Genomic DNA, 57671 nt, shown 5'->3' on the forward strand with positions numbered 1-57671 from the left:
TAGCCAATTTTGTTTACATAATTGTAACTATAGGCTTTTTTACCTGCAACCGCCTGTAATAATCCGCCTGAATTATAGGTATAACTTATTTTCTCCTGATCCGGATAAATCATTTCCTGCAGACGGTTCCAGCTGTCGTATTTCCAGCTTGTTACATAGGTTGCTACAGCAGAATTAGGTACAATTACCGTTCTTCTAATGCTTTCAATTTCTCCCATCACGCCATATGAAAACTCTTGCGCTCCTGTGGCATCTTCCATCAGAATCAATCTTCCCTTGCGGTTCTGGCTTTCATTTTTAGAACCGAAAACATAACGCACATCGTTCTGAGGATTCTCCGGATAATGAATATTGGTTAATCGGTTAAACTCGTATTCATAAGTAATCTTTTTGCTTTTGGCTTCCAGATTTGCCGTTTGCCTTTCCAGTAAATTGCCTAAAGCATCAAACTTAAACGTGCTTTTTCCTGCATCCGGCTGCACGACTTCTATTCTTCTGTCGGCTAGATCGTATTTGCTCAATGTCTGCTGTCCCTGAGCATCGGTTACGGTAATATTTCTTCCAATTCCGTCATAACCAAACTGCGTCATTACACTGTTGGCATCCAAGGTTTTCATCGTTAGTCCAGATCCGTTGGCATAGCTTGAATTGGTATTATTCAACGCATCGGTTACTTCTGTTTTCAATAAACCGCTTTCAATGGTGTACGCCATTTTGGTTTCTGCACCGTCAGGCAGAGTCGTGGTTACTGGTCTGTCCAGAATATCATACGTAGTTTTAGTCGGCTCAACCGAATCAAAACTGTCCATCAATTTATTCCAGTCGCCAAGCGGTGCAGTCTGCGGGTAATATGCCGCTTTTACGCGTCCGAAGGCATCAAACTTCGCACGTCCCGAAACAATCATTACATCACTCTGCTGGTCAGGTGTTTTATTGTCGGTAATTGCTCCGTCTTTTTTCACCTGAATCGCTCTCCCAAGTCCGTCAGCAAAAGTCACCGTTTCAATAGGATCATTCGGGTGCTGCGCGTCAAAATGTTTGGTTCTCGCATAAGCCGTTCTGCTGATGTTTCCGTTAGATACTATAGTCGTCGGGAAATATTCCATCATAATCGTATACGGTTGTCCTGCTGCTGCTTCTTTTGGTCCCTGAACTTTGGTCAGACGACCAAATTCGTCAATTTCTTTTTTAATCACGTAACCGTTTACATCTTCTGTTTCTAAGGCAATTCCGTAACGGTAATCGTAATCTCGGGCATAACTGCGGTATTCAAAATTATCGGAGATTTCTTCTACGTACATTTTATAATACCTGTCATAACGATATTTGTAAAACGGACGCTCATTTTTATAGTTTGCAGGCAGTGTTTTTTGTACTATATTCCCGTATAGATCATAATTTATATCTGTAACTGCCCATTGGCTGTCATTGAGTTTCTGAGATAGCTTTGTAAGATGATTAGCATAATAGATATCATAAGCCGCTTTGACTTCATGTACGTTTATCCCATTCATAGTGACTTTACTGCTAATTGGAAGTCCTAAAATATGTTTAGACAAATTAGTAGTATATCCAATTTCTGTTTTATAATTTCCGGTACTGTTATCTTTAAAACTATAACTTTTTAGATCTCCAAAATCTCCTGAACCTACATAATATTCATTGTGAATTTCGCTTAATTTTAAAGGTGCTACTCCACCTTCATACGCTAATGAAGTTATATTTTTAACAGGGTTAAAACTCACTCCTCTGTCTGAACAAATTTTAGCTATAGGCGTAAAATCGTATTTGTCTCCGCTTGCTTTTACGGCATACGAATAATAATCCTGAGTACTCTCTGTATATTTTGCTCCAGTATTGGCTACAGCATTTACGCCTTCATTACTTTCCAGAACAGAACTTAGTAATTGTCCTGCATTGTAATAATCGGACACATCATAGTTTTGGGTTACTGTTCTGTATACTTTATCGCCATTTTCGGTATCGATGTTTTGTGTTTTCACTTCGCCAAAGCCAAGGAAACTTCTTTCATGGCGTTCGTATCTCCCTTTTGCATAAGCAAATTGTGTTTTCATATCAGGACCGTCACTTGCAATTCCGTCTTTTACCACCACACTCTGCATGACCCATTTTCCTCCCGGATGATCGTAAGTTGGTGTACTGCGGCTATAGTCTACTATAAATTCCCCACCCAATGGCGTATGAACTGATTTTAATTTATTGGTACGTGCAATAGTAGAACGTTTTACATTTAACAGATCATCTGTAGTCGAGGTTAAATAATCTGGGAATCCGTCGCCGTCAATATCCTGTAATTGGGTTTCTACACGGTTACTTGAAAGTCCTGCACTTACTCCAGGGTTAATCGCTACTTTTATTTGAATAATTGGTATTGGCACACCAGCCGTATAGGCTGTGTTAAGCGATTCAGCCGTAGAAGAAACTTGGCCTAAAACATCTAATCCGTTCCATGGCATTGGAGCACTGTAGCGATCTCCTAAATTTAAACGAACCAAATTGTTCTTAAATACTTGATCTACTAATCCATCTCCATTTACATCCTGCAAACTGAAATCATTCCAACTAATATTTTTCGAAATTCCGTAACCAGCACTTATAGATGAAGAACCAAAATCAACCCCCAAACCAAAACTTGGAAATATCGATTCCCCTTTAGAAATATCTTCTAAACCAAGGTCTATTGGTTCTGTAAAGCTGTAACCTAAATTAAGCTGCACTTTTTTATCGCTCAATATTTTATCTGGCAAGCCATCACCATTTATATCTGTCCAGCTTTGTACCGCTGCTTCTTTATTGTAACTTATTCCTCCACTTATAGTTAATGATGAAGATTCTGCCTTAGCTTTATTTAAAGCGCTTTTGGCAGCTTTGTTTGATTTGTCTTTCTTGAATTCTGCTCTTGCTGTTGCGACCTCACTAGAGAAGAAGGCATTTCCTCCAGCAGATAAACTATAAGCTTCATGACTGCTTTTATGTCCTCCATTAATCGCAATATTTTCACCATCAAAACCACCATTGCTATTGGTCATCTGGATATTTGCTTTGGTAATAATATCAGGAAAGCCATCGCCGTTCATGTCCTGAAAATCAGTAATAACCTCTGATGTTCCTGTTGCTGTACTAGCTGTTAAGGGCGTTGCTCCTGCCTGTATTGATATACTTTGAGATTTGGTTACTTTGTTAATTCCAGCTGCACCAGCCCCTTCTGCACAATAAGGATTATTTGTGTTTACTTCTCCTGCATTCAATCCGTCTAATGGATTTGTAAGCACTACATTATCCTCACCTAAACGAGAACTTGAAATTACAGTTCCATTTATATAAGTTAGATTGTCTGCTCCTGACCAGTATTTTTTAGTCATTACATCAGGAGTCATCATATTAAAGATCATCTTTCTAGGATCTGTTTCTGCTCTTTCCGATTGTGGCAATACCAGTTTGCTCTCATCAATAGTCTTATTATAACGCCCATCCATAGCATTATAAATAAATTGTCCCCAATGGCGCTGCATTGGCCCAAATTTCTCTGTATCGGCTAGAACTGGAGCAAATACTGCAGCCACGACGGGAGTTCCGTTTGCCGTTACTGTTGCTGTTGTATTGGCAGATGCTGGAATTGTCCCTAATGCTAAACGATCGTCAATAGTATATTCAATCCAGATTTGATCTCCTGCATTTGCTATAACCGTTAGTGGTGTTGGAGCAGTGAGCACTCCATTTAGCATCGTATAATTACTTTTGCCCAATAAAACACCTGTACTTGTTTTAGCAGACAATGTTACCTTATAAGAAATTCCATTTGTATTAACTGCCGTTAAATTAGGCACTAAGGTTAGCGCTCCAGTAGTTGTAGCAGTATAGATTTTACCTTCAATTAAATGACTGGCAAAAATGCTGTAGTCTTTAAAAGGAACCGTTTCATAATCTGATGTTCCAGTAATAACTGCTGAATTTGCCCCTGTACAATTTACATCTGAAGGTGCTGGCATTATCGCTGTAAAATTCCCCAAAGGATAATGGGTTAGTTTCGCATCCCAGTTTATTTTGTCCCAGGCTACGTTTGTCTCGCTGGTTATGGCAATTTTTAATTCCTGAAAATCTGCAGTAATAGCTGGTAAAACAGTATTCGCTGTCAATATTCCATTTACAACATCTGTTGCAGCGTAGTTTTTACACCAAAGGGTAACAAATGTTCCTGAATTATTTTTGCCCAAAAGACTGACCTGAATTACATCGCTGGTTACTGGTTTTGTAAAAATTCCAGTTACTTGTATGGCTCCTGCTTCGTTAGGCTTCTGAATGATAACATTTGTCGTGCTGTTTTCTACCACAAAACCTTCGCTGGCTTTATAGCTAAAACGCTGCTGCCCATCAGGATTTGTTGGTAAATTGGTTCTGTTTGCATCGGTATAAGTGATTACGGGATTCCAATCGACCTGATCAAAAGCTCCATTTGCCAAATCTGTACGACCTGATTGTACTCTAAAATATACTTTCTCTCCTTTTGTTATTGTCTGCGAGAGAACAGAAAGATTGGCTGAAGGAGCTGTTTTGGTTAAAGGCTGTTGCGACACAATTTGAATTCCTCCTTTTTGAATACCCACAAACACACCATCTGCCAAAGCATATTCTGCTTCATCATAATTTCCTGTTGGCGGTATAAGCGTAGCTGTACTTTCTATTTTTATGGTTCCATCAAAAGGCGCTTCCCACACTCTAACCACATCTTGTAAAGGAGAATTGGCAATAGCTTCTGCCTGTTCTGCAGGATCTACTCTTGTTACACTGCTATCTATTTTTCCGCCTCCTTTTATTGGACTGGCAGTATCAGAACTTGAAGTAGTGAAAGTTGGTATTGCATTACCGTTAAGATCCACAATATGATTAAAATATACCACGCCATCTCGTACCAAATCTACTAAACCATCATTATTAACATCTTGAAAATAAGCACTGGTAGTAGTCGTACTATTTTCATAACTGGTTCCTACTGTTGCAACGGCAGATGCAAATCCAATTTTTGCCACTGCGCCATAACTTGTCGCTTTTGATTTGGTGAATGAAATTCTGGAAATTCCATGAACTTCTAATTTATCTCCAAAAGTATTGCTTCCTGTATTTGGACGATAATAAATTCTACCCGATTCGCTAAAAACTTTATCTGCTAAACCATCACCATTAATATCTACCAGTGCTAAAAGTCCCTTTGATTGGGATGGCAAATAGGAGAAACTTGCTCCCACGGTATTACTCGTAGAATTTAATCCCCCATCATTCGGACCAACACCTACAAATAAAGAAAACCCTTCAGAAGTAGAAACTCCCCCGCCAAGTGCTGAAATTTTATCATTAAAAATAACATTATCTTTAGTAATTTCATTTTTAGTAATCACACCATTCCCTCTCACATTATCATTTCCAGTATTCCAATCTTCTGTATTACTATTAAAAGGCACATATCCTTCTGCTGCTTTTACATCATCATAATAGTCAAAAACATGCTCGTTGAATTTGGCTCCGCTGGCGTCATTCTGCACTATTTTTTCTAATAAGGTTTTCTTGAAGGCTCCATCGTCTTTTTTATAGACAAAATCATAACTGCGTAACGTTTTTTCAAATTGAGTTACCGTAATGTTAGTTAATAACTTTTGCTGTGAAGTTAAAAAACCATATCGTCCACTATTTGTTTTAACTGTTTTTGTAGATCCACTTTTAAACCAAATAGTAGTTTGTGTGGTAGTTTCTTTAGTGCCACATACAATAGAACTCAAGTATTTTGATTGAGATAAAAGCTTATCTCCCGTATTTTCCATTATTGCATTAGTATAATTATATTTGATATAATCTCCATGCAACTCTGTTACGGTAGTCAGATACCATTCGGCAATATTTCCGTTGCCTCCTTTTAGCTGTTGTTGGTATTGATAAACAGTACCGCTTTTATCGGTTACTTCCCACGTATAACTTTTAGGATCAGTCCCTTTTCTAATGATTTTACTAAAGCGACCTTCATTTCTCGGGTAAAATTGAACATCGCCACTCTTACGGGCAATTTTATCTCCACGGTGCGCCACACTTGGTTTTTGATTGTCCATCTGAACTAGCATTACACCATTCAAACTATAGGTTTCTGTTTCTTCTGTAGGGCTAAAACGCGGTACTCCCCAACGGGTATCTACTGCAATTTTTGGAATTTGTATATCCCAGCCTTCTCCTAGCCAGCCACTCCCGCCGTCACTATTATAGGTAACATTGATATCAGGTTGCATGCCATTACGTGCTGGTGGCACCTCAATATGATAACTTAAATTGGCTGAACCCTGTTGATTGGCTGTTGGCGGTTGTATCATTTGAATTGCCGCGGTTGGGTCTGCTGCTTTAATGTCATTCATCATCGTTGCTGCAAAGCCTTGTGTATCGGGAGATTCTGGTGTTTTGATAACACCATTGATCATATCTGTAAAATGAGTTGTTTTAGAAATAATAATCTGATGGGCAACATCAAGACTATCGCGCTCCAAAGCTTCCCAGTGTCCTGTATTTTTGTCAAAAAAGAAGGTACGGATATCTTCCTCCGTATAGCCTGGAGGCAGCAATTCCTTATTATATCCTAATTTCACTAGGGCTCCCTCTGCAAAATGTTCGCCATGAGGCAGAAAACGATATCCTCTTCCGTTGGTTAAATTGGTCATTGTAGGATCTAATGCAGGCAAATCTAAAGATCGCAAAGGTGTAATACTTAATGTTTTATTTTCTAATAAAGCTGTATTATTTACTTCGATACTTGCTGCTCCTACAGAAAGCATCATTTTTTGGCCTTTTACAAATGTTTTAGCTTGTCCTGCAAGAACACTCATTAAGGGTTCCTGATGCATTACCGAAACAGGTTTTACAATAATATTTTGTTGTAAAGTCTGGCCGTTAGCCGTTATCGTTACTGTTGCTTTTGAATTGTTTTCGATTGGCAGAACCGTTTCAAAAAATCCATTATAATGCGGAATCATTTTTCCGTCAATACTAATTTTGCTGTCCGCAGATAATCCATCAACAAAACCACTAATATAGCTTTCGCCTTTGTAACTTAAGGCTGTCATGTTATCTAACCTAAGTGATTTTGCTTTTCCTTTCTCTATGATTATAGATAAGTTACGAACCTGATATCCGTAAGAAGCATTTTCTGGAAGTGAAAATAATACTGTATTATCGCCAAGATGTAAACTTGAGGCACTGATATATTGTTCCTGCTGGCTCCACTGGTCGCTTTTTTGCACCCAGTTTCCTCCTCTTGAAAATTCATCATTGATACTTATAGCTGCCCCATGATAATCTGAAATTCCTTGTAATTCGTAAACCAGTTTCACACGGTCTTCTGATGCTGGCTTTTCTTTAAGACTAAAATGAAAAATATTGTCTGCCGGATTATCTAAAAGCTTGCCTGCGTAAACTCCAATAACTCCTGCTTTTTCTTCAGCAGAAATAATTTCCTGAGTTACTTTTGCAAAAGTTTTATCTGTTTTTTTTACTAAATTATTGGACGCTGATTGATTTGATGCCCCAGCAGATTTAGTATGTTTTGCACTATTATTGGAACTGCTTTTAGAAGATGCATTAAAAAATACTTCTGTTGCCGATTTAAAATTATAAGCGAGAGCACTCTGCCCAAATATTATAACGGCCAGAACACTTGCAGTGATTCTCTGTATTGTTGATTTTAAGTTTTCTTTCTTTTCCATTTTTACTGGTTTTGGCGTATAACTAATTTTTATTGACTTGATGTCTAATTGATGATGATTGATTTCGAGAACTCACCCTCTGTTGTCAAAACTTTTATAAGATAAATTCCTGGTGCTGGAAGACTGGTGGTAATTACAGCTTCTTTTTGCAATTGAGGATTACGCAGTTGCTGTATTAAGGTTCCTGATGTATTAAATATCAAGACCATCACCTCTGAAGGATTGTTTAATTTGACATTGATATTAAAATTCGCCCCTGCTTTTGAAGGTACCGGCGACACAACAAGGTTGTCTGTTACTACCGGTGTAACTGGAGGCAGAATTTCATTACATTCGGGAGCTGTGAGTATTATTTTTTGTGTTACTTTACTTGAGACACCATCACCTTCTGTGATATTTAGATACGTTGCTGTTCCCCAAGCGAGCTTGGCTGGACTGGTTACAAAACCGGTATGGACTAAATTGTAAATTGCATTGTTGCCTGCATCAAGAGCGACAAACCCAAAATAAGTTAATCCTACATCTGCAGTCGCGATATTTTGAGTTCCTTTCAGAATACCATCCACAGAACATTGTAAAATGCCATTTTGGATTTCCAGTTTTATTTTACTGCCTTTAGTTAATGTCGCTAAAGAAGTAGCAGATGCGACTCCTTTATTCCAGAAATACAATTGATCTTTTTTGATCTGAACACCATAATTTAATACCGCCGATGTTTTTGTCGTTTTTTGATTGATAAAACCAATATATTTATCTGAAGCAAAATCGATTACTGCCCATTCTAAACTTCCATTTCCTCCAGCTGGCAATGAAGTAGTTGTGGTTACACCAACCTGACTGCTTCCTCCTGATCTTTCAAAATTGGTTCCTATCATTTCTAATGTCAAATCATAACTACCTGCTTCCAGATCTGTTATTGTTATTTTAGAATCATAAAAAGTATCTGCCTTCAAAATCGTGGCAATTCCTGTTTTATTTAGAGTATATTTATATCCTGGAATGCCTTCTTTTACTTCAATATTAATTTTTCCATCCTGCTGTAAAACACCATTTGCACAACTAGGAGGAATCCCATCTTCCAGCGCTATTAGTTTAACTGTAGCGTCTTTATATCCAAAAGAAAAAACATCTTTTCCATTGCCATCTGCATCCCAAATGACATTATTGAAAACAATTTTCTTTCTATTTTGATCTATATCACTAACAGGATAATATTCTACATTTTCAACCTCAAAAGTACCAGTACCCGAGCGGTCTATAATTAGAAAACTTCGATCAGTATTGTTTGCAAATTCAGCCGCTCTTGAACTATCATATGAAAGTTCTACTTTTGAACCGGTGGCTGCAAAACCACCATGAATTAAGTTTATTGAAAAATCTGTTGTCTTTTTCTCTAACAAAACAGCCCCATAAAAAGCCTTATTAGCATCTGAAGGTAATATCGTCAGGATTTTTGTAGCACTATCTTTATTGCCAATTGGGTTATAGATATTTATAGCAACTTCATTTCCTTTTTTCTCAATGGTAATTTTATGATAATTAGCAATTATTGTCCCTAAATTATAGGGTTGTTTAGTGTTTTCTATTGCATAAATTGCCCCATTGGGATCAATTCTTACACCATAATCTTGTGTACCTGCAACACCGCTTTGAGATCCAAATTTTACGAATATTGAACTTCCTATTGCTACTGGTTTAAATTCCATATAGCCATTTGCTCCTAGCAATGGCGTTTTTGTTACACTTACTCCTGTACTAGATGCCGTTTTGTTGGTAAATGTTGCTTTTCCAAAATTTGAATCTACATCTAAACCATTACTAACAAATAGCAGTATTTTTTGTTCTGTTGTGGGAGGCAAAGTATTTGTAACGAGTTTCCACGTTCTTGTCATTCGTTTAATTCCTGCAATTCCACCAGAATTTTGTGTGACTAAAGCACCATTATCATCTCCCCATAAAGCTGCACTTTTGTCTGCAAGATCGTTCCCAGGAAATTGTCCCATTGCCAACAGGCGATAACGGGTAGATAAATCTTTATAATTGGGTTCCTGATAAGAATCATAGCCATCAGAAAAATAAGGTCCTTCTTCATAACTTGTGGTAGAAAATGGCTGATTTAAGCCACTTATATCATCCCGCATAATTCCGGTTATTCGATTGTTATATGTTTTATTGGCATCCAAGTCCCATAGTAGTTTGTCGTCACTGGAGATATAAGAATTACTTAAACTTACACCATACTTTATGGCTAGATAGGTCTCTGCTTTTCGACGTTCAAGAGGATTCAAAACGCGACTGTAAACCAATAATTCCGGTATATAGCCGTAAAAATTATTGCTAAAATTTTTTAGTGAATAAGTAGCTAACCCGTTTGCAGTATTAAGGTAACCATAACCCAAAGTCAAATTTGATTTTTGATCTTCGCCCCACACCGAAATGTTAGGTTGCTGGTATTGATAATAGGAAACAATTTTTAAGGAACGTTCTCTAAACTTTGCTTCTGTTCCTTCACTATTGTCTTGTTTACGGTACAAATCTTCACCGTTAGTACTGCCATAATCTAGGGTTTCCCCATCTCTTTCGGTACTATTGGCTACTTTATCATTAGTAATTATAGCTCCTTCGTTAGCTCGGCCTGTTATACCAAATAAAATATTTTCATAATTGAAATAAGCTGCTGTATAACCAAACAACCCTATAATAGTTCCTTGCTGTAAATTGGTTTGATTTAAGAAAAACTGTCTGCTCCCTCCATCAAGATAAAGAGCTTCATTAAAATTAAAATATCGACCATAACTATAATACTCCGTGCTAGTATTCCAGTTATTTAATTTAGACGAGTCTCCACTGAAATCCTGCCACTTGAAGTATCCATTAGACTGACGGCTAGTTTTAAACCAAGCCTGAAATCCAGAAATACCTCCAGGAGACTGGCTAAAGGATTTAACATTAAAAAACATAATAAAACTTAAAATCAGTAGGCTTTTAATTTTTCTCATAAGGCTTCATTATAAACAACAGTATTTTTTTTATAATATAAATTTCTTACAATTTTATGTTATTTTTTTGAATTAAAAAATAAAATTGAGTGATTTTTCTTATTTATTTAAAAATAAAGAAGTTCATTACGATGGCTTATCATTCGATCTCATTTGCTAAAATTGAATGCCATATTGAAAAAAAATAAAAAGGAATCTAAAATTAAATACTGTTTAAAGCTGTATTTGTTAAGAGAAGATTGAATTAATAGATTTCGGTTTTTTGGATTATGCAAATAAAAAAAGCATCTGCCACGACAGATGCTTGATAAGATTAAATAATGTTAAAATCTAAAACTAGAAATTTTTAGAAATTCCTATGTTTACGGTTTTTCCAAAATTGACGAAAAACTTACTATAATTAACATCACTGCCACTTATATCATAGTTTAATGTTTCGTATCCTAATCCACCAATACTAAAATTTAGGCCAAAACCTTTTTTCATATTAATAAAAAGAGCCGGAGTGATGCCTGTATAAAAACCATCAGCTTTATTTTCTGACACAAGCGATCCATTTTCGTAATTTTTGATTTTTTGATTTTGAAACCCCGCCCCCAAATCGGCAAAAACTGAAAAAGTTTCGTTCAATGGCATTGTATAACGTACAAAAGCTCCTGTTTTAAAAGTATTCGCTTTACCTTCACCCTCTCCAAGATTACTTTTTGAAGATTGTATCGAAAATTCGACTCCAGCTGTCCAGTTATCATGAAATTGATATCCGATTTTTGGAGAAAACTCAAAAAAATTGTTTTTTGCTGATGCAATTTCTCTATCCGTTTTTTCAGAAGTATAACCAATATTTCCTCCAACTAAAATTGTTCCCTTTTGGGCATTTGCAAAGCCAAAAACTGACAATGCAAGAATAAGTAGCATTTTTTTCATAATGGTTTATAATTTAAAATTTGTAGGTATTAACCAACAACAATGCCATCAGACAATCAATAATAATCGAAAAACCAAACATTTACAGTTACTTAATACATTCTAAACACATTAGCAATAATTGCGTTTTTTATTACAAATTCGTAAACAATAAATTTACAATTAGAGCATAAAAAAAGCGCTCCAAATGGAGCGCTTTCTGAAATTGAATATAAAAACTAAGATTAGAAGTTTTTAGAGATTCCAATGTTAAATGTTTGACCAAAGTTGAAGTAGAATTTACTATAATCAGCTCCATTATTGTCATAGCTTAAAGTTTCGTATCCTAAACCACCAATGCTGAAGTTAAGACCAAAACCTTTTTTCATGTTGATGAAAAGAGCTGGAGTTACTCCAACATACATACCGTCTCCTTTGTATTTTGAGAAAGCATTTCCAGGACCGTATACTTTGTCTTTTTGAGTTTGGAAACCTGCACCCATATCAGCAAAAACTGCAAAAGTTTGGCTTAATGGCACAGAGTAACGAACAAATGCTCCTAATTTGAAGTTGTTGTTTTTTTCTTCGATACCAGCTGTAGTTTCGTTGTTAGATGAACTTACTGCAAATTCTCCTCCTACTGTCCAGTTATCGTTAAATTGGTAACCTACTTTTGGAGAAAAAGTAAATGTACTTGTTTTATCTTCGCTAAATCTGTATTCTGATTTTTCAGAAGTGTAACCGATGTTTCCACCAACTAAGATTGTACCTTTTTGTGCGTTTGCAAAACTGCAGATAGCTAAAGCAGCCATCACTAGAATTTTTTTCATGATTTGGGTTTTATTTTAATTTTAGCATTCCTTTAACAATAACGATGCCGTGAATACTGGGCTGTCCAATTTTTTTATAATTACTTTAAGAGATAAATTTGTAGCAATCGAAACTATTTCTCGCTACTTTTGTAACAAATAAAAAGTCATGTCGATAGAAGTAAACAGTATATCAAAAAGTTACGGAGAGCAAAAAGCTCTAAATGAAATTTCTTTTAAAATCGAGAAAGGAGAAATCGTAGGATTTCTTGGTCCAAACGGAGCTGGAAAATCTACTTTGATGAAAATTTTGACCACTTATTTACTTGCCGATAGTGGCTCAGCCCTTGTAAATGGTCACGATGTCATGACAAACGCAAAAGAGGTACAACGCTCGATTGGTTACTTACCAGAGCACAATCCGTTATATTTGGATTTGTATGTTCGTGAGTATTTGGCATTTAATGCTGATGTTTACAACGTGCCAAAATCAAGAATTGAAGAAGTAATTCAACTGACAGGACTGACACCCGAAAGTCATAAAAAGATTGGACAGCTTTCTAAAGGATACCGCCAACGCGTTGGATTGGCAAATGCCCTGCTTCATGATCCAGAAGTTTTAATTTTGGATGAACCAACTACTGGACTGGATCCTAACCAGTTAATGGAAATTCGAAATGTGATTAAAAATGCAGGGAAAAATAAAACTGTTTTTTTATCGACACACATCATGCAAGAGGTTGAAGCAATATGTGATCGTGTCATAATTATTGACAAGGGACAAATCGTTGCAGACAATAAATTGGATCATTTAGTTACTACCAATAAAGAGCAAGTAATTGAAGTAGAGTTTGATTACAAAGTAGAAGAACAGCTTTTGGCTAGACTAGAAAATATTTCTTCTTATATAAATACGCATGACATGACATGGGAGCTAACTTTTGTTACAGAGAAAGATATGCGCCCTGCTATTTTTGACTTTGCCAACGAAAATGGATTAAAAACTTTACAACTCAATCAGAAAAATAAAAATCTGGAAGCTGTTTTTAGAGAAATTACTAAGTAAGTTTTCAGTCGCAGTCTCAGTTTTCAGTTAGAAAGCGGTTTGTTTTATTTAAAAACAAACCGCTTTTTTTATTCTCTTTTTTCTGCAAATCAGTAAAATAGGGGTTTTTCAATAAAAATAATTTCTATTTTTATTTAGACTTGTTATAAATAGTATTATATTTGGCAAATCAAATTTTAAATGCCACGGTATGTTACCTATTCTCCTTACTCTTAAAAAACTTATTTCTGTTGTTCCAAATCAAGTAATACATCTTCGAAAAAGATTATCAGACGAATTAGAACAAATTGTACTGCGATAAACTCTGATTTTAAAAATTACAAAAGATTATTATGTTCTAAATCTCGGTTTAGAATTAGCCAAATTTAAACAACATGAAAAAAATTATAACCTCTCTTATGCTTGCTTTTTCGGTATATGATGGATATTCTCAAACAGAAAAAGAAACCGATAGTATTGTTGAAACCACTATAAATGCTTTAGATGAAATTGTGATTAGTAAAAAGAAAGTACTTTACACTCAAAAATCGGATCGTCTTGTTTTTAATGTCGAAAACAGCATCGTTTCTGAAGGCGGGACCGCGCTTGACGTCTTATCACGTGCGCCAGGCGTTGTTGTGTCTCAAGATGGCGATTTGTCCATTCGCGGACAACAAGGCGTTGCCGTAATGATTAACGGTAAACTAACACAGCTTTCTCAAAAAGAATTGGCCAATTATCTAAAAGCTACAACTTCATCGAACATCAAACAAATTGAAGTAATTACAAATCCTTCTTCTAAATACGATGCAGCTGGAAAAGCTGGAATTATTAACATCATACTAAAAAAACCAAACTCAGCCGGTTTAAAAGGTACTGCTTTTGCGAGTTACGGAAGAGGTCGAAAAAACAGAACCAATTCGGGTTTCTATTTAAACTACAATAAAGATAAATGGGGCGTTTTCGGAAATTACAGCTATACTTTCCGTGGCGAAGAAGAACACAAACAGTTCAATCAGACTCAATATACAAATCTTACGCATCAGGAAATTGCTTCTACCAATCACCAAACTTCTATAACAGATGAGCCTTTGACTTCTAATAATTTTAAGGTTGGAACTCAATATGAGGTTTCGCCTAAAACCAATTTAGAGTTCTATGTTGATGCCAAAATCGGACGCTATGAAAATATGGCGGACGGAACAAATAAAGTGTTCAACACCTCAAATCAGCCCATTTTTGATGCTTTGACTTACAATGATAGTAAAGAAAAATGGAACGATTATACGTATGCTTTTTCTGGTACGCATAAATTTAATGACGAAGGAAAAAATATGATTTTTGATTTTGAATATGAAACTTCGAAGTTTAGATCTAATCAATTTCAAAGTGCCGATAATACGGCAAATGCTACTGTTGTAAACGATCGTCGCGGTTATATTCCTTCTCAATTAAAAGTCTTTACAGGAAAAGTCGATTTTGTAAATCCGTTCAAGGAAAAACAATCTATTGAATGGGGTTTTAAAGCCAGCATTAAAAACAACGATAATCCGTCTGTTTACGAATATTATGATAACAACGAATGGCTTATTGATTTTAACTCGACCAATCATTTTGAATATAATGAACAGATTTACGCCGCTTACGCCAACTACAAATATCAGTTAGAAAAATTAAATATTCAGGCTGGATTAAGAAGCGAATACACCGCAATCAATATTGATCAGAAAACATTGAATGAAGAACACAAAGATGATTATTTGAAATGGTTCCCAAGTCTTTCTTTAAAATATGAATTCACGAGTAATCATTCTGCACATGCATCTTATAGCAAAAGAATCAATAGACCAAGCCAGTTTGATTTGAATCCGTTCCGTTTTTACGATGATTCATTCAATTACTCGCAAGGAAATCCGAACTTGATTCCAGAGATTACCCACGCTATGGAAATTGGTTATGCTTGGAAAAGTAATTTTATGGCTTCTCTTTATTTCAATAGCACCAAAGATGTTTTTACAGAAGTGTACAACTACAATCCAGACACGAATACAACCGTTACCACTCAAATAAACGTTGATAAATCATACAATTATGGAGTTAACATTACCAATACTTCTGAGTTAAGCAAATGGTGGTCTGTCAACACTTTATTGAATGTTTTTGAAAATAAATTTATGGGGCAAATTTTAAACAGCAATACAATTGATCCTATTATGACAATCAATCTGAGTGTTCAAAACTCTTTTACTATAACCGAAACCTTGAAAGCAGAAGGAAACGCACAATACCAGTCAAAATCTAATCTTGGAATTTACCAAAGAGATGGTTTCTTTGATTTTAGCATTGGGATTTCTAAACAAGTTTTGGCTAAAAAAGGGAATATCAAACTCAATTTTACTGATGTTTTCAATACCAATAATTTCTACATTAAATCTGCTGTTGCGCAAACTACTATTGATAAAAGATATGATCTTGACAATCGTATAGCGACAATTGCATTTACATACCGTATATAAAGTTTCGTTCTTTAAATACCTTGTTTTTTGTTTTTTTTTGTGTTAGTCAAGAGCCTGTTCCTTCAAACAGGCTCTTCTATTTTTGGATTGTATAAGATTGCAGATTATAGATTATAGATTATAGATTATAGATTGTAGATTGTAGATTGTAGATTGTAGATTTTGGATTGTAGATTGTAGATTTTGGAATTTGGAATTTGGATTTTGGAATTTGGAATTTGGAATTTGGAATTTGGGATATAAAAAAGTCTTTTTAAAGCTATTCGCTTCAAAAAGACTTTTACTATTTTGTTGAAAACGCTCTTAGTTCTTCTTTGTTTTTTTCTTTCTTCCCCACCAAATATAAAAACCGGTAATTGGCAAGCTAGCGCAGATTAAACTAGCTGTAAAATAGAGGATTTTAGTTGTTATTCCGCCAATCGCACCAACGTGAAGGCTATAATTTGAGCGGCTCATCCAATCGTGGAATTTCTCGTCGCCTATATATTTTCTAGATTTTGGAAGCAATTCCAATGTTTTCTGATCAAAATATAAATCTCTCCAATTTCCGTTATGCATATCGGTACAAGCGTAAAAGTCATCTTTTGGCTCGTCTGGAAAATGAATAATTACCGCTTCATTATTATGCTTAGCAATCTCGTTTCTGACTTTATTAAATATAATATCAGCCGAAGTAAGCATATCATATTTAGGTTTTAAGAGCGTATCCGATTTTATTTCGGCTACCACTTCTTTCTTTGCTTTTTCATTGCCAAAACCTCCTGTAATCCAGTAAGTGCTTTCTCGTACCCAATGAAAACTCATTATTAATCCGGTTAACGCAATTAAAAATGCCAAAAGAAGCGAATAAAACCCTAAAACATTGTGAAGGTCATAATTCAGTCTTTTAAATTTGGCACTCCATTTAATTTTAAAACTATTGTTAATTCCTGTTTTATTCCATTTTTTAGGAAACCATAAAATGATGCCACTTATTAATAAAAAGAAGAAAATAAGAGTTGCCCAAGAGGTTACTGCAGTTCCTACTTCTCTGCCCAGCCAAACATAGCGATGTCCTTCATCAATTTCATGGAAAAAATCTTCATGATCGACCATTCCGGTTATTTTTCCGTTATAAGGATTTACATAAATCAAAGAATCAGATTCTATATCTACTTTTATTGTTTTATCTAAACCATTATACCATACTCCATGAATATCCTTTTCTGGCAAGGCTTTTTTTACTGCAGCATAAATTTTAGAAGGAGGCAAAACTTTATCTGGAGTTTGTGCTTCTACATTTAGCCACGGAGAAGTCAATTCTTTTATTTCATGTTCAAAAACCAAAATACAGCCTGTAATTCCCATTATAAAAACTACTATTCCAGAAGCAAGTCCAAGCCATAGATGCAACCAGGCATTAATTTTACTGAATCGAGATTTCTCTTTTGATTTTGGTTTTGGTGATTTAATAACACTCATTTTGTTCCTAGTTTAATGACGCAATAAAACCATACAATCAATGCTTTAAAGCAATAATTGTATGGTCTTAATTATGTAAAAATTAAATTGTGTAACTGCTTATTTCTTTTTTGTCAATCTTGTGATTGCTGGCAAATCAACTCCGCCTGTAATTAAAGCTCCTGCTTTTGCCACACCAGTTGCAATATCAATTTGATAAACACGTCCTTCTGTATTAGTTACAAAACTTTTGTAAATTTTACCACTTTCAATTAAAGCACTTCCGAAACCAAAATAATTGTCTCCAGCGTGATCAGGCAATCCTGTAACTGGCGTAATTGCTTTTGTATTAAGATCGATGATAGCAGATTTTAAATTGAAAGATTTATAGTTTAAGAATCCCCAGTTTGGTTGTGCAGCGTCAATATCTGCAGGAATGTAGTTAACTAATACTTTTTCTCCACCTGCTGGATAAGCAGATAAAACTTTTCCTTTTAGAGAACTTGTTTCAAAGTCGAAGAAGTAAGTTGAATCGAATTCTGACTGTCCTTTTTTAATTCTAAGAATTCCTGAGTGAGACGCAGTTGGTGTATAACCACATAAAACTGAATTTGAAGAGAAAGTATAAATATCTCCAGATTCTGTTTGTACCATACCAGTATTAGTATAATATTGACCAATTGCTGTAGTACGAGAATCTTCTAGAGTTTTTAAGTATTTTAAAGATGGATATTCGTAAACTTTTACAACTGCTTTTTCTTGGTAAAGTTTCCAGTCTTTATCACGCTCAAATGTCGAAACAAATAATTTATCTCCTGATACATTTACACTAGTTGGCCATAAAAAGTGTCCGTTAGAAATAGCAAAGTCATCATAAACACGCTTTGAAATTGTAACTGTAGCTGGATCGTAAATTAAAATTTCATTTTGAGTAGAACTAGCATCCCATGGAGAATTAATCATAACCAATTTGTTATCATCAGTAGTTCCGTAAGCATAACTATCTCCTGTAAATAAGTTTGCCGTTGTACCTAATTTACCTTCTGTGTTAAGGTAATATCCAACAGACCCTTCTGCATTTCCTGTTAAAGCAAAAAATGTGTTTGCAACCGGAACTAAAGCTCCTGCTTGCTCGATACCTTTACCAACCATGTTGATTGATCCAGTCATCAATTCATCTACAGATTCAAACTGCCAAACATAAACATCCCAATCAGTTGTTTGATATGAAAGCACATACGTTTCATCAGCTGGATTTCTTACCTCTGAATTATCATTATCGCTGCTGCATGAAAAAAACAGAGCAGGCAATACTGCTAAAGCCAAAAGATTTTTAATTCTTTTATTCATTGTGTTCAATTTAAAATTATATAATTAGTTTAAAAAATATCTAAGTTTAACTGCGAAAGATCTTCCTGGTTTTTGCACTTTAAAATAGTCATAGACTTTTGTGTCTGCGACGTTATTACATTCTATTCCGATATTGTATTTTCCATTTTGAAAAGCATAAGAAGCGGCAATATTCTGTGTAAGTTGCTCCGGAATTGTTTTTCTACTGTCAGGAGTTCCATTTTTTGTTGATACTAAGTAATATTCATCAATGTAATTTGTAAATAAATTAATTGATAAATTGTCATCTGAAGTTCTTAGTTTTCTAAAGTTTAAACCAACACTTGCATTAGCATAAAAAATAGGAACATTTGCCAGCTGAGAACCATTATTGTAATTGATAATATTAGATCCAGGAGGGTCAAATTTATTGGTGTCAATAGTTTTCTGATGAGTAGCATTTACTTCAACTGTCAGCCAATTTTTATATCCATAATGCAAAGAAGCATCAAAACCAGTAACTCTTACACTGTATTCATTTTGATAAATAGACTGAAATCCTTGAGTCTGGATTCGGATAAAATCTTTTGCATCTCTATAAATGAAATTTCCTTGCACTCCAAAAGAATGATCTTCTAAAGCTTTCTTGTATGCAAGTCCTGCATTAAAGTTATCACTTGCCTCTGGTTTCAAAGTCGGTGCTGGTCTAAGATTTAAACCATCTCCCAACATTTCATCGCCTGTTGGCAAACGATATGCATGCTCGTAAGACGTTTTCAATTGCAGTTCACTTGTTACAAAATACGCTAATGCTGCTCCATATCCTATATCATCAAAAGAGCTTTTAAGTGGCGTATAGACATTTTTACCATTAATGTATTCTAAAACATTCATACTGGTATTCAAGAAATATTTCTTTCCAAATGCGATTACAGATAGTTTTCTGTCAAATGCAGCAAGATTATAAGAAAGTCCTAAAATGTTTTTGTTTACTACTGGAGAACCTGGTTTAGTAATTTCACGAACTTCATCATCTTCTTTTCTTTTTAAAGTATTAACAGAATAATTAAAAGCAAAATACTGCCTGTCATTCAAATCATACTTGAAGTTAGTATTAGCTTGAAAAGAATTATCATCGTAAACATAAATCGTTTTTTCATCATTTAACTCTCCTCCGCTATTGCTTACTACACTTGGCGTACTACTCCCATCCCATTGATATCTATAAGATGAAGTATCTACAGAACGGCTTTGAACGACATTGTACGAAGCAATGAAGTTTACCGATAAATTTTTAGTGAATAAACTGTCTTTTTTGAATTTTAGGGAAGGCACAAAAGCTTTACTATCATTAAAAGCCTGTCCAACTACTCTTTGCATAGTAGATCCCGTTTGTATTTCTTTCTTATTTGCTGAAGCCATCATGCCAATCAACAAATAATCTGCATATTTCTTTCCTTTTACTCCAACCTCAGCCATAATAGCTCCAGATTTGTAACCGTCATGAAAATGTTTGTATTCTTGTTCTGGGTTAAATGTACCATCGGGATTAGAGGTAGTCGCAGTAATTTTATAGCTGTTATCGGTATAATTACCAAATGCGTTAATATTAGCAACTAAACCATTTTTACCCGTAAATCTAGTATTTACAGCAACTCTGTGTGTATTAAAAGATCCAAAACTGTAAGATGCATCAATATATCTTTTTACAGATTGGTTGGTAATAATGTTTACCGCTCCTCCTAAGGCATCGCTACCTAACTCAACAGGCACCACTCCTTTGTAAACTTCGATACGCTCTGCCATGTTTACTGGAATGTTATTCAGGGTAAATGAAGATCCGTAACTGTCGATTGGAATTCCGTCCATAAAGAATTTTATCTGATTCCCTGAAAATCCATTCAATGAAAATTTAAAATCAGAGCCCATTCCTCCTGTTTCTCTAATACGAACTCCAGTAGTTGTACCTAATACTTGATTTAAATCTGCTGAAGAATTATATGTTTTCTTTAAATCAATTGCTGCAATATTAAAAGGCTGTTCTTTAACTCGCTCAATTTTAGACTTTCCAGTTACCTGAACTTCATCTAAAGCCGCCATATCTTCTTCGATAGTAATTTTTGGCGCAGTTTGATTGGATAGTAAATTGATTTTGGTCTGTTTGGATTTATAACCAACATAATTAACTACTAAAGTGTAATTACCTGGTTCTGCAGTAATTTCATATTCACCATTTGCATTTGTAAGGGCTGCATAATTGGTTCCTTTTAGAGCTACAGAAACTCCTTCTGCCGGCTGACCATTGTCTGCCATAATCACTCCACTTAAAACTACTTTGCCGTTTTGCGAGAAACCCTGAACCGAAGAAAGCATCAGTAATAACAGGATTACAATTCTTTTAATCTGCATTATTTAAAATTAGTTTAAATTAAATTTGGCACAAAATTAACATCAACAATCAGGTTTAACAAATTATTTTTAATTATTCTAAATAAAAGTTTTTATTAACGTAAAAAATGATTTTTTTCTAAAAAAAAGATACTTTCTTAAGATTTAATTAATTTTAGATTAAAATCACATTAAAAAAAATCAAAATAAAATCAGAAATTTAAAATCGCTTTTATAAAAAAACTTACAAAAAATAAAAAAACCTGCTTAGTAAGCAGGTTTCTAAAATGGGTTAATTATGTTTCAGATTAAATGATTTCTAATAGATCTTTCATCTCTTTAATTAGTATTCTAATATCTTCTTCATTCGTCCTCCAATTCACAAATGAAGCTCTAATTCCTTTTTTGTTCTGATAAACTGTTGGCGTCATAAATACTTTTCCAGTATCATTCAAAGCAGATAAAAAGGGAGTTACTTTTTCCTGATTGTGTTCTCCTTTTAATGTAAAGCAAACATTATTTAATCGAATTGGAGCCAACAACTCAAAATCATTTTCTATTAAAGCATTTGCAAAATGTAAAGCCAATGCCGCACTATCTTCAATAAGATCTCTAAAACCTTCTTTTCCGTAGGCTTTAAGCGAAAACCATACCGGCAGCGCACGCAAACGGCGTGAATTTTCAGGAAGCACATTCAGATAATTAAAATTCTCTAAAGGATTCCCTAAATAAGGCGCATTAGAATTTTGGAATGTTTCAATTTGCAGATTAACATGCTCTTTTTTAACCAAATAAAAAGCACTTTCGTATGGAACATTCAACCATTTATGGCAATCAATCGTAATACTGTCTGCTCCTTCCCAACCTTTTACATAATGTTTGTATTTTTCTGAAACTGCCGCAAAACCGCCAAAAGCACCATCAATATGCCACCAGAAATTATATTTTTCTCTTAGTTTGGCGATGGCTTCAAAATCATCAAAATCGGCGGTGTTTACTGTTCCTGCGCTTGAAATAAGGATAAAAGGTTTTCCGTTTAGCGCTTTAATCTTTTCTTCTAAATCGGCAATGTCCAAAGCTTCACGATTACCTTCAATTGTTTTTACAACTGTATAATTCTGGCTTCCAATTCCTAACATCGATAATGATTTTATGGAGGAAGAATGTGGAGTCGCCGTTAAAATATTAATGGTTTCAGAGATTCCGTTTTTGGCAAAATCTTTTCCATACTGTTTTCCAAACCATTGTCTCGCAACTGCTAAACTGGTGAAATTGGACATTGTTGCACCTGTTACAAATCCGCCTAAAAATGTATCTGGAAGCTCTAATAGCTGCAGCAATAGATTGATGGTTTCGAATTCTATTAATGCAGATGCTCCGCCCTGTGCTTTAACCGCCTGAGTATTTTGATCGTAAACTGATGCCAGCCAATCTCCAACAATAGAAGCGGGAGTTGATCCCCCTGTTACAAATCCCCAATATCGTGGACCAGGCGAGGAAACCATCAATGGAGCCAATCTTTCATTAAATTCCTTTAAAGCTTCAATAGATCCTAATCCTAGCTCATTTAGCTCCGTTTTAGGATCTATTGAATAAGTATTAGAGGTTGGAATGTTATCGATATTACTCAAAAAATCAATTCCTTGCTGTTTTGTTTTTTCTAAGATATTCTCAAAATTGTCGAGATCGTGCTGTAATTTTGAATTCATATTATATAGTTATTTATATCACGCATTGTCAAGCTGAGCGAAGTCGAAGCCATTTCACGCGAGATAAGTTGTTTTTAGTATTTATTTTAAGAATTGGAAATTTGTAGTGAAGCTACCACTTTGTCTTTTCGGAGAATCGTGAAACCATCATAGAACAGATTACATCTCCATTGGCATTTAATAAAGTAGCAATTGGGTCAACCAGAGTTCCTAAAATCATGGCAACCGGCAAAGCTTGTTCCATCGGAAAACCATAAACAGTAATGGCTAAAATTTCTCCAATATAACCTCCGTTTGGAATTCCGCCTTCGACAATTGAAACTATAACTGTAATTCCGAGTGCTAAAAGAATCGTCATCGGATCTGTAAAATCTTTCCCAAACATGGCAAACAAAAAGGTTATTTTTAAGATGGATGACATACTCGAACCGTCTTTGTGTAGAGGTGCGCCAAGCGGAATTACCAGATTTCGTACATGTGCCGGAATTCCCATTTTTTCTGCTGCCGCTAAATTGGCAGGAATGGTCGCTATACTACTACAGGTTCCTATAGCGGTTAAAGAAGGCATTATGTTATTGCTCCAAAAAACTTTAAAAGCTCTTTTTCCGCCAGCGACAAGTGCATATAAACTAAAGAACACAAAGAAATAGAAAATGCAAGCAGCGTAATAAACTGCCATTGGTTTTGCATAAACTCCTAGCAATTGTGGCCCGAAGACTCCAACTTGATAAGCAAAATACGCTCCTAAACCAATTGGCGCAAATTTCATGATGATGTTTAAAAGCTGTTTCATTACCTCGTTTCCAGAATCCAGAAAACTCTTGAATGCGTTTCCTTTTTCTCCTGATTGTAATGTGGCAAAACCCACTAAAAAAGAAAAAATAATCAACGCCAACATACTTTTTCGAGACAATAATTCGAAGAAATCATTTGCTGTAAGCAGTTTGGCAATTTGATCTCCCGCTGATCCTGACGCTACTTCTTCAAACGGAACTTTCGCAATTGCTATATCTTCATGAATTGGAAAAAGATAAACAGCAAAAATCATTACAATGGCAGAAATCAGAATTGTTGCGAGAAAAACCAATACCATTATAACAAACAGTTTTCCTAACCTTTCTGTACGTTCCAGATTCGCAACCGAAGAACCGATTGTGAAAAATATAAGCGGAATAATGGCTGTAAAAAGTAAATTCAGGAATATATCCCCAAGTGGTTTTATAATCAAAACATCTTCTCCAAACACCAATCCGAAAATACTTCCAATAATAATACCGCCAAGAAGCCATAAAATACTGCTGTAACTCTGCAAAAAATTGATTTTCTTAACTTCCATAAGTTGTAGAGAATTATAATTCGGAAAAGATTAATAATAAAATGAAAGTACTCAAAAAAGGATTGCAAAAATTGATTGGTTATTTTTTGCCACAGATTACAGGGTTAAAATGATTTTCTAATCTGTGCTAATCTTTATAATCTGTGGCTAAAAATTACTTTTCCAGAACAATAGTCGTAAAAGCTCTGTCGACTAATTCTCCTGTTTTGCTTTTTACTTTTTCGGTTTGTGTTTCTGTATACACAATTTTAAAATCCGATTTTTTGATTAATTCCTGCGCTTTTTCTGTACTGTACAATTCAAATTCGAATTGTGTAAAAGGCAGTTTTTTCATGAAATCTTCTTCGGCAAATGTCAAACAGAAAGTACCGTTTGGTTTTAAAACCCTGTAGATTTCTGATAGTAATTCCTCAGGTTTCTGCCAAAAATAAATGGTGTTTACTGTAAATATTTTATCAAATAATTCAGCTTCAAACGGAATAGTATTTCCGTCATAAAGTGAAAAGAAAGCCTGTTTTTGAGAAACGAAATTTCGGTTGATTTGTCTTGCTTCCTGAAACATCAGTTCCGACATTTCCAGTCCGTAGTATTTTAGCTTTTCGGCTTGTTTAAACAAAAACTCTACATGACCTGCGTTTCCGTGGCCTAGTTCTAGAATTCTGTTTTCGTTTGCTATATTTAAATTCTGAATCGAATGTTTGGTCATGTTGATGTTCGTTTCGTTCATCATATTGCCCATTTCGATTCCTTTTTCTCCCGATGGATGTTTTAATTGAGAGGCAATTTCTTGTAATTCTTCATTTTTCATGGCGTGAAAATTTAAGTATCTAAATTAAACAAAAATCCTTCGGTAATTTGTTGTTACTTCGACTTAGATTCCAATTAACGCTTGTTTTTTCATTCCAACGAAAGTGCAAGCTCGACAAAGATTGGATTCTCTTTGCGGAGTTACTTGTGAAGATTTCTCCTTCGTCGAAATGACAAACTTGTGCTATATCTAATAGAATTCATTAAAAAACCTGACTTGCAATCTGGCGAATATTCTCAGATTTCCCCATTGAGTAATAATGCAAAAATGGAACTCCAGCGGCTTTTAATTCTAATGACTGCTGAATCGCCCATTCGATTCCGACTTGTTTGATTTCAGCATTGTTTTTGCATTTATCTACAGCATCGATTAAATCTTCTGGCAAATCGATTCTGAAAATCTGTGGTAAAACCTGTAAATGCCTCTGAACCGCAATTGGTTTAATTCCAGGAATAATCGGAATTGTAATACCCATTTCTCTTGCTTTTTCTACAAAGGCAAAATATTTTGAGTTGTCAAAAAACATTTGTGTTACGACATAATCTGCTCCTGCATCTACTTTTTCTTTTAATCTTTTTAAATCAGATTGTAAAGATGGCGATTCCAAATGTTTTTCAGGATAACCCGCAACACCAATACAAAAATCAGCTTTGTTATCGATATCCATCACTTCATGCAGATATTTTCCACAATTTAAATCTTTGATTTGACGAACCAAATCAACTGCGTAATGATTTCCTCCTGCTTTCGGTACAAAAGATTGTTCGTCTTTCATTGCATCGCCTCGAAGTGCCATTACGTTGTTGATTCCTAAATACTGACAATCAACCAGCATGTATTCGGTTTCCTCTTGTGTAAATCCACCGCAAAGCAAATGCGGCACCGTATCTACATTGTATTTATGTTTTATAGAAGCGCAAATTCCAAGCGTTCCTGGACGCATACGAGTTAATTTCTTATCCAAAAGTCCGTTACCTTTATCAATATAAATATATTCTTCACGAGAAGTCGTTACATCAATAAACGGCGGATTAAACTCCATTAACGGATCAATATTATCGTATAATTCCTGAATGCTTTTCCCCTTTTGAGGCGGAATAATTTCAAATGAGAATAATGTTTTTCCTTTGGCGTTTTCTATATGCTCTGTTACTTTCATTCTTTTTTAGTTGATAGTTTTTGGTTGATGGTTGATGGTTCTTATCGAACTCAACAGTTACAACTTCAACTATATTAATTTTTTATAATAGTTAATAAAACCGTTTAATAACTTTTTACAAGTTTGAATCTGTGCCAATACAATATTAAATGTATTCTCATCAATGTATTTTTGATCTAATGCTAAATAAAATTGTGTTTCTAATTCATATAATGATCCTCGTGAAATATGAAGAAAATGTATTGTATCTTTTGATGTTTGACGCCCACAACCTTCCGCTATATTTGAAGGAATTGAGATTGCAGCTCTTCTCATCTGATTTGTCAATCCAAATAATTCTTCCTTTGGAAACAGTTTAGAAGAGTCATACAATAAATTCACCAACTTCCTCGCTTCAATCCAAACTTCCAATTTACTGTATTCCATTCTTATTTAGTTGTTTGTTGATGGTTGATAGTTGTTGGTTCTCTTTTGTAATCTACAACCAAAAAACATCAACTAAATTAATCTACTTTAATCGGTTCAAATTAAAAGTTTATAGATCTGACAAAACCTATCAACCAAAAACCATCAACCATCAACTATTCTAGTCTGCTATATTAGGGTTTAACCATTTCATGGCGTAATCTGTTGAGACATTACGTCGTTTGGCGTAATCTACAACCTGATCTTCTTTTATTTTTCCTAATCCGAAATATCTACTTTTTGGGTTTCCGAAATAATAACCTGAAACTGAAGAAGCCGGCCACATTGCCATACTTTCTGTTAAGGTTACTCCAATTTCTTCGGCTACATTTAAAAGCTTCCAAATCGTTGGTTTTTCCAAGTGATCAGGGCAAGCTGGATAACCCGGAGCCGGACGAATTCCTTTATAACTTTCTTTAATTAATTCTTCATTCGTTAAGGATTCCTCTGAATCATAACCCCAAAAATCTTTACGAACTCTCTCGTGAAGATATTCGGCGAAAGCCTCAGCAAAACGATCGGCAAGCGCTTTCACCATAATCGAATTGTAATCGTCCAAATTCTTTTCGTATTCCGCAGCCCATTCATCTACGCCAAAACCTGTTGTTACGCAGAAAGCTCCCATATAATCTTCAATTCCGCTTTCTTTTGGCAGAATAAAATCGGCTAAAGCAATGTTTGGAGCACCTTTTGTTTTTTGCGACTGCTGACGTAGTGTTAAGAATTTCTCTAAAACTTTTCCGTTTTCATCACGCAATTCAATATCGTCATCACCAACTTGATTCGCAGGGAAAATTCCGTAAATACCTTTCGCTTTTAGTTTTTTCTCTTCTAAAATTACTTTAAGCATCGCCTGAGCATCTTTAAAAACAGATGTTGCTTGCTCGCCCACAACCTCATCGGTTAAAATCGCTGGATACTTTCCGTACAATTCCCAAGTCTGGAAAAACGGTGTCCAGTCAATATACGGAACCAAAACATCCAGTTCAATTTCGATGGTTTGTGCGCCAATTACTTTTGGTTTAGTCGGTGTGTACTCCGACCAATCCAATGGTAATTTATTTTTACGGGCATCTTCAATCGTCAAGAAATTTTTATCTCTCGAACGATTTAAGAACGTTTCTCTAAACGAATCGTATTCTGCACGAATATCTGCCGCATATATTTTTCGGTTATGATCTAGCAGATTTCCTGCAACGGTAACGGCTCTCGAAGCATCGTTTACATGAATTACAGTTTCTCTATATTGAGGCGCAATTTTCACAGCCGTATGTGCACGCGAAGTGGTTGCTCCACCAATCATAATCGGGATTTTAATATTTTGTTTGTCTAATTCTTTGGCTAAATATACCATTTCGTCAAGCGAAGGAGTGATCAATCCGCTTAATCCAATAATATCTACTTCGTGTTCAATCGCCGCTGCAATGATTTTTTCTGGAGGAACCATAACGCCAAGATCTACAATCTCATAATTGTTACAAGCCAATACAACCGAAACTATGTTTTTTCCAATATCGTGAACGTCACCTTTTACGGTTGCCATTAGGATTTTTCCGTTTCCTTGTTTATCTCCCGCTTGTTTGCTTGCTTCGATAAAAGGCAATAAATAAGCCACCGCTTTTTTCATTACACGAGCCGATTTAACTACCTGAGGCAGGAACATTTTTCCGCTTCCGAATAAATCTCCAACGACATTCATTCCCGTCATCAAATTGATTTCGATAACTTCAATTGGTTTTGTTGCGGCCAAACGAGCTTCTTCTACATCTTCTTCAATAAAAGCATCGATTCCTTTTACCAACGAATGCGTAATACGATCCTGAACAGATCCTAAACGCCATTCCTGAATGGCTTTTTCATCGCTTTTTACTTCGCCTTTTACATTTTCTGCAAAATCCAGAAGTCTTTCAGTAGCATCGTCACGTCTATCTAAAATTACGTCTTCAACGTGTTCTAATAAGTCTTTCGGAATATCATCATAAATCGTAAGCATCTCTGGATTCACGATTCCCATCGTCATTCCTTCTTTAATTGCGTGATACAAAAACACCGAGTGCATCGCTTCACGAACAACATCATTCCCTCTAAACGAGAACGAAACGTTACTCACTCCACCACTGATATGTGCATGAGGCAAATTCTCACGAACCCATTTTGTTCCTCTAAAAAAGTCAAGAGCATTCAGGCGGTGTTCTTCCATTCCTGTTGCAACGGGGAAAATGTTCAAATCGAAAATAATATCCTGCGGAGGGAATCCTACTTTGTTCACTAAAATATCATACGAACGTTGGCAAATCTCCACTCTACGATCGTAATTATCCGCCTGACCAACTTCGTCAAAAGCCATAACAATAGCAGCTGCTCCGTAACGTTTGATTAATTTGGCGTGGTGAATAAAGGCTTCTTCTCCTTCTTTTAATGAAATCGAGTTTACAACGCTTTTTCCTTGTACTACTTTAAGACCTGCTTCAATGATTTCCCATTTCGAACTGTCAATCATAATTGGCACTCTCGAAATATCTGGTTCTGCAGCAATTAAATTCAAAAATTTAGTCATTGCATTAACCCCATCAAGCATTCCTTCATCCATATTAATATCGATGATTTGTGCTCCTCCTTCTACCTGCTGTCTTGCAATATCAAGCGCCTCGTCATATTTCTCTTCCTTGATTAATCTTAGGAATTTTCTTGAACCTGTTACGTTTGTACGCTCGCCAACATTCACGAAAACACTTTCGGGCGTAATAATCAACGGTTCTAATCCTGATAATACAAGGTCTCTTCTTTTTTCTGTCATTTCTTTTTAAGTTACTAAGATCCTGAGATTCTAAGATTCTAAGGTTCTAAGTTTTTTATTCTATATTTTTAGGTTTCTAAACCTATAATCTTTTTAATATTTTGGGCGTGCCCCTCCGGGTCGGGCTATCCGTTACAAGTCCTCGCACTTCCTTCGTCAGGCTGTGGGCTTTTCACTTCTATCCCTCACGCAGATTCGGTTTCAAAATGAACTCTATTTTTCTTCAATTATTTAAAATGAATATCCGATTTATCTATTCCTCTTACTTCTTGTTTTTTATACAAGACATTCCAAATCTCAGTATATAAATCTAAAAAAGGTTTCGCTTTTTTTTCATTTAAAGTATTTGTCCATCCATTATTATAACTCACCCATTTTTTTTCTCCATTTACATTAGCAACTATTACTCTTGTAAAGCTTGGATCCTTAATTACTATTTCGCCTCTTGGTTCAAATTTCATTGGCATTTTCAAAAAATTACTTCTCTGAATCAATGAATATATTTTTTCTTTTTCCTTTTCTGTTAATTCAATTTTTGTAACTCTTTCTCCTTCTGAATATTTTCGAGAAAAAGTACTGTTTTGAGAATTATAAGCATCACATCTACCATCGTTAATTACAAAATAAAAATCAGATGGCTTCTCTCTTTTCTTACTTCCGAAACCAAACAAACCAAAAAGTACAAATACTGATACTATTATTCGTAAATACTTCATTCAATAATTTCTTTATTTAATTATTTAAAATTATTATCTATAAAGAAATTTCGTTTAGTGATCGAAGTAACTCTTTTATATTATTTTTTGCCGAAACTTCATTAGCTAATCGTAATCGTTTTACCCCTATAAGAGCATCTGACATTTTAGCACTACCTGATTGTTGTATATTCTTACTAAACTTTAATTCATTTTTGTAATACAATTTATATTCTATTGCAGTCTTGACTGTAAAAGTCGCACCAAAAAAAGGCTGATCAACAGAAACTAAATTAATTTCAAGAACCCAATCCTCATCATTTGTAATCGAATCTATTTTCGAAAATACTTCCGATTCAATAACAGATTTTTTAAATGCTTCTCCAAAATTTTCATTAGAAATCTTAGATGTCCATAAAGGATTTGTTTTTTTTCCGCCTGTAACAGACTTAATGAAAATTTTATCTCCAATTTTCTTTTCGGCTTTATAATCTTTAACTGTCATTCCTTCGATGCTTGCTGACGAAGCACATTGCGTAAGTAAAGTTGAAAGAAAAACTAATAAAACCAGATATTTAAATTTCATATTTAATATTTCAAAAATTAGACTATACAGTTACTGGCGCCACTCTCGGCTTATAATCCTTCGCAACCTCAGCCATTAATCGGATATGATCTGGAGTTGTTCCGCAACAACCACCAATAATATTAATCAAATTATCATCTAAATATTCTTTAATGAAAGCCTGAGTTTGTTCTGGCGTTTCATCGTATTGTCCGAATGCGTTTGGCAATCCTGCGTTTGGATGTGCCGAAACATTAAAACTTGTATTATGTGCTAATGTTTTTAAGTATGGTTTCAACAAATCGGCTCCAAGAGCGCAATTGAATCCTACACTTAATAACGGAATATGCGAAACTGAAATCAAAAACGCTTCTACAGTTTGTCCAGAAAGTGTTCTTCCAGATGCATCTGTAATTGTTCCCGAAACCATGATTGGAATATCGATGTTGCGTTCTTCTTTTACTTCTTCAATTGCAAAAAGTGCTGCTTTTGCATTTAGTGTATCGAAAATCGTTTCTACTAAAAGTAAATCGCATCCACCATCCATTAAAGCTTCTGCTTGTTGTTTGTAAGCAATTCGTAAATCGTCAAAAGTGACGGCTCTGTATCCTGGATCGTTTACATCTGGCGACATACTTGCTGTACGGTTTGTCGGCCCAATTGAACCCGCTACGAAACGTGGTTTTTCTGGATTTTTTGCGGTAAACTCATCGGCTACTTGTCTTGCGATTTTTGCCGATTCATAGTTTAACTCGTAAACCAAATCTTCCATATGATAATCGGCCATACCGATTGTCGTTCCAGAGAAAGTATTGGTTTCTACAATGTCAGCACCTGCTTCATAATAAGCGGCATGAACATCGCGGATCGCTTGGGGTTGTGTTAGGGATAGTAAATCGTTGTTTCCTTTTAACGGATGTGGAAAATCTTTGAAACGCTCTCCTCTAAAATCTTCTTCTGAGAAATTATAGCGCTGCAACATTGTTCCCATTGCTCCATCTAGGATTAGGATATTTTTTTTTATTGCTTCTTGAATTGTTATTGCCATGGCTTCTTTTTTTAGCTTCTGAGATACTAAGGTTCTAAGATGCTAAGTTTTTTTATTATGATTGTGAAGTTTAAACCTAACAGGTTTTAAAAACCTGTTAGGTTTGCTTCGGATATTTTTTTGTTCACATTAATTCCAAAAGTGCACTATTGCTGGCTCATTAGCCCCGATTGAAGTGGAAATCCTTTTGATTTTTTTCTTTAAAAAAGCAAAAGATTGCAACGAAAAGCGGGAACTGTTGACTGCAAAAATGCGCCAATGATTCGCTCCTGATACAGGATCTGTTTCAGTAAATATTATATGTTATCGAGAAAAGTTTTGAGAAATACGAGTATGTATTTGTGTTATCTATCTTTAATACTGGAAAATGTCGTATAAAGTAGAATTTAGCACCTTCTTTATGATAAAGGGTTGCTAAGGTTTCATCGGGTCTATCCCTCCGCCTTTCGTGATAACTGACAATAATTTTAAGAACAGTGCAAAGGTATGAAATAGGCTTTCTATTTGCAAATGTTTTTTTTCTAAGGTTCTGAGGGACTTAGGCGCTAAGGTTCTAAGGTTTTATCTTTTACGTGATTTAGCTTCGAAGGAGTATAATACTTATAGAAAAACAATATGTAGAACACAAAAGCTCCAGCGAAGCGACATAATATTTCGCTCCGCTGGAGCTCTTACATAAACGTAATTATTTCTTTTCTATAAATATGTCATCCCTCTGGGATTAATTAAAAAAGCCCAAACTTTAAAAGTTTGGGCTTTAAGATATTTAAAAAATCTAGCGCCTTAATCCCTTAGAACCTTAGCACCTTCGATTAAACAATCGCCTTCACAACCGCTTTTGGAGCTTCTTTACGAGTTCCGTCGAAACCGTCTACACCAGAAACTGTTGTATATTTCAATACGTATTTTTTACCTGGATTGATGATTCCGTATGCAGCCTGGCACATTAAAGTTGCTTCGTGGAAACCACAAAGGATCAACTTTAATTTTCCTGGGTATGTATTTACGTCTCCAATAGCAAAGATTCCCGGAATGTTTGTTTGGTAATCTAATGCATTGTTTACTTTAATGGCATTTTTCTCGATTTCTAATCCCCAGTCTCCAATTGGACCTAATTTTGGTGTTAATCCAAAAAGTGGAATGAAATAATCGCATTCGATTTTACGGTGTGCGCCGTTTTCTTCAATATCTAGTGACTCAACGTGTTCAGCACCATTGATTCCGATAACTTCTGCTGGAGTTACTAATTTGATTTTTCCAGCTGATTTTAATTCCTGTACTTTTTCTACAGAATCTAAAGCTCCTCTAAATTCGTTTCTTCTGTGAATCAAAGTTACTTCTGAAGCTACATTTGCTAAGAAGATACTCCAGTCTAATGCTGAATCTCCTCCTCCTGCAATAACAACTCTTTTATCTCTGAATTTCTCAGGATTTTTAATGAAGTATTTTACTCCTTTATCTTCATAAAACTCGATATCTTCGATAAGTGGTTTACGAGGCTCAAAACTTCCTAAACCTCCAGCGATTGCAATAACTGGGGCGTGGAATTTAGTTCCTTTATTTGACGTTACAATGAAAGTTCCGTCTTCTTGCTTTTCAACTGTTTCAGCACGTTCTCCTAAAGTAAAACCTGGTTCAAATTGTTTGATTTGCTCCATTAATCCGTCAACTAAATCTCCTGCTAATACTTCTGGAAATCCAGGAATATCATAAATTGGCTTTTTTGGATATAACTCTGATAGCTGTCCTCCTGGTTGTGGAAGAGCATCTAAAATGTGGCATTTTAATTTTAACAATCCTGCCTCGAATACGGCAAATAAACCTGTTGGGCCTGCTCCAATTATAAGTATATCTGTTTTAATCATTATGTTGTTGTTTATAATCATTCTTAATAACGCAAAGAAACGAATAAATCCTTGTACTTTCAATGATTTTTATCATTAATTTCTTTCCGAAACTTTTTTACTCTTTATTTTTCAATGAATCGGTTATCTCATTCATTCGTTTAACCTTTTCTTCAAAATTGCCTTTTAAGGTTTTTCGATATTCGTTCAGATTCTCAACCATTTGGTTGATATCCTCAGGAATTACTTCTTCAAAAAACTCCCGAAGCCTTTTGGCTGTTGTTGGTGATTTTCCGTTGGTTGAAATGGCAATTTTTACATTTCCTTTTGTTACGATTCCGCCCAAATAATAATCACATAAATCTGGTGTATCGGCTATATTGCAAATCAAATAACGTTTTCTCGCTAAATCGTAAACCTTTTTATTTACTTTCAAATCGTCTGTACAGGCAATTACCATGTGACGCTTTTTGAGCATTTTCTTTTTAAACTTCGATTCCGTTAATTTAATCGAAGGATGTTTTTCGGCCAGAACTTTTATTTCTAAATGAAATTCTTTTGCCACTACCTCAACATTTGCGTTCGGACTTGATTTTAGCAAGAAAGAAAGCTTTTCCAGACCTACATTTCCTCCACCTACAATTAGTACATTTAAATTGTGAAGCTTTAGAAATATTGGATATAATTCGTTTTGTTCCATTTTAATTTAATTTCATCTAAACAAAATTAGATGATTTACCAACGAATTGTTCCTAACGGAACATATAATTATTTTAATGAATGGTTTCCTTTGATAGAAATTCTTCGTAAAATCCTTTTAGTTTATTGCTTTCGCGGACAACTTCTCCTAAAACAATAATGGCTGGTGAACCTAATTCTTTTTCTTTTACAACTTCCAAAATTGAATCAACTGTTCCTACACCCACTTTTTCTTCTGTTGTTGTTCCGTTTTGGATGATCGCAACTGGTAAATTTCCTTTATCTTCTTTTTGAAACAAATCGATTATTTGAGGCAATTTGTGCATTCCCATCAAGATTACAACTGTTGCTGATGATTGCGCCGCTAAAGCCACGTCTGAAGATAATTTTCTATCAGATGTTGTTCCGGTAATCGCCCAAAAGCTTTCTGAAACTCCTCTTTTTGTAATCGAAATTCCTTGACTTGCAGGAACAGCGACTACAGATGAAATTCCTGGAACTACGATTGTTTCTATTCCGAAACTTTCCGCAAATTCCACTTCTTCGCCACCTCTTCCAAAAATAAACGAATCTCCGCCTTTTAATCGAACTACGTTTCCGTAAGTCAAAGCATTATCTACAATCAATTGATTGATTTGATCTTGCGTGTAAACATGATTTCCGATTCTTTTTCCAACAAAAATTCGGATGGCACTTTTAGGCGCGTAATCCAGAATTTCTTCGTTGGCCAAAGCGTCGTATAAAACCACATTAGCTTCAGCCAATGCTTTTACAGCTTTTAGCGTAAGTAAATCGGGATCGCCCGGACCTGCACCGACTAAAGTTATTTTAGGTTTTATATTATGCATTTGCTAATTCCTGTGCTCTGAAAGTTTCGATTTTATCAAAGAAAACTGTTGCTTGTGCAATGTAATCTTTAGCGAAAGCTTCAGATGGTTCATTTTTATTGATTTGGTAAACCAAGTCTTTAAAAGTTGAATTCAATTCTATTTTACTAGTTTCGATAAAAACAGTATCAAACAAGTCTACAATTCCTGCATGATGATTTGTTTTTTGGTTTTCTGACAATAACAAAGCTTTTGCTCCATTTACAAATCCTGCATAAGCATGATAGATTGCATCTGACCATTTTTTCTCGTCGAAAGATTCTTGAGCCAAAATCAATTTCTCTTTCGCTTCAAACAATAATGTCGCTACTAAATCAATCACTACCCCAGCACATTCTCCAACTCCAACTGCTTTTACGTAATTGTCTGCGTTACCCCAATCTACAAAATCAGCTTCTGTTAAATTGGTTACGTCTGCGAAAGGTTTTAAGATTTCGTAGAAATATTTTTCTCCTTTCAGATCGTAATAGTTTAGGAATTTTTCTCCGTTTGCATTGGCATCAAAATCATTTAAGATCGTACGCAAAGCATCTGGCCCTCTACGGCTTGGAATTTTGATTACTTTATCGGCAAAACGTCCTGCTCCGTTTCCTAATCTTCCTCCGCCTAATAAAACCTGTAACGCTGGAGCAACCAGTTTTCCTGAGTTAATAGACATTCCTTGGAATCCGATTGCAGACATGTTGTGCTGTCCGCAAGCATTCATACAACCAGAAATTTTAATTTCGATTTCACGATTGTTTAAATACTGAGGATATTCGGCAGTTAAAACTCTTTCTAATTCTTCTGCAATACCGGTACTACTTGCAATCCCCAAGTTGCAAGTATCAGTACCCGGACATGCCGTAATATCTCCAACTGAATTATATCCTAATTGAACAAAATCCAACTTGGCTAATTCTTGGTAAAAGAATGGTAAATTCTCTTCTTTTACGTGACGTATTACAATATTTTGACGCAATGAAAAACGCAATTCATTTGCTCCGTAATTCTTAATTAAATTGGCTAATAATCTTGCTTTATCGGTATAAAAATCACCTAATAAGACTTTGATTCCGATAGCATAATAACCGTCTTGTTTCTGCTTAATTACATTCGATTTTTTCCATGCTTCATATGCTTCTGTATCTTCGATTGTAACTTGCGGAACTTCTAAAACTGGTTCTGGAATTGGACCGTCAAAAGCGGTTGTATCAATTTCGTATGTTTCAAAAGCGATGGCTTTTTTCTCTTTTTCAACCAAATCAAGAAAAGCATCTTTCCCCATTTCTTTGATTAAGAATTTCATACGCGCTTTCATTCTTTTTGCACGTTCTCCGTATCTGTCGAAAATACGGATGATTCCTTCTGCTGTTGGGATGATTTCGTTTACTGGAACAAACTCCGAAAGTAATTCAGCATGTGCTGGCTGAGATCCTAAACCTCCTCCAAACATGATTTTAAATCCACGTTGTCCGTCCTTAATTTTCGGAATAAATCCTAAATCGTGCAAGTAACTCAAAGCAGTATCTTCGTCTGAAGAAGAGAACGAAATTTTAAATTTACGTCCCATTTCCTGACAAATTGGATTTCTTAACAGATATTGAAAAAGTCCGTGTGCATAAGGCGAAACATCAAATGGTTCGTTTACGTCAACTCCAGCCAATTCGCTTCCTGTAATATTTCTCACTGTGTTTCCACAAGCTTCACGAAGTGTGATATCGTCTTTAGCCAAATCTGCCCAAAGTTCTGGTGTTCTGTCTAAACTCACGTAGTGAATCTGAATATCCTGACGTGTTGTAATATGCAAACGTCCTGTAGAATATTCATCAGAAACCTGCGTGATACGCACTAATTGCTCGCTGGTCACTTTACCATAAGGCAATTTGATACGAATCATCTGAACGCCTTCCTGACGCTGACCATAAATTCCACGCGCTAAACGAAGACTACGAAAACGCTCATCATCAATTTTTCCTCCACGGAATAAGTGAATCTTTTTTTCTAATTCGATAATCTCCTTCTGAACTACCGGATTTTCTATTTCTGTTCTAAAACTTTCCATTTCTCTTTTGAGTTTTTGGTTGTCGGTTGCTGGTTGTTGGTTGTTGGCTCTAAAAACCATCAACTATCAACTAAAAACCATCAACTATCTAATGAATCCTACTCCTGCTGTTGTGTTAGTTGCTGTATCAATTAAGATGAAAGCTCCGTTTGATTTGTTTTCGTTGTACGAATCAAAATATAACGGTTTGCTTAATTTGATCGTTACTTCTCCAATTTCGTTAATAGCTAATTGAGAAGCTTCTGTTGTTCCTGAGTAATCTGTTGCAATCGTATTTTTGATGCTTTCTACTTTTGCTAACACTCTGTTTGTATTGTGTTGTACCAAATATTTAGTTCCTGGAACCAGTTTTTTACTGTCCATCCAGCAAACTGTCGTAGTAATATCTTTTTCAATTTTTGGAAGCTCGCTTGATTTTACAATCATGTCACCCCTTGTTACATTGATATCATTTTCTAATTCGATTGTAATTGAAGAACCTGCAACGGCTTCATCAAATGTTTTATCGAAAAAGTGAATTTTAGATACTTTTGATTCTGTTAAAGAAGGAAGAACCGTTACGGCATCTCCAACTTTAATTGAGTTTCCGTATAATTTTCCTGCGTAACCTCTAAAATCGTGGTATTCTTCAGTTTTTGGACGAATCACTGTTTGAACCGGAAAACGTGCTTTACCTGCTTCAAAAACATCAGAAGCATGTAATCCTTCTAAATGTTCCAATACTGTTTGTCCGTCATACCAAGGCATATTTTCTGATTTATCAACCACGTTTCCACCGTTGATTGCACTTAAAGGAATGTAACTTACATTTTGTTCCTTGAAAGTACTTTTTGCATTTAATGCCTGAAAATCAGCTTTGATTTTATTGAAAACTTCTTCTGAGTAATCTACTAAGTCCATTTTGTTGATGGCAACGATTACTTCTTTTACTCTCAATAAATTATTGATAAAAAAGTGACGGTAAGTCTGCTCAATTACCCCTTTTCTAGCATCAATCAAAATGATAGAAACCTGAGAAGTTGAAGCTCCTGTAACCATGTTTCTAGTATATTCTACGTGCCCTGGAGTATCGGCAATAATGTAACTTTTCTTTGCAGTCGAAAAATAAATGTGCGCAACATCAATCGTGATTCCTTGTTCTCTTTCTGCTACTAAACCATCAGTTGCCAAAGAAAAATCAAGGTAATCGTATCCTTTTTGTTTACTGCTTTTTTCGATTGCTTCTATCTTATCAGTCGTCAATGATTTTGTATCGTACAATAATCTCCCGATCAAAGTACTTTTTCCGTCATCTACACTTCCTGCTGTTGCTATTTTTAAAACGTCCATCTTATTTTGTTTCAAGTTTTAAAAGTTTCAGGTTTCAAGTTTTCAACCTTACTTTTAAATATTTTGTTTTTTTGAATCTTTGAATTTTACTCCGTTGTTAACCTCTTACAATCAACTCCTTACATCTAACTTTTAACTTCTTACCAAAAATTAAAAGTATCCTTGTTGTTTTCTCTTTTCCATTGCAGCTTCAGAACGTTTATCATCGATTCTGGCACCTCTTTCAGAAATAGTTGATGATCTGATTTCTCCAACTACTTCTTCGATTGTTGCTGCGTAAGATTCAACTGCCGCTGTACAACTCATATCTCCAACGGTTCTGAAGCGAACAATTCTTTCTTCGATTTGTTCGTCTTCTTCCTGATACACAAAAGGAGAATGCGACCAGATTAAACCGTCTCTCAAAAAAACTTTTCTTTTATGTGAGAAATAGATTGATGGAATTTCGATGTGTTCTTTTTCGATATAACTCCAAACATCTAATTCTGTCCAGTTTGAAATTGGGAAAACACGAACGTTTTGTCCATTTTCAATTTTTCCATTCAAAATATCAAACAATTCAGGTCTTTGATTTTTTTCGTCCCATTGTCCGAAATCATCACGAACCGAGAAAATACGTTCTTTCGCTCTTGCTTTTTCCTCGTCACGACGTGCGCCTCCAATACAAGCATCAAACTTAAATTCTTCAATTGCATCTAAAAGTGTTGTTGTTTGTAAGCTGTTACGGCTTGAATATTTTCCAGTTTCTTCAACCACTTTTCCTTCATCAATAGCATCCTGAACATTACGAACGATTAGCTCTAAACCTAATTCTTCTACCAATTTATCTCTGAAAGCAATTGTTTCAGGGAAATTGTGTCCCGTATCAACGTGTAATAGAGGAAACGGAATCTTAGCAGGGAAAAATGCTTTTTGCGCTAAACGCACTAATGTGATAGAATCTTTTCCTCCTGAGAAAAGTAAAACCGGTTTGTCAAACTGTGAAATTACTTCTCTGAAAATGTATATCGCTTCACTCTCTAAAGCGTTTGTTTTTAATACTGAACTCATTGTTTTTTTGTTTGATATTTTTTAGTTTCAAGTTTTAAGTTTCAGGTTTCAAGTTGCCTGATCTAAAAATCTCCACTCTTTATTCTATAATCTATATTCTATTCTCTGCAGAAGTCTTGCCTCTTGCTTCTTCCTTCTATTTACTCTTTTTTCGCACTGTGAAGTCCACATTCTTTATGGCTTGATTCCCACCACCATCTTCCGGCTCTGATATCTTCACCTGGGAAAATAGCTCTCGTACAAGGTGCACATCCAATACTTACGAAACCTTGTTTGTGCAATGCATTTTGAGGAACATTGTTTTCGGATAAATACGTTTCAACTTCTTCTAAAGTCCATTTTAGCAACGGATTGAATTTGATGATTTCGAAGTTTCCGTCATATTCAAACAAACTTAAATCGTGTCTGTTTTCTGATTGTTCTGCTCTTAAACCTGTAATCCAAACTGAGTTTCCTGCCAAAGCTTTTCTTAACGGAACCACTTTTCGAATAAAACAGCACTCTTTTCTGTTTTCAACCGAATCGTAAAAGCTATTGGGCCCTTTTGTTTTCAGAAGATTTTCTACTGAAGCAGCTTCTGGGAAAAAAACTTCGATTGGTCTTTTGTATTTTTTTAATGTTTTATGAAAAACATCGTAAGTTTCCTGAAATAATCTTCCAGTGTCTAAAGTAAATACCGTAATATCTGTATTACTTTTTGCAATAAAATCAGTAATTACCTGATCTTCCTGACCGAAAGATGTCGAAAAAATTACTTTTCCTGGAAACTCTTTTGATAAAAAAACTAAGGTTTCGTCAAGCGAAAGAGCTGCAGTTTTCTCTAATAATTCTTGTACAATAATCGCACTCATAATCTCTCCTTTCTAAAATTATCTTTTACAATAATTTAGATAATGTTTTTAAACTCAATATTATAATTAGAACTCCAACTGCAACCATCATTGGTTTTCTTTTGATTCTATTTACCAAATAAGCTGCTATTGGCGCTGAAATAACTCCTCCTAAAATCAATCCGATAATGATCTGCCAACCGTGAATTCCGCCAAAAAGCATGAAAGTAATTCCGCTTGCAAATGAAATGGCAAACTCGGCCGCATTCACAGAACCTATGGTATATTTCGGATTTCTTCCTCTTCCTAACAATGTTGAAGTCACAATTGGCCCCCAGCCTCCTCCTCCAACAGAATCCATGAAACCTCCAAACACTGCCAAAACTCCTAGTTTCTTAGTTTTCTTTTTAACAACACTTTTTCTCAAAGCTTTTCTGATAATTACAACTGCCAGAATAATCATGTAAACCGCAATAAAAGGCTTAATAATATCTCCGTCAATAACATCTGATAATAAATAAGCTCCTGTAATTGATCCTAAAACTCCTGGAATCAATAAATGTTTAACCAATTTTTTATTGATGTTTCCAAAACGGTGGTGCGAAAGCGCCGATGCTCCAGTTGTAAACATTTCTGAAACGTGAACTGCCGTACTGCTCAAAACTGGCGAAACTCCATAAGCCAATAAAAATGACGTAGAAGTTGCTCCATATCCCATCCCTAAAGCACCATCTACCAATTGAGCAAAAGCACCAATTAAAAAAAACGCTAAAAGATTTTCATCAAGCCCCTGAACAAAACCATCCCACGAAAATTCAGCGTGATGATTATAAATTAATGTAACTGCCAAACCTAACAATAAAACAACAGGTATTACAACCCACAATTTTTCCTTTAATAAAGAATCAGACTTTACTATCGTGTTGTTTAACTTAAGTTCATTTTCCATATTTTAAGAATTGTTTTTGTTCTTAAAAATCCATTACCCTATCGGCTTAGTAGATTACTTTGCAAAAGTACTATATATTTCGAAATATCAAAACAATATATTTACTTTTTTACATAAGCTATCCTCTTATAAACCAAGTTAAAAGAGATTTAAAAAAGAATTAGTGATTATTTTAACAAATTAAATGCTGCCTCTTACTATTTTAACAACATGTTCCAATTTTGTGATCCACAAAAATACACATTTAATCTCTACAAAATCTATAGGATAATTATAAAATTGTTATTATTTTAGCGGCAAATAATTTTTCATGGATTTTCAGATCGGTCTTGTAATAGCAGGTTTAGCAGTTGGTTTTATTGTTGGGTTAACAGGTGTTGGAGGAGGCTCTTTAATGACTCCTATTTTATTATATTTCGGCATTTCTCCAACAACCGCAGTAGGAACCGATTTACTATACGCTGCTTTTACCAAAGCTGGAGGAATATTTGTACACAATAAAAAAGGGAACATCAACTGGAAAATCACGGGCTGGCTGACTTTAGGTAGCGTTCCCGCCGCTTTAGTAACTTTATGGATTTTACATAGCATTAAAACCGACATAGAAACTATAAATAGGGTTATTAAGTATAGTTTAGGATGGGCTTTACTGTTTACTTCTATAGCGATTATATTCAAAAAGAAACTTTTAGTTTTTTCTCAAAAACATGCTGGAGATAAATTTCATAGTGAAAGCACTACACAAAACATGCTTACCATTGGAATTGGAGTTTTATTAGGAGCAACCGTAACTTTAACCTCTATTGGTGCTGGAGCATTAGGTACTGTGACTTTGTTTTTTCTTTATCCATTATTACCAACTCCTCGTTTAGTTGGAACCGAAATTGCACATGCTGTTCCTTTAACTTTAGTAGCTGGAATTGGCCATGCTTCTATGGGGAATTTAGATTTAGGATTATTGGGTCAATTATTAATGGGATCACTTCCTGGAATATACATGGGAAGTATGCTAAGCGGAAAAGTGCCAGATCAATTTCTAAGAAATGCAATCGCAGTAATGCTTTTCTTAGCTGGATACAAATTGATATTTTAATCGTCATAAACAAAACAAAAAAGACCATTTCAAATTTAGAAATGGTCTTTTGTTTTTATAAATTAAAGCATTTTCTAAAATGCAATGTCTGCCAAAGAATTACTTTCTAATATTTTAAGTGTATTATCACGAACTTCTGTCATTAAACGTCTAGCAGCACAAGTTGATTCATCATCGCAATCGTCACATCTTTCGTAAAAATTATGACTTGCACAAGGCAGTAACGCAATTGGACCTTCAAGAATTCGGTACACTTTTGCCATGCTGATATCTTTTGGATCTTTTATCAGATAATAACCTCCTCCTTTTCCTTTTTTAGCACCAAGGAAACCTGAGTTTCTTAACAGCAGTAAAATACTTTCTAAAAATTTTATCGAAATATGTTCGCTTTTCGCAATTTCAGCTATTTGTACCGGTTCATTATTCTCACGTCTGGCTAAATAAGTTAAAGCTTTAATTCCGTATTTTGTTTTCTTTGAAAGCACTAATGTAAAATTTTGATTGCAGAATTTAATTTCAAATCAAACTCTTGCAAATTATTGAATAACAAAAGTATGCTTTTTGTTTGAACTATCACAAAGAATAAAGTTAAATTCTACTAAATCTATCAGATTACTTCGTTAAGTTCATTTCAGACACACAAAAATAGGCTTTTTATATAAACCAGAAAAAAGACGATTTTCAACAGTAAAACTTACTATCAAAAATCGTCTTTATATATAGAAATCTAAAATCTTAAGTCTAAAATCTAAAATTTAAGAAAGTGCTTGTTTTAAATCTGCAATTACATCTTCAACAGTTTCCAAACCAACAGAAACACGAACCAAACCTTGTGTGATTCCAACTGCTAATTGATCTTCTTCAGATAATTTGCTATGTGTTGTTGAAGCCGGATGCGTAACAATTGTTCTTGTATCTCCAATATTAGCAGATAATGAGCAAAGTTGAATTGAGTTCAAGAATTTTCTTCCTGCTTCGATTCCGCCTTTAATTTCAAATGCGATGATGTTTCCACCAGCTTTCATTTGCTTTTTAGCAATTTCATATTGTGGATGCGATTTCAAGAACGGGTATTTTACACTGTTTACATTTGGATGGCTTTCTAAAAATTCAGCTACTTTTAGAGCATTTTCGCAGTGTCTATCAACACGAACTGCTAATGTTTCTAAACTTTTTGAAAGAACCCAAGCATTAAATGGTGATAAAGCTGGTCCTGTATTTCTAGAGAACAAATAAATCTGTCTGATTAACTCTGCATCTCCAACTGTTACTCCACCTAAAACGCGTCCTTGTCCATCAATTAATTTTGTTGCTGAATGGATAACCAAATGCGCTCCAAATTTAATTGGCTGTTGCAAATATGGTGTTGCAAAACAGTTGTCGATTATTAAAATCAAATTGTGGTTTTTAGCAATATTTCCTAACAATTCTAAGTCAATTACATCAACTCCTGGATTTGTTGGAGATTCGGCGTATAATATTTTGGTATTGGGCTTAATAAAGCTTTCGATTGTTTCTGGCTTATTAATTTCGAAATAAGAAGTTTCGATATTCCATTTTGGAAAATAAGTCATAAACAAAGCGTGAGTAGAACCAAAAACACTGCTTGCAGAAACAATATGATCTCCAGAATTTAACAAAGCTGCAAAAGTAGAATATACTGCCGCCATTCCTGTTGCAAAAGCATAACCAGACTCAGCCCCTTCCATTTTACAGATCTTATCTACAAACTCCGAAGTGTTTGGATTACTGAAACGGCTATAAATATTTCTTTCTTTTTCTTCTGTAAAAGAAGCCCTCATATCTTCAGCATCTTCAAAAACGAAGCTTGATGAAAGGTACAAAGGCACCGAATGTTCTAAATATTGTGATCTCTCTAATTGTGTTCTAATGGCTTGTGTTTCAAAACCAAATTCTTCTGTATTCATTGTGTGTTGTTTTTGTTTTTTTGTTTAAAGTTTAAAGTTTCAGGTTTTAAAAACTGAAATCTAAACTAAAACAAGTCAATTATTTATGCGCAATCTGAGCATTTTGTAATTATCTAATTGACTAATTATCTAATTTATAAAGCTTCGTTGTTCAAGACAACTTTGTATTTAATTGTTGCAGTCGGTTCAACTGTTTTGGCAACTGAACAGTATTTCTCGAAAGAAAGTTGTGCTGCTTTTTTGGCTTTTTCCGGGTTGATTTCTCCTTCTAAATAAAAAACCACATCTATTTCTTTGAAAGGTTTTGCTTCTTCGATTTGAACTCGTGTTCCTTCAACCTCAGCATTAAAAGAAGTGATTTCCTGACGCTGTTTTTTTAAGATCGAAATCATATCAATAGCGCTGCATCCAGCAACTCCCATTAATACCAATTCCATTGGGCTTGCACCTAAATCGCTTCCGCCAAATTCGGCTCTGCTGTCAACGTCAACTACGTGTCCTCGTTCATTTTTTACTTTAAAATGAAATGCGTCATTTACTCTGTTTAAACTTACTTTCATTGTGTTGTTATTTTTTTGTTTTTTAATTCTATTCAATTTTGTCATTTCGACTGAACTCAATTAGCTGCAAATCTTTAAATCTAAAATCTGCAATCTAAAATCATTTTTATCCTTTATCAGACAATCTCAAAATATCTCCGAAAACCCCTCTTGCTGTTACTGCAGAACCTGCACCGGCTCCCTGAATAACGATTGGACGATCTCCGTATGATTCTGTATAAATTTCGAAAAAAGAATCAGAACCTTTTAATCCGCCCAATGCAGTATCTTTTGGTACTGAAACCAATTTTACTTCTAGATTTCCTTTGTCATTCTGCAAATCTCCAGACAACTCACCTATATATCTCAAGACATGGTTTGGCTGTTGCTCTGCTTTTATTTTAGCATAAATTGGATCGAATTCTTTTAATTTCGTCAAGAAATCGGCAGCACTTCCTTCACGTAAGTGTTCTGGAATTAAATTCTGAATTGAGATTTCTTCAAACTCATTTTGCAAATCCAATTCTCTAGCTAAAATTAATAATTTTCTACCAACGTCATTTCCGCATAAATCCTCACGCGGATCTGGTTCTGTATATCCGTTATCAATTGCTTCTTGCAAGATTTCGCTAAAAGGAGCATCTTTCGCAGAAAAATTATTGAATAAATAACTTAATGTTCCAGAGAAAACTCCTTTAATTTTTGTGATATTTTCTCCCGAAAGGTGCAATAATTTAATCGTATCAATTAACGGTAATCCTGCCCCTACATTGGTTTCGTATAAGTAATTCTTTTGATTTTCTGCCAAAGCTTTTCTCAATTCTTTATAGAAACCGTACGTCAAAGTATTAGCTACTTTATTCGAAGAAATCAAATCGAAACTGCTTTCTACAAGCGGAATATAATTCTCAACGAAAGTCGCACTTGCTGTATTATCAATTGCAATTAAGTTCTCTAAATGATGTTCGTTTGCGTAAGTAATAATATCTTTAATCGTGTAAGCTTCGCCTTTTGTTTGAATATCGTTTTTCCAGTTATCTGTAACACCATATTTGTTTAAAAGCAACTTTTTAGAATTTGCGATAGCAAAAACATTCAGCTTAATATCTTTACGTTTTTCGATTGCTGCAGCCGATTCTAAAATTTGATTAATCAAAGTTCCTCCTACTAGTCCATGACCGAAAATAGCAATGTTGATCTTTTTCGAAACTCCAAAAATCTCTCCGTGAATTACATTTAAAGCTTTATTTAATTCTTCTTTTTTAACAACCAAACTCACGTTTTTTCCCGTTACGGTGTTGTTAAACAAAATCGGAACAATTTTATTTTTAATTAAAGCGGTGTATGGTTTATGGAAAGTACTCAAATCTTGTCCGATTATCGAAATTACCGATACATTATCTGTTACCGTAATCTGATTTACGTCTTTAGAATAGAAGTCATTTTCGAATTCTTTTTCTAATTCTACCATTGCAAGAGTAGCTTTTTCTGTTGCCACAACCAATCCGATTCCTCTTTCTGAAGAACCTTGCGAAATGATACTTACACTGATATTGTGATCTCCCATTACTTTAAAAATTCGAGCATCAACTCCTGCTTTTCCAAGTAATCCACGTCCTTCAAGATTTACAAGAGAGACATTTTCTAAAACAGAAAGCGTTTTAATTCCTTCTTTAGAAGAATCAGATGTAATTAAAGTTCCACGGTTTTCGTGGTTGAAAGTATTTAAAATACGAAGCGGAATATTCTTTTCTAACAAAGGAATAATTGTCTTCGCATGAAGAATCGTTGCACCAAAATTTGCCAGCTCATTTGCTTCATTGAAAGATAAATATTCAATCTTCTTAGCATCGGCAACCAAATCTGGGTTTGCTGTATAGATTCCGTCTACGTGCGTGAAGTTTTGTAATTCTTCTGCATTTAAATAATTTGCGATTAACGAAGCGGTATAGTTACTGCCATTTCTACCTAAAGTAGTTGTGTCGTTGTTGTTGTTTGAGCCAATGAAGCCTGTAACTATATTAACCGTTTCGCCGTTATGTTCTTTAAAATAATTGACTACGTTTTTCTTTGAAAGCTGTTCTAAAGGCTGAGCATCGCCAAATTTAGAATCTGTTTTCAACAAATCTCTTGTATCTACAAAATTGGCAGGAATTCCTTTTTCCAATAAAATTGCTGTCAATAATTTAGCCGAAAGCAATTCGCCTTTAGATAAAATCTGGTCTTTGATTTTTTTGCTGTAATCTCCAATTAAACTTACTCCTTCAAAAAGTTTGTCTAATACATTAAATTCTTCCGATAAATCAACATTCGGATAATCTGATATTTGATATTTTTTAAAATTCTCTAATAATTCCTTGTAACTGCCGTTTTTAGCAGCAATGCTCAAAATAAACTCTAATTCGTCTGTAGCATTTCCGCGTGCAGAAACCACAACGGCAATTTTTTCACCTTGACTTACTTTATCAGAAATGATTGAAACAACTTTGTTAAGTCCTTCTCCGTTTGCTAACGATTTACCTCCAAATTTTAATACTTTCATTTTATTTCTTTATTGTTTCTGCCTTAAAAATATCGGCAAGTAAATGATCTAATTGTTTGTACTCGATTAAAAAAGCGTCATGTCCGTGAACCGAATCAATTTCGCTATAGAAAACATTATCTTTAAATTTCTTCAATTCCTCGTAGGTTTCTACATTCTCCTTAGCTGTAAAAAACAAATCCGAATTGATTCCGACAATATGAATTGAAGCTTTTGTTTTAGACAATAAGTTTTCAAAACTTTCACTATTTCTAGTAATATCAATTGTTTTAAGCAACTGATTCATTAATTTATAAGAAGACAATTGGAATCTTTTCTGCAATTTTTTCCCGTGATGTGCAAGCCAGCTTTCAATATTAAAAATCAAAAGATCTTGGTTGATCGTACGCTGAAATTTTTCTTTGAAAGATTCTGGCGAACGGTAACAAAGCATTGCATGTATTCTGGCGTCTTCAATTGGTTTCGAAGAATTATTGAGAATTTGCTCTTGTAAAAAGCAATTTGCAATAAGCCAATCAGTAGATTTCCAATCACTCGCAATCGGAATAAGGTTTTCTGTAATATTTGGCGATAAAGCTAAAATTTCCCAAGCAATTCCACCTCCAACAGAACCTCCAATAACTGCAAAAAGCTTTTCGATATTTAGAGTTTTTACACCTTCGATAAAGATTTTGGCAATGTCTCTAGCCGTAAAATCTAAATAGTTGTCAATTAAAAAAGAATTGCTTCCGTTTCCTGGAATATCGAAAGCGAGAATGGTATAAACAGCACTATCAATAGTTTTACCTTCGCCAATTAAGTCATTCCACCAGCCATTTTCACCAGTAACTTGCGAATTTCCAGTTAAAGCATGATTAACCAAAACAATAGGCGCGCTGTGCAAAGGTTGCCCTGCCAGCGTAAAACTTAATGGTATAGAATGATAAGTTGCACCACTTTCTGTGATGAAATCTTGAATTATAATGGGATTTGGTATATTTTCCAATTTCAAATCTGTTGTATTATTGATTTGTATATGGAAATATTAGAAAGAAAAACTAGGTTTAACTAGAAAAAATCTTGTTGTTATCTTTCCACGTTTGGCGTGGTAGAATGTAGCACCTTCTTCGTTTTACCGAAGGGTTGCTAAGGCTTCATCGGGTCTAATCCCTCGTCCTTTCTTTATAACATTTCAATACGTGTTTGAACTTAACGAGTGCAAATTAACTACTAATTTCGCTAACAAACAAATTTTATCTAAAAGTGTTTGTTAAATTTCTGTGACATACTTTAGCAAAAACTATTATACGCAAAAATTTACCGAACAAAAATGCCCAGTAAAATTAAGCAGGTTTTCACCTAGTTTATGATGCTTTTCCGTTTAGATAAAAAGCGTTTCATTTTCTTTTGAATACATCAAAAACAATAAAGAGTTTGGTGCTTTTTTTGCAGCGCTTTTATCTTCCTCTGTGATTCCGAATCTTGGGTGAGCCAATTCGTTTGTTGGCGGCGGATTACTATTTTTTGTTCTTCTATTTTTAAATTTAGAAATTTTTTCTGCGAAGTAGTTCAATTTGCTCATGATATTAAGTTTTAGTTAAGTTGTGTTTTATAATCTTTATTTCTCGTTTATCTTTTTGTTAATTCGTTTTACCGAATAAAAAAACCCTTTTGGATTTTTAGATACCAAAAGGGTTTAAGTTTTTACACTCATGTATACTTTTAGTATCAACAGACGTATGCGCAAATAAGCGCGACAGTAAACATCTTGTTCATCTGTAAGGATTTATTCATCTGTGATTTATATTGTATTTTTAAATTTTGCATTTCTGTTAAATTAAAAAGCCTCCTAATATTTCTATCGGAGGCTCTTACTATATTGTTATTGTATTCTTACAATTTTTTTAAGCAATAGACACCCCAGCCTCGGTCTTAACCGAAATGGCACAAAACATTTTGTTGACTTTTAAGTTCATTTGATTTCTAGTAGTTTTTGGGTATAACAAATATGCAAATATTTTTTTTATTACACAAATAAAATTCAAGAATTTAATTACAAAATTCGTTGAAAATGTGTTTTTTAACGACAAAAAACATCTTACAAAAACGAAAACGAAATAACAAAGGTAAAAAACTTACAAAAAAGCTAATTTTTTCTTCATGACTCCATTTGACAAATCAATTTATCAAAGAACTTTTTTCTCTTTTTTCTTTTTTTTAACTAAAAAATTAAAGCCAAACAGCTTCTTTGCTCCTAATTCGCTCCGCAATTTTCAGAATATCGGTTATAATTCCTCTAGAAATCGCTTGTTTGCACGGCGGAGCACTTTGAATTACGATCGGAATATCGGCATAAGATTTAGTAAAAAATTCAAAAATGGCATCAGAACCTTTCAATTGTCCGATTGGAGAATCTACTGGTTCCGAAATCAACTTAACTTCCAAAATGCCTTTTTCAACATCAAATTCACCCACATATCTCAATACATGATTTTCTGCTTGAGTAATTTTGGTGATTTTAAAAGATTTATCGAGAGCGTCTTTGTTTAGCACTCCGTTTTTCTCCAAATGCTCTTCGGTTATAAATGGCTTGATTTTAATGTCTGAAAGCTCAAAATCTTTTCCTATTTCTCTGGCCAAGATCAAAAGTTTTCTTGCAGTATCATTTCCCGACAGATCTTCTTTAAAGTTTGACTTCATTAATCCTAAAAGACTCGCATCTTTTAAAACAGATGAAAACGAAACTTCTTCTGATGAAAATCGATTAAAAACATAACTTAGATTATCAGAGAAAACACCTCGGATTTTTGTGATTTTTTCGCCCGAATAGTACAAATCTCTTAAGGTTTGCAAAACGGGAATCCCAGTTTCAACAGAGGTTTCATACAGAAACTCTTTGCCATGCTTTTTAAGATCTGATCGTAGTTCTTTATATAAGTCAATTGGGAGCGTATTGGCTTTTTTGTTTACCGCTACAATATTGAATCCGTTTTTGATTAGCGTATTGTAATGCTTTACCAATTCATCACTGGCTGTTGCATCTACAGCAATCAAGTTTTCAAATTCGTTTTCTTGTGCAAATTCGACAATATCTTCTACTTTAAAAGGAACTGCCAATTGTCTAAAATTGGTTTCCCAAGCATAACCAACACCTTCTTTCTCAAAAAAAGCAACCGTCGAATTGGTTATTATGGGAAAATGAAAATCGACATTTTTGCTTTCAAGAAAAAACTCCTGACTTTCGACAATCTGATTAATCAAAGTACTTCCGATATTTCCAATTCCAAAAAGGATAATGTTTATTTTAAGCTTTGACATAATTTCTATTTTTAATTTTTGAAACCATATAAGAAATGTAAGTTCATTTAATATTCCAACGTTTATCAAGGTAGACGCACTGCAGTGTGTCTCTACGGTGCGTCTCTACAAAATGCACTTATATTCCTTATAGGGTTTAAATTTTATAAAGATGCTTTTCATAAAAAATTACCTTTAGCAAAACCACTCGCTAAAGGCAATTTTTCAAACAAAAAACAAAAAAACCTAATTTTTATTGATGCTGAATTGAGAAAGCGAAACGCTCTCAAAAACAGTTTGCAAATCAGCAATTAAATCTTCGATATCTTCAATTCCCACAGACAGACGAATCAAATCCTTAGAAACTCCTGTTTCTATTTGTTCTTCATCTGTTAATTGCTGGTGCGTAGTACTTGCCGGGTGAATAATCAGCGATTTTGTATCGCCAATATTGGCTAGCAGAGAGAATAATTTAGTATCATCAACCACTTTTTTAGCAGCATCAAAACCTCCTTTTAATCCGAAAGTGATAATACCGCTTTGTCCTTCTGGCAGATATTCTTTGGCCAGATCATTATATTTACTCGATTTTAAACCTGGATAATTTACCCAAACCACCTCATCTTGTTTTTCTAACCATTCGGCTAGAGCCAAAGCATTTTCACTATGTTTCTTAATTCGAATGGGAAGTGTTTCTAATCCCTGAATAATCTGAAAAGCATTAAATGGACTTAAAGCAGCACCAAAATCACGCAAACCTTCAATTCGAGCTTTTGCAATAAAAGCTGCATTTCCTAAAGCTTCATGATATACTAATCCGTGGTATCCTGCAGATGGTTCGGTAAATTCAGGAAATTTTCCGTTTGCCCAATCAAAGTTTCCAGAATCAATGATAACGCCTCCTAATGAAGTTCCGTTTCCTGCGATATATTTAGTTAAGGAATGAATTACAATATCGGCACCATATTTAATTGGATTCAACAAATAAGGTGTCGCAACTGTATTATCTACTATAAATGGCACTTTGAATGCTTTGGCTTCTGCCGAAATTGCTTTTAAGTCTAATACATCTAATTTTGGATTTCCAAGAGACTCCACAAAGAAAGCTCTTGTATTTTCTTTTGCTGCTTTGGTAAAATTTTCAGGTTTTGAAGGATCTACAAATGTGGTAGTAATTCCTAATCTTGGCAAGGTAACTTTTAATAGATTGTAAGTTCCTCCGTATAAACTATTTGAAGCAACAATATGATCTCCCGCTTTTAAGAGTGTCAATAAAGTTGTTGAAATTGCAGATGCTCCAGAAGCAGTTACGACAGCTCCAATTCCGCCTTCAAGAGCTGCCAGACGTTGTTCTAAAATATCATTTGTCGGATTATTTAATCTAGTGTAGATAAATCCAGCTTCGGCAAGACCAAATAAATTGGCAGCATGATCCGCGTTATTAAATACATATGAAGATGTCTGGTAAATAGGCACGGCTCTTGTTCCTGAATTTTTAGTAACGTCGTGACCTGCATGTAATGCGTTTGTTGCGAATTTTTGTGTACTCATGATTTCTTAGTTTTTTAGGTATTTTTAATACGTTTATATATTGTTATATGTAATTGATATTGATATTGCAATTGAAATTGCTATTGAATCTGAAATTGATTTAAGCCAAAATATCTTCAGCTTCTTCTTCAAGATCATATAGATGAAATAGTAATGATTTTTGCGTTTTTATCTGCTGTGCAGGATCATATTTTGGAGTTTCAGTTGATGCTTCTTCCGAATTATTATTTCTTAATAAGTATTGAAATGCGATTATATTTATATCTAGTGTATTCATGATTTAAAATTTAAAATTTTGGAAATAAAAAAGCCCTTTCGGATGGCGACCAAAAGGGCTTATAGTTTAACTATAACAAAGATTGTCTCTTTCACTTTTGGCAACAGCAAATTGGGATGCACATTTGCATCATCTCACAACACATCATATTTCTTTTTGCTATTGTTTTCATTTTGATTTAAAATTTGAATTTGACTATTTTTTAAATTCGACTAATTCGATAGAGTAAATGTAATAAGTATTTTTTTAACGACCAAATTAAAATTGAAATTTTATACTTTTTTTTTTTTAAAATCTCTTTCAAGCCTTTTAAATAAAGGCCTGAAAGAGCCTATTTTAATTAAAATTTAAAGCTTAAGCGGGCAAAACCAAATCTTCCGTTTAATCCGAATTGAGAAACTGCTCTTGAATAAGCAAACTGATTCGCATTTGTCAAATCTGTACTTGGCGCTGGCGACAAAGTTGGAGTTGTATTTGTAAAGGCAGGAGTTGCAGGATTATTTCTGTCCGGATAAACATCTCCTATATTATTCACTCCAATTGTAGCTCTTAAATGCTCGTTGATCTGATATCCTAAAGACAAATCGGTCACCAATTTTGCGCTGTATTCTGGATGTTCGTACACAGAAGAAAATCCGTCTAAATTAACATCTGTTGCTCCTGGATCTGTAACTTTTCCGAAATAGCTATTTCTTAAATAAATATCTAGTTTTTTAATGCTGAATGTTGTCATTAAGTTGGCTTTTACTTTCGGAATTGCTTCTTCCAAATACACTCGGCTTGATTCTGGGAAGAAAGAATAAATGTAAGGTTCTCCTCCTGCATTAACTATTGATTGCGGAATATGCAGATCTCCTACTCTTTTGGTTTCGTTGAAACTAAATGCAAAATCATTTTTAATGACAAAATCTTGAATTACATCGTATTTCTGAGAAATTACCAAATCAATTCCTTTTGTTTCAGAATCGATTCCGTTTGTCCAGAAAGAAGCTCTTTCTACACCCTTCAAATCAAATGCTTGCTGAAACAAAGTCAACGCCTCTGCCTGTTCTGGCGAAGTTGCAGCACCGATTTGTGCATCTGTAGGTCTAGAATATTGTCCAGACAGTACAATTCTGTCGTTGATTCTTGTAAAATAAGCATCAGTTGCAATGGTTATGTTAGCTTCAGGAATTTTGAATGTAAATCCTGTACTGATGCTTTTTGATTTTTCTGGTTTTAAACTTTCAATTCCAATACTTTTTGCTGCTTGTGAATCGTTGGTAAAATAACCCACTTGGTATGGAGAGCCGTTGATAAACTGAGTAGAGCTTGACTCAAAATATCTTTGCTGCAAAGAAGGCGCTCTAAAACCCGTTTGTCCAGAAATTCTCCAATTGATATTATCATTTAATTTTAAAAGAGAAGCTAGTTTGAATGTAACTGTATTTCCAAAATCTGAATAGTTTTCATAACGCGCAGCTCCATTTATAAGCCATTTTTCAGTGGCATTCAATTCTAAATCAACATAAGCGGCACCACTTTTTCTGTCTTTTTCTTTAGCATCAGAAGGCTGAAATCCTGAAAATCCTTGCGCTCCTGCTCCACGTTTGTTTCCGAAGAAGTCAGTTACAATTAATGGTGAATTGCTTGGCAGAATTCCTGAAACTAAATTTCCGTTTACATCATATAATCCGTAAGAAGCTTCTTCTCCTGCTTTAATTTGGTAGTTCTCATATCTGAATTCACCTCCAAAAGCAACGTTTAGCCCAGAAAGCACATCCAGTTTTTTACTAAAGTCCAAATTGGTAGTGCTCTGTAAAAACGAAACTTTTCCGGCATCAAAACTAAAAGGAGAATTGGTTCCTAAAGTCGCATTGATAGAATTATTCACATCATAGTTAAAAGAGTTTGTTCCTAAGTTGGTGCTTAAATCGGTATCAAACCCAAATAATTGTGTATTTACACCAACTGCTGCTGAAGCGTCTAAAATCTTTGATTCAATTTCTGGCAAGAATCCGTTTTGATACACTTGCGTGAAAGTACCAGAACCATTTGGCAATCTATTGAACGCATACGATTTACCTCCTCTATAAGAAACCCCTCCAAAAGAATATAAAGAAGTGGTTTCGCTCAAAGGATATTTAGCATTAAAATACAATTGTCCTGCAGCCAATTCTGACTGCCCAACACTCATATTATAATCACTTCTTTGCTGACCTCTGTAAGCCAATTCATTATTAGTTACGTCAAAATTTAAAGCCGTCTGCATTTGCGCAATTGTTGTTGCAGATGCAATAGCATTTTGTTGTGCTGTTGTAAAATAACCTACTTGCGGCGCATATTGTTTTAAAGAAGACAAAATCTGAGCCGAGTTTGCAGTTGTATTAATATTGCTAAACAAAGAGTTGATTTCTACTCCATTTTGCGCCGCTCTATTTTCAACGGCATTGTAAGCATTGAAAATTCCATTACTTCTTATTCCTGCTCTACTAGTTGCTTGTCTCGTCACCGCAGTTCCTGTAACATTTAAGAAACTTCCCGGTTTACCCAATGAAGTTCCGTAGTTTAAATCGATTTGGGCAGTTTGACCGTCTGCTCCTCCTTCAAAATTATTTGATCCCGAAGACAAATTGGCTCCATACTGAATTCCTCCTGTCAAATAATTAGCGTTTTTCTTTAGAACAATATTAATGACTCCCGCAATCGCATCAGAACCATATTGTGCGGCAGCTCCATCTCTTAAAACCTCTATTCTTTCTATGGCAAAAGACGGAATTGCATTTAAGTCTGTTCCTACAGATCCTCTTCCTGGCGATCCGTTTATGTTTACTAAAGCACTTGTATGTCTTCTTTTTCCGTTTACTAAAATTAAAACCTGATCTGGTCCTAATCCTCTTAATTGTGCAGGATCAACGTGGTCTGTTGCATCTGCTGTAGATGTTGGGTTACTCGTAAACGACGGCGCAACATAATTTAAAATTTGAGTTACACTCGTTTGCGGTGCCCCTTTTGTTATTTCTGATACGTTAAAAACATCAACCGGAACCGGCACATCTGTTTTAACTCTGTTTTTACTTCTTGATCCAATAATAGTAACTTCAGACAGTTCGTTGTTTTTTAAACTATCCTGCTCTTTTTTATTGTCCTGAGCATAAAGTCCTGAAAAAGTCACAAGACCTAAAACGATTAGTACATTTTTCTTCATTTCTTTTTTTACTGATTAATTATTGTTTTTGGCTTAAAAAAATCTTACAGGTTTATTTTTGGCATAAAAAAAACCTCTGCGGTTCGGCAGAGGTTCTATTTATATTTTATTGAAAAATAATTACAATAGCGTCTCTGCGGATAACTCCGGCATCTTACAAGACATCATATTGCAAACTGTAAATTTCATTTGTTTCTTTTGTTTTAACGGGGCAAAGTTGCAAACTATTTTTTAATCGACCAAACAAAAAACAAATTATTTTCCATTACCCTATCAAAATAGTATGTTATTGTTAAATTTCTGCTAGAAAAAATAAAAAAAGTTGAACTTTAATTTGCAAATCAAAATGGTTTCATACCTTTGCACCCGAAACAGAGGAAAAATTTGAACTGATTGCAACCTCTTCATAATGAAATGATTTCGTTATGAATGCTGAAAGATTCATTTCAGTAGTAAAAAATGCTAAAGCAGGAACTCTCCTTTAGCCCTTTTTAGCAATTACTTTCCCTGCTTAAATTTTTAAAAACTAATATTTTATTATTACATTATTATGGCTTATTTATTTACGTCAGAATCTGTTAGTGAAGGGCATCCAGACAAAGTTGCAGATCAAATTTCGGATGCATTAATCGATAACTTTTTGGCATTTGATGCTGATTCTAAAGTAGCATGTGAAACTTTAGTTACTACAGGTCAGGTTATTTTAGCAGGTGAAGTAAAGTCGAATACTTATCTTGATGTTCAGCAAATCGCTCGCGAAGTAATCCGTAAAATTGGATATACTAAAAGTGAGTATATGTTTGAAGCGAATTCTTGTGGAATTCTTTCAGCTATTCATGAGCAATCTGCAGATATTAACCAAGGTGTTGACAGAGCTAAGCCAGAAGAGCAAGGTGCAGGTGACCAAGGAATGATGTTTGGTTACGCTACAAACGAAACTGAAAACTTCATGCCATTGGCATTAGATTTATCTCATAAATTATTACAAGAGTTAGCTATTTTAAGACGTGAAAACAAAGAAATCACGTATTTACGTCCAGATGCTAAATCTCAAGTAACTTTAGAATATAGCGACGATAACAAACCAACTCGTATTGATGCGATTGTAATTTCAACTCAACACGATGATTTTGATGAAGAAGCTACAATGTTGGCTAAAATCAAAAAAGACATTATCGAAATTTTGATTCCAAGAATTATCGCTAAAAACCCAGAGCACGCTCACTTATTTAACGATAAAATTAACTACCATATTAACCCAACAGGAAAATTCGTTATTGGAGGACCTCACGGAGATACTGGTTTAACAGGAAGAAAAATCATTGTTGATACTTACGGTGGAAAAGGTGCTCACGGTGGTGGTGCGTTCTCTGGAAAAGATCCAAGTAAAGTTGATAGAAGTGCTGCTTATGCAACTCGTCATATCGCTAAAAACTTAGTTGCTGCTGGTGTTGCTGACGAAATCTTAGTTCAGGTTTCTTATGCAATTGGAGTTGCTGAACCAATGGGAATTTTCATTGAAACTTACGGAACTTCTAAAGTAAACTTAACTAACGGTGAAATCGCTAAAAAAGTAGAAGCTATCTTCGATATGCGTCCTTACTTTATCGAGCAACGTTTAAAATTAAGAAACCCTATTTATAGCGAAACTGCTGCTTACGGACACATGGGACGTAAACCAGAAACGGTTACTAAAACTTTCTCTGCTCCAGGTGGAAATGAAAAAACGGTTACTGTTGAGTTGTTTACATGGGAAAAACTTGATTTTGTTGACCAAGTAAAAGCTGCATTCGGATTGTAATTCAGATCTATAGACTAACTTAGATTGTTAGACATTATAGATTACTAAACATAAAAAAGCCGATTTCTAATTCTAGAAAT

The 57671-nt window shown here is 34.7% G+C and carries 39 protein-coding genes and 2 riboswitches (1 of these 41 cut by a window edge); of the genes, 4 read left to right on the forward strand and 35 right to left on the reverse strand.

Going from position 1 to position 57671, the window contains the following annotated elements:
- The 5 genes from SOM12_RS10475 to SOM12_RS10490 form a co-directional block, all read right to left on the reverse strand.
- Nucleotides 1-7115, reverse strand: partial view of an RHS repeat-associated core domain-containing protein gene (locus SOM12_RS10475; protein WP_422653668.1) — the 5' portion only. Its footprint begins 2164 nt before the window's first position; only the first 7115 of its 9279 coding nucleotides appear in the window; its start codon is at nucleotides 7113-7115; its stop codon lies beyond the left edge, outside the window.
- A 544-nt stretch (nucleotides 7116-7659) separates the two neighbouring features.
- On the reverse strand, nucleotides 7660-7731 hold the full coding sequence (locus SOM12_RS24175; RefSeq protein WP_422653669.1) for a hypothetical protein: 72 nt from the start codon (nucleotides 7729-7731) through the stop codon (nucleotides 7660-7662).
- A gap of 67 nt (nucleotides 7732-7798) precedes the next feature.
- Nucleotides 7799-10753, reverse strand: coding sequence for a T9SS type A sorting domain-containing protein (locus tag SOM12_RS10480; protein ID WP_320493390.1), 2955 nt, complete (start codon nucleotides 10751-10753; stop codon nucleotides 7799-7801).
- Between the two features lie 336 nt (nucleotides 10754-11089).
- Complete coding sequence (locus tag SOM12_RS10485) at nucleotides 11090-11677, reverse strand: outer membrane beta-barrel protein (protein WP_320493391.1); 588 nt, start codon at nucleotides 11675-11677, stop codon at nucleotides 11090-11092.
- A gap of 224 nt (nucleotides 11678-11901) precedes the next feature.
- Nucleotides 11902-12486, reverse strand: coding sequence for an outer membrane beta-barrel protein (locus SOM12_RS10490; RefSeq protein WP_248729255.1), 585 nt, complete (start codon nucleotides 12484-12486; stop codon nucleotides 11902-11904).
- A 148-nt stretch (nucleotides 12487-12634) separates the two neighbouring features.
- Here SOM12_RS10490 and gldA point away from each other — a divergent pair, with 148 nt between their 5' ends.
- Together gldA and SOM12_RS10500 are read left to right on the forward strand one after the other, a co-directional pair.
- Complete coding sequence (gene gldA / locus SOM12_RS10495; protein ID WP_095928048.1) at nucleotides 12635-13531, forward strand: gliding motility-associated ABC transporter ATP-binding subunit GldA; 897 nt, start codon at nucleotides 12635-12637, stop codon at nucleotides 13529-13531.
- Nucleotides 13532-13905: 374 nt separating this feature from the next.
- Nucleotides 13906-16026, forward strand: a complete 2121-nt coding sequence (locus SOM12_RS10500; protein ID WP_320493392.1) for a TonB-dependent receptor domain-containing protein — start codon at nucleotides 13906-13908, stop codon at nucleotides 16024-16026.
- Nucleotides 16027-16329: 303 nt separating this feature from the next.
- Here the strand turns inward: SOM12_RS10500 and SOM12_RS10505 are convergent, their stop codons facing one another.
- The 20 genes from SOM12_RS10505 to SOM12_RS10600 form a co-directional block, all read right to left on the reverse strand.
- On the reverse strand, nucleotides 16330-17487 hold the full coding sequence (locus SOM12_RS10505) for a PepSY-associated TM helix domain-containing protein (protein WP_320493393.1): 1158 nt from the start codon (nucleotides 17485-17487) through the stop codon (nucleotides 16330-16332).
- 99 nt (nucleotides 17488-17586) lie between these two features.
- A complete protein-coding gene (locus tag SOM12_RS10510; RefSeq protein ID WP_095928051.1) occupies nucleotides 17587-18816 on the reverse strand; it encodes a DUF4374 domain-containing protein in 1230 nt (409 codons plus the stop codon).
- A 24-nt stretch (nucleotides 18817-18840) separates the two neighbouring features.
- Entirely contained in the window at nucleotides 18841-21204 is a 2364-nt protein-coding gene (locus tag SOM12_RS10515) for a TonB-dependent receptor (protein WP_320493394.1), read from the reverse strand.
- Between the two features lie 287 nt (nucleotides 21205-21491).
- Nucleotides 21492-22892 (reverse strand): pyridoxal phosphate-dependent decarboxylase family protein, encoded by a 1401-nt coding sequence (locus tag SOM12_RS10520; protein WP_320493395.1) that lies wholly within the window; start codon nucleotides 22890-22892, stop codon nucleotides 21492-21494.
- 112 nt (nucleotides 22893-23004) lie between these two features.
- Nucleotides 23005-24228, reverse strand: a complete 1224-nt coding sequence (locus tag SOM12_RS10525) for a dicarboxylate/amino acid:cation symporter (RefSeq protein WP_320493396.1) — start codon at nucleotides 24226-24228, stop codon at nucleotides 23005-23007.
- Nucleotides 24229-24382: 154 nt separating this feature from the next.
- A complete protein-coding gene (locus tag SOM12_RS10530) occupies nucleotides 24383-25036 on the reverse strand; it encodes a class I SAM-dependent methyltransferase (protein WP_320493397.1) in 654 nt (217 codons plus the stop codon).
- A 202-nt stretch (nucleotides 25037-25238) separates the two neighbouring features.
- Nucleotides 25239-26195: a methylenetetrahydrofolate reductase [NAD(P)H] gene (metF, locus tag SOM12_RS10535; RefSeq protein ID WP_320493398.1), complete on the reverse strand. Its 957-nt coding sequence runs from the start codon at nucleotides 26193-26195 to the stop codon at nucleotides 25239-25241.
- Nucleotides 26196-26264: 69 nt separating this feature from the next.
- On the reverse strand, nucleotides 26265-26621 hold the full coding sequence (locus SOM12_RS10540) for a four helix bundle protein (protein WP_095928057.1): 357 nt from the start codon (nucleotides 26619-26621) through the stop codon (nucleotides 26265-26267).
- Between the two features lie 160 nt (nucleotides 26622-26781).
- Nucleotides 26782-29457, reverse strand: coding sequence for a methionine synthase (gene metH, locus SOM12_RS10545; RefSeq protein ID WP_320493399.1), 2676 nt, complete (start codon nucleotides 29455-29457; stop codon nucleotides 26782-26784).
- Nucleotides 29458-29684: 227 nt separating this feature from the next.
- Entirely contained in the window at nucleotides 29685-30173 is a 489-nt protein-coding gene (locus SOM12_RS10550) for a hypothetical protein (RefSeq protein ID WP_320493400.1), read from the reverse strand.
- A 37-nt stretch (nucleotides 30174-30210) separates the two neighbouring features.
- Nucleotides 30211-30738: a hypothetical protein gene (locus tag SOM12_RS10555; RefSeq protein ID WP_320493401.1), complete on the reverse strand. Its 528-nt coding sequence runs from the start codon at nucleotides 30736-30738 to the stop codon at nucleotides 30211-30213.
- Nucleotides 30739-30760: 22 nt separating this feature from the next.
- Complete coding sequence (locus tag SOM12_RS10560) at nucleotides 30761-31765, reverse strand: homocysteine S-methyltransferase family protein (RefSeq protein ID WP_320493402.1); 1005 nt, start codon at nucleotides 31763-31765, stop codon at nucleotides 30761-30763.
- A 341-nt stretch (nucleotides 31766-32106) separates the two neighbouring features.
- A riboswitch (SAM riboswitch) is annotated at nucleotides 32107-32223 on the reverse strand.
- 354 nt (nucleotides 32224-32577) lie between these two features.
- The gene (locus SOM12_RS10565; RefSeq protein WP_095928061.1) at nucleotides 32578-33630 is read right to left on the reverse strand and encodes an NAD(P)/FAD-dependent oxidoreductase; all 1053 of its coding nucleotides are present in this window, start codon (nucleotides 33628-33630) and stop codon (nucleotides 32578-32580) included.
- 97 nt (nucleotides 33631-33727) lie between these two features.
- Nucleotides 33728-34309: a precorrin-2 dehydrogenase/sirohydrochlorin ferrochelatase family protein gene (locus tag SOM12_RS10570; RefSeq protein WP_320493403.1), complete on the reverse strand. Its 582-nt coding sequence runs from the start codon at nucleotides 34307-34309 to the stop codon at nucleotides 33728-33730.
- 73 nt (nucleotides 34310-34382) lie between these two features.
- A complete protein-coding gene (gene cobA / locus SOM12_RS10575; protein WP_320493404.1) occupies nucleotides 34383-35156 on the reverse strand; it encodes a uroporphyrinogen-III C-methyltransferase in 774 nt (257 codons plus the stop codon).
- Entirely contained in the window at nucleotides 35149-37239 is a 2091-nt protein-coding gene (locus tag SOM12_RS10580; RefSeq protein WP_320493405.1) for a HEPN domain-containing protein, read from the reverse strand. Before SOM12_RS10580 ends, cobA begins: the two co-directional genes overlap by 8 nt.
- Nucleotides 37240-37323: 84 nt before the next feature.
- Nucleotides 37324-38568 (reverse strand): sulfate adenylyltransferase subunit 1, encoded by a 1245-nt coding sequence (locus tag SOM12_RS10585; RefSeq protein ID WP_095928065.1) that lies wholly within the window; start codon nucleotides 38566-38568, stop codon nucleotides 37324-37326.
- Nucleotides 38569-38718: 150 nt separating this feature from the next.
- Nucleotides 38719-39618 (reverse strand): sulfate adenylyltransferase subunit CysD, encoded by a 900-nt coding sequence (gene cysD / locus SOM12_RS10590; RefSeq protein WP_017497285.1) that lies wholly within the window; start codon nucleotides 39616-39618, stop codon nucleotides 38719-38721.
- Between the two features lie 140 nt (nucleotides 39619-39758).
- A complete protein-coding gene (locus SOM12_RS10595; protein WP_095928066.1) occupies nucleotides 39759-40469 on the reverse strand; it encodes a phosphoadenylyl-sulfate reductase in 711 nt (236 codons plus the stop codon).
- Nucleotides 40470-40494: 25 nt separating this feature from the next.
- The gene (locus SOM12_RS10600) at nucleotides 40495-41397 is read right to left on the reverse strand and encodes a sulfite exporter TauE/SafE family protein (RefSeq protein ID WP_095928067.1); all 903 of its coding nucleotides are present in this window, start codon (nucleotides 41395-41397) and stop codon (nucleotides 40495-40497) included.
- Nucleotides 41398-41707: 310 nt separating this feature from the next.
- On the opposite strand from SOM12_RS10600, the gene SOM12_RS10605 reads away from it, so the two are divergent.
- Entirely contained in the window at nucleotides 41708-42490 is a 783-nt protein-coding gene (locus tag SOM12_RS10605; RefSeq protein ID WP_095928068.1) for a sulfite exporter TauE/SafE family protein, read from the forward strand.
- 74 nt (nucleotides 42491-42564) lie between these two features.
- Here the strand turns inward: SOM12_RS10605 and SOM12_RS10610 are convergent, their stop codons facing one another.
- The 10 genes from SOM12_RS10610 to SOM12_RS10655 form a co-directional block, all read right to left on the reverse strand.
- Nucleotides 42565-42975, reverse strand: coding sequence for an RrF2 family transcriptional regulator (locus SOM12_RS10610; protein WP_008466594.1), 411 nt, complete (start codon nucleotides 42973-42975; stop codon nucleotides 42565-42567).
- A gap of 270 nt (nucleotides 42976-43245) precedes the next feature.
- Entirely contained in the window at nucleotides 43246-44418 is a 1173-nt protein-coding gene (locus SOM12_RS10615; RefSeq protein ID WP_320493406.1) for a trans-sulfuration enzyme family protein, read from the reverse strand.
- 134 nt (nucleotides 44419-44552) lie between these two features.
- Nucleotides 44553-44978, reverse strand: coding sequence for an OsmC family protein (locus SOM12_RS10620; protein ID WP_095928071.1), 426 nt, complete (start codon nucleotides 44976-44978; stop codon nucleotides 44553-44555).
- 106 nt (nucleotides 44979-45084) lie between these two features.
- Entirely contained in the window at nucleotides 45085-47499 is a 2415-nt protein-coding gene (gene thrA / locus SOM12_RS10625; RefSeq protein WP_320493407.1) for a bifunctional aspartate kinase/homoserine dehydrogenase I, read from the reverse strand.
- A 1-nt stretch (nucleotide 47500) separates the two neighbouring features.
- The gene (locus tag SOM12_RS10630; RefSeq protein ID WP_253251753.1) at nucleotides 47501-48484 is read right to left on the reverse strand and encodes an alpha/beta fold hydrolase; all 984 of its coding nucleotides are present in this window, start codon (nucleotides 48482-48484) and stop codon (nucleotides 47501-47503) included.
- Between the two features lie 77 nt (nucleotides 48485-48561).
- A riboswitch (SAM riboswitch) is annotated at nucleotides 48562-48669 on the reverse strand.
- A 190-nt stretch (nucleotides 48670-48859) separates the two neighbouring features.
- Nucleotides 48860-49060, reverse strand: coding sequence for a hypothetical protein (locus SOM12_RS10635; protein WP_095928075.1), 201 nt, complete (start codon nucleotides 49058-49060; stop codon nucleotides 48860-48862).
- Nucleotides 49061-49707: 647 nt separating this feature from the next.
- Entirely contained in the window at nucleotides 49708-50796 is a 1089-nt protein-coding gene (locus SOM12_RS10640) for an aspartate kinase (RefSeq protein ID WP_320493408.1), read from the reverse strand.
- 225 nt (nucleotides 50797-51021) lie between these two features.
- Nucleotides 51022-52326, reverse strand: coding sequence for an O-acetylhomoserine aminocarboxypropyltransferase/cysteine synthase family protein (locus SOM12_RS10645; RefSeq protein WP_320493409.1), 1305 nt, complete (start codon nucleotides 52324-52326; stop codon nucleotides 51022-51024).
- Between the two features lie 100 nt (nucleotides 52327-52426).
- Nucleotides 52427-52603: a hypothetical protein gene (locus tag SOM12_RS10650; RefSeq protein ID WP_320493410.1), complete on the reverse strand. Its 177-nt coding sequence runs from the start codon at nucleotides 52601-52603 to the stop codon at nucleotides 52427-52429.
- Nucleotides 52604-52943: 340 nt separating this feature from the next.
- Nucleotides 52944-55790: a TonB-dependent receptor plug domain-containing protein gene (locus SOM12_RS10655; RefSeq protein WP_320493411.1), complete on the reverse strand. Its 2847-nt coding sequence runs from the start codon at nucleotides 55788-55790 to the stop codon at nucleotides 52944-52946.
- Nucleotides 55791-56340: 550 nt separating this feature from the next.
- Here SOM12_RS10655 and metK point away from each other — a divergent pair.
- Nucleotides 56341-57591, forward strand: a complete 1251-nt coding sequence (metK, locus tag SOM12_RS10660; RefSeq protein WP_035645622.1) for a methionine adenosyltransferase — start codon at nucleotides 56341-56343, stop codon at nucleotides 57589-57591.
- Nucleotides 57592-57671 lie beyond the last annotated feature (80 nt).

This window comes from Flavobacterium sp. CFBP9031 (assembly GCF_034044945.1).
Classification (GTDB): domain Bacteria; phylum Bacteroidota; class Bacteroidia; order Flavobacteriales; family Flavobacteriaceae; genus Flavobacterium.

Bases quoted from the DNA above. Each gene is read 5' to 3' on its own strand.
- SOM12_RS10505 (WP_320493393.1), bottom strand. From the start codon at position 17,487: ATGAGTGTTATTAAATCACCAAAACCAAAATCAAAAGAGAAATCTCGA.
- SOM12_RS10565 (WP_095928061.1), bottom strand. From the start codon at position 33,630: ATGATTAAAACAGATATACTTATAATTGGAGCAGGCCCAACAGGTTTA.
- SOM12_RS10480 (WP_320493390.1), bottom strand. From the start codon at position 10,753: ATGAGAAAAATTAAAAGCCTACTGATTTTAAGTTTTATTATGTTTTTT.
- SOM12_RS10585 (WP_095928065.1), bottom strand. From the start codon at position 38,568: ATGGACGTTTTAAAAATAGCAACAGCAGGAAGTGTAGATGACGGAAAA.
- cysD (WP_017497285.1), bottom strand. From the start codon at position 39,618: ATGAGTTCAGTATTAAAAACAAACGCTTTAGAGAGTGAAGCGATATAC.
- SOM12_RS10530 (WP_320493397.1), bottom strand. From the start codon at position 25,036: ATGAAAAATGAAGAATTACAAGAAATTGCCTCTCAATTAAAACATCCA.
- SOM12_RS10540 (WP_095928057.1), bottom strand. From the start codon at position 26,621: ATGGAATACAGTAAATTGGAAGTTTGGATTGAAGCGAGGAAGTTGGTG.
- SOM12_RS10580 (WP_320493405.1), bottom strand. From the start codon at position 37,239: ATGGAAAGTTTTAGAACAGAAATAGAAAATCCGGTAGTTCAGAAGGAG.
- SOM12_RS10570 (WP_320493403.1), bottom strand. From the start codon at position 34,309: ATGGAACAAAACGAATTATATCCAATATTTCTAAAGCTTCACAATTTA.
- SOM12_RS10560 (WP_320493402.1), bottom strand. From the start codon at position 31,765: ATGGCAATAACAATTCAAGAAGCAATAAAAAAAAATATCCTAATCCTA.
- SOM12_RS10515 (WP_320493394.1), bottom strand. From the start codon at position 21,204: ATGCAGATTAAAAGAATTGTAATCCTGTTATTACTGATGCTTTCTTCG.
- SOM12_RS10620 (WP_095928071.1), bottom strand. From the start codon at position 44,978: ATGAAAGTAAGTTTAAACAGAGTAAATGACGCATTTCATTTTAAAGTA.
- SOM12_RS10615 (WP_320493406.1), bottom strand. From the start codon at position 44,418: ATGAATACAGAAGAATTTGGTTTTGAAACACAAGCCATTAGAACACAA.
- SOM12_RS10485 (WP_320493391.1), bottom strand. From the start codon at position 11,677: ATGAAAAAAATGCTACTTATTCTTGCATTGTCAGTTTTTGGCTTTGCA.
- SOM12_RS10605 (WP_095928068.1), top strand. From the start codon at position 41,708: ATGGATTTTCAGATCGGTCTTGTAATAGCAGGTTTAGCAGTTGGTTTT.
- SOM12_RS10600 (WP_095928067.1), bottom strand. From the start codon at position 41,397: ATGGAAAATGAACTTAAGTTAAACAACACGATAGTAAAGTCTGATTCT.
- SOM12_RS10550 (WP_320493400.1), bottom strand. From the start codon at position 30,173: ATGAAGTATTTACGAATAATAGTATCAGTATTTGTACTTTTTGGTTTG.
- SOM12_RS10650 (WP_320493410.1), bottom strand. From the start codon at position 52,603: ATGAATACACTAGATATAAATATAATCGCATTTCAATACTTATTAAGA.
- metH (WP_320493399.1), bottom strand. From the start codon at position 29,457: ATGACAGAAAAAAGAAGAGACCTTGTATTATCAGGATTAGAACCGTTG.
- SOM12_RS10595 (WP_095928066.1), bottom strand. From the start codon at position 40,469: ATGAGTGCGATTATTGTACAAGAATTATTAGAGAAAACTGCAGCTCTT.
- SOM12_RS10490 (WP_248729255.1), bottom strand. From the start codon at position 12,486: ATGAAAAAAATTCTAGTGATGGCTGCTTTAGCTATCTGCAGTTTTGCA.
- SOM12_RS10500 (WP_320493392.1), top strand. From the start codon at position 13,906: ATGAAAAAAATTATAACCTCTCTTATGCTTGCTTTTTCGGTATATGAT.
- gldA (WP_095928048.1), top strand. From the start codon at position 12,635: ATGTCGATAGAAGTAAACAGTATATCAAAAAGTTACGGAGAGCAAAAA.
- cobA (WP_320493404.1), bottom strand. From the start codon at position 35,156: ATGCATAATATAAAACCTAAAATAACTTTAGTCGGTGCAGGTCCGGGC.
- SOM12_RS10640 (WP_320493408.1), bottom strand. From the start codon at position 50,796: ATGTCAAAGCTTAAAATAAACATTATCCTTTTTGGAATTGGAAATATC.
- SOM12_RS10555 (WP_320493401.1), bottom strand. From the start codon at position 30,738: ATGAAATTTAAATATCTGGTTTTATTAGTTTTTCTTTCAACTTTACTT.
- SOM12_RS10510 (WP_095928051.1), bottom strand. From the start codon at position 18,816: ATGAATAAAAGAATTAAAAATCTTTTGGCTTTAGCAGTATTGCCTGCT.
- SOM12_RS10635 (WP_095928075.1), bottom strand. From the start codon at position 49,060: ATGAGCAAATTGAACTACTTCGCAGAAAAAATTTCTAAATTTAAAAAT.
- SOM12_RS10655 (WP_320493411.1), bottom strand. From the start codon at position 55,790: ATGAAGAAAAATGTACTAATCGTTTTAGGTCTTGTGACTTTTTCAGGA.
- SOM12_RS10645 (WP_320493409.1), bottom strand. From the start codon at position 52,326: ATGAGTACACAAAAATTCGCAACAAACGCATTACATGCAGGTCACGAC.
- metK (WP_035645622.1), top strand. From the start codon at position 56,341: ATGGCTTATTTATTTACGTCAGAATCTGTTAGTGAAGGGCATCCAGAC.
- thrA (WP_320493407.1), bottom strand. From the start codon at position 47,499: ATGAAAGTATTAAAATTTGGAGGTAAATCGTTAGCAAACGGAGAAGGA.
- metF (WP_320493398.1), bottom strand. From the start codon at position 26,195: ATGAAAGTAACAGAGCATATAGAAAACGCCAAAGGAAAAACATTATTC.
- SOM12_RS10520 (WP_320493395.1), bottom strand. From the start codon at position 22,892: ATGAATTCAAAATTACAGCACGATCTCGACAATTTTGAGAATATCTTA.
- SOM12_RS10525 (WP_320493396.1), bottom strand. From the start codon at position 24,228: ATGGAAGTTAAGAAAATCAATTTTTTGCAGAGTTACAGCAGTATTTTA.